Annotated in this window: 50 protein-coding genes and 1 pseudogene (1 of these 51 running past the window's edge); 35 read left to right on the top strand and 16 right to left on the bottom strand. The window is 73.0% G+C overall.

Annotation, left to right across the window (positions count from 1 at the left end):
* Positions 1-179: the 3' portion of a quinolinate synthase NadA gene (nadA, locus tag ACZ4V1_RS03995; protein WP_468328844.1), read on the top strand. Its footprint begins 1,006 nt before the window's first position; 179 of the gene's 1,185 nt are visible here — the last part of the coding sequence; its start codon lies beyond the left edge, outside the window; the stop codon is at positions 177-179.
* A gap of 455 nt (positions 180-634) precedes the next feature.
* Here the strand turns inward: nadA and ACZ4V1_RS03990 are convergent, their stop codons facing one another.
* From ACZ4V1_RS03990 to ACZ4V1_RS03970, 5 genes are all read right to left on the bottom strand, one after another.
* Positions 635-3,754: an efflux RND transporter permease subunit gene (locus tag ACZ4V1_RS03990; RefSeq protein ID WP_468328841.1), complete on the bottom strand. Its 3,120-nt coding sequence runs from the start codon at positions 3,752-3,754 to the stop codon at positions 635-637.
* A gap of 178 nt (positions 3,755-3,932) precedes the next feature.
* Entirely contained in the window at positions 3,933-4,613 is a 681-nt protein-coding gene (locus tag ACZ4V1_RS03985; protein ID WP_468328838.1) for a response regulator, read from the bottom strand.
* Positions 4,610-5,860, bottom strand: coding sequence for a sensor histidine kinase (locus ACZ4V1_RS03980; protein ID WP_468328835.1), 1,251 nt, complete (start codon positions 5,858-5,860; stop codon positions 4,610-4,612). Before ACZ4V1_RS03980 ends, ACZ4V1_RS03985 begins: the two co-directional genes overlap by 4 nt.
* A gap of 175 nt (positions 5,861-6,035) precedes the next feature.
* Positions 6,036-6,320, bottom strand: coding sequence for a PspA-associated protein PspAA (gene pspAA / locus ACZ4V1_RS03975; protein ID WP_468328832.1), 285 nt, complete (start codon positions 6,318-6,320; stop codon positions 6,036-6,038).
* Between the two features lie 21 nt (positions 6,321-6,341).
* Positions 6,342-7,133, bottom strand: coding sequence for a PspA/IM30 family protein (locus ACZ4V1_RS03970; RefSeq protein WP_386322905.1), 792 nt, complete (start codon positions 7,131-7,133; stop codon positions 6,342-6,344).
* A 271-nt stretch (positions 7,134-7,404) separates the two neighbouring features.
* Here ACZ4V1_RS03970 and ACZ4V1_RS03965 point away from each other — a divergent pair, with 271 nt between their 5' ends.
* The 3 genes from ACZ4V1_RS03965 to ACZ4V1_RS03955 all read left to right on the top strand — a co-directional run bounded on the left by ACZ4V1_RS03965 (position 7,405) and on the right by ACZ4V1_RS03955 (position 9,992).
* Positions 7,405-8,043 (top strand): DUF3043 domain-containing protein, encoded by a 639-nt coding sequence (locus ACZ4V1_RS03965; protein ID WP_468328982.1) that lies wholly within the window; start codon positions 7,405-7,407, stop codon positions 8,041-8,043.
* 83 nt (positions 8,044-8,126) lie between these two features.
* A complete protein-coding gene (locus ACZ4V1_RS03960; protein ID WP_468328979.1) occupies positions 8,127-8,828 on the top strand; it encodes a class I SAM-dependent methyltransferase in 702 nt (233 codons plus the stop codon).
* 81 nt (positions 8,829-8,909) lie between these two features.
* Positions 8,910-9,992 carry a S1C family serine protease gene (locus ACZ4V1_RS03955; protein WP_468328828.1) on the top strand — a complete coding sequence of 361 codons (1,083 nt, stop codon included), beginning with the start codon at positions 8,910-8,912 and terminating at the stop codon, positions 9,990-9,992.
* Between the two features lie 43 nt (positions 9,993-10,035).
* On the opposite strand, the gene ACZ4V1_RS03950 is transcribed toward ACZ4V1_RS03955, so the two are convergent.
* Entirely contained in the window at positions 10,036-10,272 is a 237-nt protein-coding gene (locus ACZ4V1_RS03950) for a hypothetical protein (RefSeq protein WP_468328825.1), read from the bottom strand.
* Between the two features lie 204 nt (positions 10,273-10,476).
* Here ACZ4V1_RS03950 and ACZ4V1_RS03945 point away from each other — a divergent pair, with 204 nt between their 5' ends.
* Positions 10,477-11,676 carry a bifunctional adenosylcobinamide kinase/adenosylcobinamide-phosphate guanylyltransferase gene (locus ACZ4V1_RS03945; protein WP_468328822.1) on the top strand — a complete coding sequence of 400 codons (1,200 nt, stop codon included), beginning with the start codon at positions 10,477-10,479 and terminating at the stop codon, positions 11,674-11,676.
* Here the strand turns inward: ACZ4V1_RS03945 and ACZ4V1_RS03940 are convergent.
* Positions 11,665-12,423 carry a class I SAM-dependent methyltransferase gene (locus ACZ4V1_RS03940; RefSeq protein ID WP_468328819.1) on the bottom strand — a complete coding sequence of 253 codons (759 nt, stop codon included), beginning with the start codon at positions 12,421-12,423 and terminating at the stop codon, positions 11,665-11,667. The two genes, ACZ4V1_RS03945 and ACZ4V1_RS03940, sit on opposite strands and share 12 nt — an antisense overlap.
* 160 nt (positions 12,424-12,583) lie before the next feature.
* Between ACZ4V1_RS03940 and cobT the strand changes: the two genes are divergently transcribed.
* A complete protein-coding gene (gene cobT / locus ACZ4V1_RS03935; protein WP_468328816.1) occupies positions 12,584-13,705 on the top strand; it encodes a nicotinate-nucleotide--dimethylbenzimidazole phosphoribosyltransferase in 1,122 nt (373 codons plus the stop codon).
* Between the two features lie 424 nt (positions 13,706-14,129).
* Here cobT and ACZ4V1_RS03930 read toward each other — a convergent pair whose 3' ends face one another.
* The gene (locus ACZ4V1_RS03930; RefSeq protein WP_468328813.1) at positions 14,130-14,882 is read right to left on the bottom strand and encodes a hypothetical protein; all 753 of its coding nucleotides are present in this window, start codon (positions 14,880-14,882) and stop codon (positions 14,130-14,132) included.
* A 60-nt stretch (positions 14,883-14,942) separates the two neighbouring features.
* On the opposite strand from ACZ4V1_RS03930, the gene ACZ4V1_RS03925 reads away from it, so the two are divergent.
* Positions 14,943-15,737: an adenosylcobinamide-GDP ribazoletransferase gene (locus tag ACZ4V1_RS03925; protein WP_468328810.1), complete on the top strand. Its 795-nt coding sequence runs from the start codon at positions 14,943-14,945 to the stop codon at positions 15,735-15,737.
* A 9-nt stretch (positions 15,738-15,746) separates the two neighbouring features.
* Here ACZ4V1_RS03925 and ACZ4V1_RS03920 read toward each other — a convergent pair whose 3' ends face one another.
* Positions 15,747-16,532: an endo alpha-1,4 polygalactosaminidase gene (locus tag ACZ4V1_RS03920; protein WP_468328807.1), complete on the bottom strand. Its 786-nt coding sequence runs from the start codon at positions 16,530-16,532 to the stop codon at positions 15,747-15,749.
* Positions 16,533-16,791: 259 nt separating this feature from the next.
* Here ACZ4V1_RS03920 and ACZ4V1_RS03915 point away from each other — a divergent pair, with 259 nt between their 5' ends.
* From ACZ4V1_RS03915 to ACZ4V1_RS03885, 7 genes and pseudogenes are all read left to right on the top strand, one after another.
* Positions 16,792-18,330 carry a leucyl aminopeptidase gene (locus tag ACZ4V1_RS03915; protein ID WP_468328804.1) on the top strand — a complete coding sequence of 513 codons (1,539 nt, stop codon included), beginning with the start codon at positions 16,792-16,794 and terminating at the stop codon, positions 18,328-18,330.
* Positions 18,331-18,615: 285 nt separating this feature from the next.
* Complete coding sequence (gene lpdA / locus ACZ4V1_RS03910) at positions 18,616-20,004, top strand: dihydrolipoyl dehydrogenase (RefSeq protein ID WP_468328801.1); 1,389 nt, start codon at positions 18,616-18,618, stop codon at positions 20,002-20,004.
* Between the two features lie 63 nt (positions 20,005-20,067).
* Positions 20,068-21,891 carry a 2-oxoglutarate dehydrogenase, E2 component, dihydrolipoamide succinyltransferase gene (gene sucB, locus ACZ4V1_RS03905; protein ID WP_468328798.1) on the top strand — a complete coding sequence of 608 codons (1,824 nt, stop codon included), beginning with the start codon at positions 20,068-20,070 and terminating at the stop codon, positions 21,889-21,891.
* 210 nt (positions 21,892-22,101) lie between these two features.
* Positions 22,102-22,725, top strand: coding sequence for a GntR family transcriptional regulator (locus ACZ4V1_RS03900; protein WP_468328795.1), 624 nt, complete (start codon positions 22,102-22,104; stop codon positions 22,723-22,725).
* Positions 22,726-23,128: 403 nt separating this feature from the next.
* Positions 23,129-25,831, top strand: coding sequence for a pyruvate dehydrogenase (acetyl-transferring), homodimeric type (gene aceE, locus ACZ4V1_RS03895; RefSeq protein WP_468328792.1), 2,703 nt, complete (start codon positions 23,129-23,131; stop codon positions 25,829-25,831).
* An 80-nt stretch (positions 25,832-25,911) separates the two neighbouring features.
* Positions 25,912-26,889, top strand: a pseudogene (locus tag ACZ4V1_RS03890) (helix-turn-helix transcriptional regulator); the annotation flags it as partial.
* A gap of 245 nt (positions 26,890-27,134) precedes the next feature.
* Positions 27,135-27,656, top strand: coding sequence for a DUF4240 domain-containing protein (locus ACZ4V1_RS03885; protein ID WP_468328975.1), 522 nt, complete (start codon positions 27,135-27,137; stop codon positions 27,654-27,656).
* A 71-nt stretch (positions 27,657-27,727) separates the two neighbouring features.
* Here ACZ4V1_RS03885 and ACZ4V1_RS03880 read toward each other — a convergent pair whose 3' ends face one another.
* Positions 27,728-28,558 (bottom strand): peptidoglycan recognition protein family protein, encoded by an 831-nt coding sequence (locus tag ACZ4V1_RS03880; RefSeq protein WP_468328789.1) that lies wholly within the window; start codon positions 28,556-28,558, stop codon positions 27,728-27,730.
* Between the two features lie 295 nt (positions 28,559-28,853).
* On the opposite strand from ACZ4V1_RS03880, the gene ACZ4V1_RS03875 reads away from it, so the two are divergent.
* Complete coding sequence (locus ACZ4V1_RS03875) at positions 28,854-30,038, top strand: MarP family serine protease (RefSeq protein WP_468328786.1); 1,185 nt, start codon at positions 28,854-28,856, stop codon at positions 30,036-30,038.
* Between the two features lie 14 nt (positions 30,039-30,052).
* Here ACZ4V1_RS03875 and ACZ4V1_RS03870 read toward each other — a convergent pair whose 3' ends face one another.
* Positions 30,053-30,547, bottom strand: a complete 495-nt coding sequence (locus tag ACZ4V1_RS03870) for a GNAT family N-acetyltransferase (RefSeq protein WP_468328783.1) — start codon at positions 30,545-30,547, stop codon at positions 30,053-30,055.
* 87 nt (positions 30,548-30,634) lie between these two features.
* On the opposite strand from ACZ4V1_RS03870, the gene ACZ4V1_RS03865 reads away from it, so the two are divergent.
* Positions 30,635-31,537 (top strand): TIGR01777 family oxidoreductase, encoded by a 903-nt coding sequence (locus ACZ4V1_RS03865; protein WP_468328780.1) that lies wholly within the window; start codon positions 30,635-30,637, stop codon positions 31,535-31,537.
* A 473-nt stretch (positions 31,538-32,010) separates the two neighbouring features.
* Positions 32,011-33,414 carry an NAD(P)/FAD-dependent oxidoreductase gene (locus ACZ4V1_RS03860; RefSeq protein WP_468328777.1) on the top strand — a complete coding sequence of 468 codons (1,404 nt, stop codon included), beginning with the start codon at positions 32,011-32,013 and terminating at the stop codon, positions 33,412-33,414.
* A 279-nt stretch (positions 33,415-33,693) separates the two neighbouring features.
* Here the strand turns inward: ACZ4V1_RS03860 and ACZ4V1_RS03855 are convergent, their stop codons facing one another.
* The gene (locus ACZ4V1_RS03855; protein WP_468328774.1) at positions 33,694-35,157 is read right to left on the bottom strand and encodes a regulator; all 1,464 of its coding nucleotides are present in this window, start codon (positions 35,155-35,157) and stop codon (positions 33,694-33,696) included.
* 236 nt (positions 35,158-35,393) lie between these two features.
* Here ACZ4V1_RS03855 and lipB point away from each other — a divergent pair, with 236 nt between their 5' ends.
* The 4 genes from lipB (at position 35,394) to ACZ4V1_RS03835 (ending at position 38,574) form a co-directional block, all read left to right on the top strand.
* A complete protein-coding gene (gene lipB / locus ACZ4V1_RS03850; RefSeq protein WP_468328771.1) occupies positions 35,394-36,194 on the top strand; it encodes a lipoyl(octanoyl) transferase LipB in 801 nt (266 codons plus the stop codon).
* Between the two features lie 191 nt (positions 36,195-36,385).
* Complete coding sequence (lipA, locus tag ACZ4V1_RS03845; protein WP_055416576.1) at positions 36,386-37,339, top strand: lipoyl synthase; 954 nt, start codon at positions 36,386-36,388, stop codon at positions 37,337-37,339.
* Between the two features lie 232 nt (positions 37,340-37,571).
* A complete protein-coding gene (locus ACZ4V1_RS03840) occupies positions 37,572-37,787 on the top strand; it encodes an SCO2195 family GlnR-regulated protein (protein WP_468328768.1) in 216 nt (71 codons plus the stop codon).
* Positions 37,788-37,869: 82 nt separating this feature from the next.
* Entirely contained in the window at positions 37,870-38,574 is a 705-nt protein-coding gene (locus ACZ4V1_RS03835; protein ID WP_468328765.1) for a DUF4191 domain-containing protein, read from the top strand.
* A 132-nt stretch (positions 38,575-38,706) separates the two neighbouring features.
* Here ACZ4V1_RS03835 and ACZ4V1_RS03830 read toward each other — a convergent pair whose 3' ends face one another.
* Positions 38,707-39,174 (bottom strand): RDD family protein, encoded by a 468-nt coding sequence (locus tag ACZ4V1_RS03830; protein WP_468328762.1) that lies wholly within the window; start codon positions 39,172-39,174, stop codon positions 38,707-38,709.
* A 254-nt stretch (positions 39,175-39,428) separates the two neighbouring features.
* Between ACZ4V1_RS03830 and glnA the strand changes: the two genes are divergently transcribed.
* From glnA to ACZ4V1_RS03815, 3 genes are all read left to right on the top strand, one after another.
* Positions 39,429-40,838, top strand: coding sequence for a type I glutamate--ammonia ligase (gene glnA / locus ACZ4V1_RS03825; protein ID WP_468328760.1), 1,410 nt, complete (start codon positions 39,429-39,431; stop codon positions 40,836-40,838).
* 220 nt (positions 40,839-41,058) lie between these two features.
* Positions 41,059-41,319 carry an SCO2583/SCO2584 N-terminal domain-containing protein gene (locus ACZ4V1_RS03820; RefSeq protein WP_468328758.1) on the top strand — a complete coding sequence of 87 codons (261 nt, stop codon included), beginning with the start codon at positions 41,059-41,061 and terminating at the stop codon, positions 41,317-41,319.
* A 97-nt stretch (positions 41,320-41,416) separates the two neighbouring features.
* Complete coding sequence (locus tag ACZ4V1_RS03815) at positions 41,417-42,601, top strand: winged helix DNA-binding domain-containing protein (protein WP_468328756.1); 1,185 nt, start codon at positions 41,417-41,419, stop codon at positions 42,599-42,601.
* Between the two features lie 83 nt (positions 42,602-42,684).
* On the opposite strand, the gene ACZ4V1_RS03810 is transcribed toward ACZ4V1_RS03815, so the two are convergent.
* Positions 42,685-43,011, bottom strand: coding sequence for a hypothetical protein (locus tag ACZ4V1_RS03810; RefSeq protein WP_468328754.1), 327 nt, complete (start codon positions 43,009-43,011; stop codon positions 42,685-42,687).
* Positions 43,012-43,184: 173 nt separating this feature from the next.
* On the opposite strand from ACZ4V1_RS03810, the gene ACZ4V1_RS03805 reads away from it, so the two are divergent.
* From ACZ4V1_RS03805 to ACZ4V1_RS03795, 3 genes are all read left to right on the top strand, one after another.
* A complete protein-coding gene (locus ACZ4V1_RS03805; protein WP_468328752.1) occupies positions 43,185-43,544 on the top strand; it encodes an arsenate reductase family protein in 360 nt (119 codons plus the stop codon).
* A 58-nt stretch (positions 43,545-43,602) separates the two neighbouring features.
* On the top strand, positions 43,603-44,553 hold the full coding sequence (locus ACZ4V1_RS03800; RefSeq protein ID WP_468328750.1) for a hypothetical protein: 951 nt from the start codon (positions 43,603-43,605) through the stop codon (positions 44,551-44,553).
* A gap of 98 nt (positions 44,554-44,651) precedes the next feature.
* Positions 44,652-45,383, top strand: coding sequence for a hypothetical protein (locus ACZ4V1_RS03795; protein ID WP_468328748.1), 732 nt, complete (start codon positions 44,652-44,654; stop codon positions 45,381-45,383).
* 3 nt (positions 45,384-45,386) lie between these two features.
* Here ACZ4V1_RS03795 and ACZ4V1_RS03790 read toward each other — a convergent pair whose 3' ends face one another.
* Positions 45,387-46,259: an alpha/beta fold hydrolase gene (locus ACZ4V1_RS03790; protein WP_468328746.1), complete on the bottom strand. Its 873-nt coding sequence runs from the start codon at positions 46,257-46,259 to the stop codon at positions 45,387-45,389.
* Between the two features lie 98 nt (positions 46,260-46,357).
* On the opposite strand from ACZ4V1_RS03790, the gene ACZ4V1_RS03785 reads away from it, so the two are divergent.
* The 6 genes from ACZ4V1_RS03785 (at position 46,358) to ACZ4V1_RS03760 (ending at position 53,369) form a co-directional block, all read left to right on the top strand.
* Positions 46,358-46,816, top strand: a complete 459-nt coding sequence (locus tag ACZ4V1_RS03785) for a MarR family transcriptional regulator (protein WP_468328744.1) — start codon at positions 46,358-46,360, stop codon at positions 46,814-46,816.
* A gap of 159 nt (positions 46,817-46,975) precedes the next feature.
* Positions 46,976-48,007, top strand: a complete 1,032-nt coding sequence (glnII, locus tag ACZ4V1_RS03780; protein WP_468328742.1) for a glutamine synthetase — start codon at positions 46,976-46,978, stop codon at positions 48,005-48,007.
* A gap of 378 nt (positions 48,008-48,385) precedes the next feature.
* Complete coding sequence (locus ACZ4V1_RS03775) at positions 48,386-49,387, top strand: SDR family oxidoreductase (protein ID WP_468328740.1); 1,002 nt, start codon at positions 48,386-48,388, stop codon at positions 49,385-49,387.
* A gap of 398 nt (positions 49,388-49,785) precedes the next feature.
* On the top strand, positions 49,786-51,063 hold the full coding sequence (locus tag ACZ4V1_RS03770; protein WP_468328738.1) for a sensor histidine kinase: 1,278 nt from the start codon (positions 49,786-49,788) through the stop codon (positions 51,061-51,063).
* Entirely contained in the window at positions 51,048-51,701 is a 654-nt protein-coding gene (locus tag ACZ4V1_RS03765; protein ID WP_468328736.1) for a response regulator transcription factor, read from the top strand. The genes ACZ4V1_RS03770 and ACZ4V1_RS03765 overlap by 16 nt, the downstream gene beginning before the upstream one ends.
* Before the next feature lie 132 nt (positions 51,702-51,833).
* Positions 51,834-53,369: a DUF1996 domain-containing protein gene (locus ACZ4V1_RS03760; RefSeq protein ID WP_468328734.1), complete on the top strand. Its 1,536-nt coding sequence runs from the start codon at positions 51,834-51,836 to the stop codon at positions 53,367-53,369.
* A 71-nt stretch (positions 53,370-53,440) separates the two neighbouring features.
* Here the strand turns inward: ACZ4V1_RS03760 and ACZ4V1_RS03755 are convergent, their stop codons facing one another.
* Positions 53,441-53,869 carry a hypothetical protein gene (locus ACZ4V1_RS03755; protein WP_468328732.1) on the bottom strand — a complete coding sequence of 143 codons (429 nt, stop codon included), beginning with the start codon at positions 53,867-53,869 and terminating at the stop codon, positions 53,441-53,443.
* Between the two features lie 135 nt (positions 53,870-54,004).
* On the opposite strand from ACZ4V1_RS03755, the gene ACZ4V1_RS03750 reads away from it, so the two are divergent.
* Positions 54,005-54,514, top strand: a complete 510-nt coding sequence (locus ACZ4V1_RS03750; protein WP_468328730.1) for a tetratricopeptide repeat protein — start codon at positions 54,005-54,007, stop codon at positions 54,512-54,514.
* Positions 54,515-54,558: 44 nt separating this feature from the next.
* The gene (locus tag ACZ4V1_RS03745; protein WP_468328728.1) at positions 54,559-56,490 is read left to right on the top strand and encodes a hypothetical protein; all 1,932 of its coding nucleotides are present in this window, start codon (positions 54,559-54,561) and stop codon (positions 56,488-56,490) included.
* Positions 56,491-56,527 lie beyond the last annotated feature (37 nt).

The following is a 56,527-nucleotide window of genomic DNA, read 5'->3' as shown; positions in this document are numbered from 1 at the left end:
TCGTCTTCCTCGACAAGACGGTCTGCTTCTGCTCGACCATGAACCGCATCGACCTCCCGCACCTGGTCTGGGCACTGGAGTCGCTCGCCGAGGGCACCCTCGTCAACCGCATCGAGGTGGACAAGGAGACCGAGGCGTTCGCGAAGCTGGCGCTGGAGCGGATGCTGGCGCTGCCGTAACGGTTCACCGTACGACGCGGGCCCGCCGGGGCTCGGCCGCGTGCCGAGCCCCAGCCGCAGCCGGCGAGCCGGCGAGCCGGCACAGTGTGGAACCCGCCCTGCCCCCTCCCGTACCAGGGCCGTGCCGCGGCACACGCCGTGGCCGACGGGAGAACCCCCGGTGGACACCGACGGCTTCTCCCGCCTGGCCACCGAGGTGGTCCGGAGGCCGCTGAGGCCGCCGGACCGGCCGCGCGACGACAGCAGGGACGCCCAGCGTGAGCCGCGGGCCTTCGAGCACGACACCGTCGCCTCGGCGGACCGGCAGCGCTCGGACCCCGGTGACGCGCCGGGTACCTCGGACACGGCGAGGGGGTGTCCCACGGACCGGATCCGCGGGACACCCCCTCGCCGTTTCCACGGCTCTGGTCCTTCGCCGTGCTACGGCTCCCAGACCTTCGCCGTGCCTGCGGCCCTCAGACCTTCGCCGGCTCCGGCTCGTCCGAGGCCTGCGACCGGGCCGGTACGTCGCCGCCCCGCTTCGCCGCCTTCTTCTTCGCGCGCCGCTCCTTGCGCAGCTCCAGCATCGCGTACAGCGTCGGGACCAGCAGCAGGGTCAGCAGGGTCGAGGTGATCAGGCCGCCGATCACCACCACCGCCAGCGGCTGGGCGATGAAGCCGCCTTCTCCGGTGACGCCCAGGGCCATCGGGAGCAGGGCGAAGATCGTCGCCAGGGCCGTCATCAGGATCGGCCGCAGACGGTGCCGGCCGCCTTCGACGACCGCTTCGACGACGCCGTGGCCCTGCTTGCGGTACTGGTTGATCAGGTCGATCAGCACGATCGCGTTGGTGACCACGATGCCGATCAGCATCAGCATGCCGATCATCGCCGGGACGCCCATCGGTGTGCCGGTGGCGATCAGCAGGCCGATCGCGCCGGTCGCCGCGAACGGGATGGACACCAGCAGGATCAGCGGCTGGGCCAGTGACCGGAAGGTGCCGACCAGCAGCATGAACACGATCGCGATCGCCGCGAGCATGGCCAGGCCCAGGTTGACGAACGCCTCGTCCTGGTCGGCCGTGACGCCGCCGATCTCGGCCGTGGCACCGGCCGGCAGGTCCAGCCCGTTGATCTTCGACTGGAGTTCCGTGCCGACCGCGCCGGTGTTGTCACCCGTCGGCTTGGCCGTGATGGTCGCCGCGCGCTGCCCGTCGATGCGGGTCATCGACACCGGGCCGTCCACCAGCCCGACCGTCGCGATGTCGCCGAGCTTCGCCGGGCCCAGGTCCAGGGCCTTCAGCTGGGCCAGCGTCTCGGCCGGCCGGGCCGACCTGATCACGACGTCGCGCTCGGTGTCGTCCAGGATCGCCTTGGCGGCCGGGGTGCCGCGCACCGCCTGGGCGACGGCCGCGCCGAGCGCCTGGTCGGTGAACCCGGCCTCGGCCGCCTTCGCGTTGGCCTTCACCGAGATGCGCGGCACGCTCTGCGCCAGGTCGCTGGTGACGTCGGTGACGTCGTCGAGCCCGGCGACCGCCTCGCGGACCTCCTCGGAGGCCTCGCGGAGCACCTGCGCGTCGGCCGCCTTGACGACGACGCTGAGGTCCTGGCTGCCGAAGCCGTCACCGGCGGCGACCGTGGTGGTGCCGATGCCGTCGAGCTTCGCGAGCCCGTCCTCGATGTGGTCCTGGACGTCCTCGGCGGACGCCGAGTCCTCCAGCATGAGCTGGTACGAGGCCTGGTTGGTGTCCGTACCGCCGCCGAAGGCGGCCATGAAGCCGGACGAGCCGATGGTGACCTGGTAGTCCTTGACGCCCTCGGTGTCGCCGAGCAGCTTCTCGACCTTCTTGGCCTGGGCGTCGGTCGCGGCGAGGCTGGTACCGGGCTTCAGCTCCTGTTTGATGCTGAGGACCTTCTGCTCGCCCTGGTCGAAGAAGTTGGTCTTCAGCAGCGGCGCCATGCCGAACGTGCCGATGAGTACGACGACCGCGATGGCCACGCTGGTCAGGCGGCGGCGGGTGGCGAAGCGCAGGACGGGGACGTAGAAGCGCTGGAGGCGGCTCCTGGCCTCCTTCTCCTCGGCCAGCCGGCGGGCCTCGGCCGCGTCGTCGGGGGTGCCCTTCGGCGGACGCAGGAACCAGTACGACAGCACCGGGACGACCGTCAGCGACACCAGCAGGGAGGCCAGCAGCGCGGCGGTCACGGTCAGGCTGAAGGAGCCGAAGAGCTCGCCCACCATGCCGCCGACCAGGCCGATCGGCAGGAACACGGCCACCGTGGTGAGCGTCGAGGAGGTGACCGCGCCGGCGACCTCGCGGACCGCCTTGAGGATGGCCTCCTGGCGTTCCTCGCCGTAGCCGAGGTGCCGCTTGATGTTCTCCAGGACCACGATCGAGTCGTCGACGACCCGGCCGATGGCGATGGTCAGCGCGCCCAGCGTCAGCATGTTCAGCGACAGGTCGCGCGTCCACAGGACGATCAGGGCGAGGACCACCGACAGCGGGATGGAGACCGCGGTGACCAGGGTGGAGCGGATCGACGCCAGGAAGACCAGGATGACCAGGACGGCGAAGAGCAGACCGAGACCGCCCTCGGTGGTCAGGCCCTTGATGGCCTTGGACACCGCCGGGCCCTGGTCGCTGACGACGGTGAGCGTCGCACCGGAACCGAGCTGCTCGCGCAGGCCGGGGAGCTTGTCCTCGACGGCGTCGGAGATCGCGACCGCGCTGCCGTCGTGGTCCATCGTGACGGCGACGGCGAGCGACGGCTTGCCGTCGGTGCGGGTGAGGGAGACGGCCTTGGCCTCCTCCTCCTCGACGGTGGCGACGTCACCGAGGCGGACGGGCTCGTCGACGCCCTCGCCGATGATCATGAGGTCCTGGATCTGCTCCAGCGAGGTGAAGCCGCCCCCCACCTGGACGGTGCGGTTGGCGCCGTCCTCGTCGAAGGAGCCCGCGGGCACCGTCGCGCCGCCGGCCTGGAGGGACTGGGCGAGAACCTGCGGGCTCACGCCGGCCCTCGCGAGTTTCGCCGGGTCGGGGGTGACGGTGACCTGGACGTCCCGGACGCCGTCGACCACGACCTGGGCCACGCCGTCGACGTCCTTCAGCTCGGAGACGACCGTCTTGTCGAGCTGGTCGGCCAGCGCCTGCTGGTCCTTGTCGGAGGTGACGGCGAGGACGACGGTCGGGATGTCGTCCGTCGACCCGGAGATGACCTGCGGGTCCACGTCGTCCGGGAGCTGGGCGCGGGCCCGGTTGACGGCCTGCTGGACGTCGGCGACGAGCTGCTGGGTGCCGTTGCCGTAGTCGAAGGACGCCATGATGACGGCGTTGCCCTCACTGGCCGTCGACGTGATGCCCGAGATTCCGTCGACCGCTTCGAGGCTGTCCTCGATCGGTTCGACGACCTGCTTCTCGACCACATCGGGGGAGGCGCCCTGATACGGCGCCAGCACGGACACCATGGGCAGTTCGATGGTGGGCAGCAGCTGCTGCTTGAGCTGGGGAATGGCGATCGCGCCGAAGACGAGCGCGACGATCGACATCAGGCCTATCAGGGCCCGTTGCGCGAGGCTGAATCTCGACAGCCAGGACATGGATCAGGGTCTCTCTTCTGTGGCCGAGCGGGGACGGGGCACATGCGGCGCCACACGCGGACGCCACAAGTGAGCGCCCACCCCAACACCCTGGGCCATGGGCGACCCCGGTTCCGTAGGCCCCAGGTCCATTTCCTTATGCGGCGCATACTCCGGCCGCAGTAGTCCCGGGCCGGGATCACTCCACCCTCGGACGTACCAGCCCGGATTCGTACGCGATGACGACCAGCTGCGCCCGGTCGCGGGCGCCCAGCTTGGCCATGGCCCGGTTGACGTGCGTCTTCACGGTGAGCGGGCTGACCTCCAGCCGCTCGGCGATCTCGTCGTTGGAGTGCCCGCCGGCGACCTGGACCAGCACCTCGCGCTCGCGCACGGTCAGCGTCTCCAGCCGCTCGGCACGGGCGGGGTCGCGGTCCTCCTCGGTGCCCTCCTGGGCGAGGAAGCGGGCGATCAGCCCCTTGGTGGCGGTCGGGGAAAGCAGTGCCTCGCCGCCGGCCGCGACACGGATCGCGCTGAGCAGCTCATCGGGTTCCGATCCCTTGCCGAGGAAGCCTGAGGCGCCCGCGCGCAGCGACTGCACCACGTAGTCGTCGACCTCGAAGGTGGTCAGGATGACCACGCGGACATGGGCGAGGGACGGGTCGGCGCTGATCATGCGGGTGGCGGCGAGGCCGTCGGTGCCGGGCATCCGGATGTCCATCAGCACCACGTCGGCCCGCTGCTCGGCGGCCAGCCGGGCCGCCTCCGCGCCGTCGGACGCCTCCCCCACCACCTCCATGTCGGGCTCGGAGTCGACCAGCACCCGGAAGGCGCTGCGCAGCAACGCCTGGTCGTCGGCGAGCAGGACACGGATCGTCATACGGGGCCCTCCGCGGCATCGGTGCGCTTCCTGACCGGAAGGATCGCATGGACCCGGAAACCGCCTCCGTAGCGGGGACCGGTGGTGAGGGTGCCGCGCACGGCGGTGACACGCTCGCGCATGCCGAGCAGCCCGTGGCCGCCGCCGTCGGCGCCGGCTACGGCGGTGTCAGGGGCCCCGGCGGGGACGTCGCCCTCGTCGGCGCCGTCGTCGAGCACGGTGACCTCGATGTTCGGTCCCACCCGGACGACGCTGACCTCGGCCTTCGCCCGCGCGCCCGCGTGCTTCCGCACGTTGGTCAGCGCCTCCTGGATGATGCGGTACGCGGCCAGGTCGACGGCGGCGGGCAGGTCGGTGCCCTGGTCGGTGCGGGCCACCTCGACGTGCAGTCCGGCGTGGTGGAAGGTCTCGACGAGTTCGTCGAGGCGGTCCAGGCCGGGGGCGGGTTCGGTCGGGGCCTTGGGGTCGTCGGACTGGCGGAGCAGACCGACGGTGGCGCGCAGCTCGCCCAGCGCGGAGCGGCTGGCCTCGCGTACGTGGGCGAGGGCCTCCTTGGCCTGGTCGGGCCGCTTGTCCATGACGTGGGCGGCGACCCCGGCCTGGACGTTGACCAGGGCGATGTGGTGGGCGACCACGTCGTGCAGGTCGCGGGCGATGCGCAGCCGCTCCTCGGCGACCCGGCGGCGGGCCTCCTCCTCGCGGGTGCGCTCGGCCTTCTCGGCCCGGTCGCGGATGGCCTGCACGAAGGCGCGCCGGCTGCGGACCGCGTCCCCGGCGCTGGCGCCGATACCGGTCCAGGCGAAGACGGCGAGGTTCTCCTGGGCGTACCAGGGCAGGGGTCCGGCCAGCATGGCGGCGCCGGTCAGCACCGTCATGGTGAGCAGGCCGACCCGCCAGGTGGTGGGGCGGTCGGTGGAGGCGGCGACGGTGAAGAGGGCGACGACGGCGGACATGACGACGGGCGCGCGGGGGTCGCCGGTGACGCTCTCGACGACGGAGACACCGCCGGTGACCGCGAGCACCACCAGCGGAGCACGGCGGCGGAAGACGAGCGCGGCGGCGCCGACGGCCATGAGGGCCAGGCTGAGCACGTCGGGGTTGCGCAGGCCCCAGCTGACGCCCTCGGGCGCGTGCGGGTCCACGAAGGAGCCCGCGACCATGCAGACCAGGACGGCTGCCGCGATGGCCGCGTCCAGGGCGGAGGGGTGGGCGCCGATGGTGCAGCGGGCGCGGGCGAGGGTGCTCACGGCTGTTTACGGTAGCTGGAGTGGGCGTGCCTTCTTGGTGGGCCCGCGTGCAGTGGGCGTCGGCTGGGGGCTGCGCCCCCAGGCCCCCGCTTCGGCCTGGACGGCCTCGTCCTCGTCCTCGAACGCCGGACGGGCTGGAGGTACCGGACGGGCTGGAAGTACCGACCGGTGTCCGTCAGGAACCCCCAGGGATCAGGCCGTCGTCGCTCAGCAGCTCCTGGACGTCCTCCAGCGTGGCGTCCGGGGACGGGAGGATCAGGTCGGACGGCTCCAGGAAGTCGTCCGGGACGGGCTCGCCCAGTTCGCGGACCTTGGCCAGGAGGGCCTGGAGGGTCGCGCGGAAACCGGGGCCGTCGCCGTTCTCCATTTCGGCCTGGAGCTCGTCGTCCAGCTTGTTCAGCTCGGCGAGACGGCCGTCGGCCAGCGTCAGCTGTCCCTCCCCCATGATCCGTACGATCATGTCGCCCTCCTCGGCGTGGGCTTACTGCTTGTCGAAGCGCGGGGTGTCCTGCGGCTGCTGCTGGGACTGCGCCTGGCCCTGGTCCTGGCCGCCCTCGATGGCCTGCCGGTCGGAGGTGCCGCCCCCGGACAGTTCGGCCTTCATGCGCTGCAGTTCCAGCTCTACATCCGTACCACCGGAGAGCCGGTCCAGCTCGGCCTGGATGTCGTCCTTGTGCATGCCGGACTGGTCGTCCAGCGCGCCGGAGGCGAGCAGTTCGTCGATGGCGCCGGCCCGGGCCTGGAGCTGGGCGGTCTTGTCCTCGGCCCGCTGGATCGCGAGGCCGACGTCGCCCATCTCCTCGGAGATGCCGGAGAACGCCTCGCCGATGCGGGTCTGCGCCTGGGCCGCCGTGTAGGTGGCCTTGATGGTCTCCTTCTTCGTGCGGAAGGCGTCCACCTTGGCCTGGAGGCGTTGGGCCGCCAGGGTGAGCTTCTCCTCCTCGCCCTGGAGCGTGGCGTGCTGCGTCTCCAGGTCGGTGACCTGCTGCTGGAGCGCGGCGCGCCGGGAGAGCGCCTCGCGGGCCAGATCCTCGCGGCCCAGCGCCAGCGCCTTGCGGCCCTGGTCCTCCAGCTTCGACGACTGGGACTGGAGCTGGTTGAGCTGAAGCTCCAGGCGCTTGCGGCTGGTCGCCACATCGGCGACACCGCGGCGCACCTTCTGCAGCAGCTCCAGCTGTTTCTGGTACGAGTAATCGAGGGTCTCGCGCGGGTCCTCGGCCCGGTCAAGGGCCTTGTTGGCCTTCGCGCGGAAGATCATCCCCATACGCTTCATGACACCGCTCATGGGCTTCGCGCGCCCCCTTCTGACCGACTCCAGCTCCAGCACCTGCGACAGAACCCACAGTACGGGCCCTGCATCCATTACCGCACTGTTCGGGGACGGATGCGCTCATCCCCAAGGACGACTGCGTACGCTCCCGGTCCGGCGTAGGGAGTAGGTGCTCCCCGGGGTTGTCCGGAATGACCGGGTGCCCCGGGGCGTACGCGACGTACCCTCTGTCCACTTACAGACGACCGGCGTTGCCGGATCGTTCCCCACCGGACTGGGGTCCACACCCCGGCAGCACGTACCCTTGGGCTTTGTGTTCCGTAGCCGTGCCAAAGAAGAGAAGGCACCGAGCCTCGTCAAGACGCCGGTGACCGACTCCAATCAGCCCCGTGACCCGCAGGCCCCCAAGGGGAGGCCGACGCCCAAGCGCAGTGCGGCCCAGTCCCAGCGCCGCAGCGTCGCCAACACGCCGTTGACGCGCAAGGCCGCCGCCAAGCGTCAGCGCGAGGAGCGCCGCACCGCGATGGCGCGGCAGCGCGAGGCCCTGGCGAAGGGCGACGAGCGGTACCTGCCGGCCCGTGACAAGGGCCCGGTCCGCAAGTTCGCGCGCGACTTCGTCGACTCGCGGTTCAACATCGCGGAGTACTTCCTGCCGATGGCCGTGATCATCCTCGTACTGAGCATGATCCGCGTGGCCTCGCTGCAGAACGTGGCGCTGCTGCTGTGGCTGGTCGTGATCGTGATGATCGTGCTGGACTCGATCGTCAGCGGCTTCCGGCTCAAGAAGCGCCTCGCCGAGCGCTTCCCGGACGAGCGTCGGCGCGGCGCGGTCGCCTACGCGCTGATGCGCTCCCTCCAGATGCGTCGGCTCCGCCTGCCCAAGCCCCAGGTCAAGCGCGGGGAGCGGCCCTGAGCACGACGCCGTTCGCCGACGGCGCGGCCGACGCCCGGCTGGACGAGCCGGGTGATCTGCGGGACGTCGTGCGGCAGGAGCTGGTGGCCCGGCAGCTGGACGAGCAGATAGCCGGGCGTTTCCCGGTCGGCAAGCGGCTGCGCGTGCTCGACGTCGGCATGGGCCGGGGCACCCAGTCGCTCCGGCTGGCGCGGGCCGGGCACCAGGTGACCGGTGTGGAGCGGGACGTCACGATGATCGCCGCGGCGCGCGACGCCCTGGCCGGCCAGCCCGAGGGCATCCGGGAGCGGATGCGGATCATCGAGGGTGACGGCCGGGACACCGGCGTGCACTTCCTGCCGGGCAGTTTCGACGTGGTGCTCTGCCACGGGGTGCTCATGTACGTCGAGGAGCCCGACCCGCTGCTCGCGGGGCTGGCCCGGATGCTCGCCCCGGGCGGGCTGCTGTCGCTGCTGGTGCGCAACGGCGACGCGCTCGCGATGCGCCCCGGCCTGCGCGGCGAGTGGGCCGAAGCCCTGGCCGCCTTCGACACCACCGTCTGCCGCGACAGCCTCGGCCTCGAGGTCCGCGCGGACCGGCCGGCGACGCTGACGGCCAAGCTCGCGAGCATCGGCGCCCCGCTGCACACCTGGTACGGGGTCCGGGTGTTCACCGACACGGGACCCGACCGCGCCCGGGTTCCGGAGGCCGTCGAGACCCTGCTGGCCGCCGAGGAACGGGCCGGCCGGACCGACCCGTACCGCGGGATTGCGGCGCTGCTGCATCTGTGCGGGGTGCGGGGGTAGGGCTGCCGGTCCCGCACGGCAGGGCGCCCGTTCGGGGGTTCTCCGGAAGCCGCGCTTCCGGTGCACGGTGAGACTCTGGGCATGGATGCTTCCCGTTCCCGTGTGCCGCGGCTGCCCGGCGCGGTCACCGCGTGGGCCTGCGCTCTGCTGCTCGTCACCGGCTGCTCCGGCGCCGGGTCCGGTCCGGGCTCCGGGAGCGGGCGGGAGGGCGACACGGCTCAGGCCGCGGCGCCGTCCGCGGCCAACGACCTGCAGGCCGACTACCAGCGGGTGATCAACGACGTACTCCCGTCGGTCGTGCAGATCCAGGCGGGCGACTCCCTGGGGTCCGGGGTCGTGTACGACGACCAGGGGCACGTCGTCACCAACGCCCACGTCGTCGGGAACGACGGATCCTTCCGGGTGACGACCGCCCGCAACGAGGAGACCCTGGCCGCGGAACTCGTCTCCTCCTATCCCGAGCAGGACCTCGCCGTCCTCAAGCTGGACAAGGTGCCCGACGGCATGAAGGCGGCCCGCTTCGGGGACTCCTCGAAGGTCGGGGTCGGGCAGATCGTGCTGGCGATGGGCTCGCCGCTGGGGCTGTCCTCCAGCGTGACGCAGGGCATCGTCTCGGCGACCGAACGGACCGTCACCGAGAGCAGCGGCGGGGGCGGTACGGGCGCGACCATCGGCAACATGGTGCAGACGTCCGCGGCCATCAACCCCGGCAACAGCGGGGGCGCCCTGGTGAATCTCGACAGCCAGGTGATCGGCATCCCGACGCTGGCCGCGACCGACCCGGGCCTCGGCGACAGCGCGGCGCCCGGCATCGGGTTCGCGATCCCGGCGTCGATGGTGCGGACGGTCGCCGACCAGATCGTCGAGGACGGGCGGGTGACCGACTCCGGCCGGGCGGCGCTCGGCATCACCGCCCGTACGGTCGTCGACGACGGCTACCGGCCCGCGGGCGTCGCCGTCGTCGAGACCGGCGACGGCGGGGCCGCCGACCAGGCGGGACTGCGGCCCGGGGACGTCATCGTCCGGCTGGGCGGCACGGACATCACCACGATCACCTCCCTGGCCGAGGCGCTGGCGTCGATGAAGCCGGGCGACCGGACGGAGGTGACGTACACCCGCGACGGCGACGAGCGCACCGTCGAGGTGACGCTGGGCGAACAATGACGGAGGCGGGGCCGGTCCGGTCGGGACCGCCCCCGCCCGCGGGTCAGGCCTCCGGCTCCGCGTCCGCTTCGGCCTCTTGCGCGTGCAGGCTCATCGGCCCGTAGATCTCGGTGGCGTCCTCGAACAGCCGCACCTGGTCGGTGCCGCCCTCCTTGAGGTCCTTCCAGTACTCACCGATCCAGGACTCGGCGTCCCCTTGCGTGGTGAACTCCTCGGGCTGCACCGCGGGCCGGACCTCCGTCCCGCCGGCCGTCTCGAACCGCCACGTCCATGCCGCCATGTACGCCTCCAAGATGTGAGCACATGCAGAGCGGAAGCCGGATCTTGGTCCGGCCTCCGACCGCAGCCTATGCGCTGAGCGGGGCGGGCCGTAGAAGGCCGGGGGACGGGAGCCGGGACCGCCGGCACCCCACAGGGCCTCTCCGACAGGCCCGAGGAGGGCCTCGGGCGCGCGCGTCGCCGGGTGACCGGGGAAAATCGGGGCGTGGACGTGACTCTGCTCGGCACCGGTGCCCCCGCGGGACTCCCCCGCCCCGACTGTCCCTGCGCGGCCTGTGCCGCCGCGCAGGGCGCGAACGCGCGCGCGGCGGCCTCGCTGCTGGTGGACGGGGCGCTGCTCCTCGACCTGACGCCCGGCGCCGCGTTCGCCGCCGCACGCGCCGGGCACTCCCTGACCGGCGTACGGCAGGTGCTGCTGTCGCACCCGCACGACGGGCCCGCGGTGGAGGTGCCGGCCGGGCTGCCGCAGCCGGGGCGGGTACCCGACGGGCGGGAGCTGGCGCTGCTGACCGGGCACCGGGTGCGGGCGGTGGCGATGGACGCGCCGGGCACCGGGTACGCCGTGACCGGTCCGGACGGGCAGCGGCTGCTGTATCTGCCGCCGGGCGGCGCGCCGGCCGGTCTGGAGGAGCCCGCCGAGTCGTACGACCTGGTCGTCGCGGACGTCGTGGGGCGGCCGGACGCGGTGGCGAGGCTGCGGTCGGTGGGTGCGGCGGGCCCGACGACGGACGTCGTCGCCGTCCACCTCGGCCACGACGTGCCGCCGGGCCCGGAACTGACGCGGCGGCTCGCGGCGGCCGGAGCGCGGGCGGTGCCGGACGGGACGACGCTGGTGGTGGGCTCCTACGAGGACGTACCCGACGTCCCGCGGCGCACCCTCGTACTGGGCGGGGCCCGGTCGGGCAAGTCGGTGGAGGCCGAGCGGCGGCTGGAGGCCTTCCCGGACGTGCTCTACGTCGCGACCGGAGGCTCCCGCAACGGGGACACCGAGTGGGCGGCGCGGGTCTGCGCGCACCGGGAGCGGCGGCCGGGTTCGTGGCGCACCGCCGAGACCTGCGATCTGGTGCCGCTCCTGAAGGACGACGGGCCCGCGCTGCTCGTCGACTGTCTGTCGCTGTGGCTGACGGACGCGATGGACGCCGTCGGGGCGTGGGACGACGCGGAGTGGGCGGACGGTGGCGAACGGGCCCTCAGGGACCGGGTGCGGGAGCTGACCGAGGCGGTGCGCGCCACCCGGCGCACGGTCGTCGCGGTGTCGAACGAGGTGGGCTCGGGCATCGTGCCCGCCACCGCCTCGGGCCGCCGTTACCGGGACGAACTCGGGCGGCTGAACGCGGCGTTCGCGGCCGAGTGCGAGCAGGTGGTGCTGGTGGTGGCCGGTCAGGCGCTGGTGCTACGGGGCTGAGGCGTCCTTGCGCGCGATGACGCGGTGGGTCCGCGGGCCGGTGAGCACCGTGCAGCCCCGGGCGGCCAGTTCGACGCGCAGGCCCGCCGGGTGCGAGGCGCCGGGCGGGAGGACGAGCAGACGGCGCGGGTCCGCCACGTCCACCAGCAGATGACCGCCGGGGCGGAGCACGTGCAGGGCGGCCCGCAGTTCGGCACGCGGGTCGGGGACGCGTTCCAAATGGTGGAAGAGGCTCACGACGTCGTAGCGGGCGCGCAGGCGGGCCGCGATGTGCGGGTCCGTCAGACGGCCGACGAACGCCTCCTCGACGCGCTCGACCGCACGGGCCCGCAGGACCCGGTGGGTGGGGTCCAGACCGTCGAAGGAGGTGTACGGGAAGAACGTGCGCGCGGTGCGGGGGAAGTCGGCGTCGCCGGTGCCCACGTCCAGCCAGCTCTCGGGGTCGGGGCGGTGGCGCAGCATCGCGCGTGCGGCGAGGCGGTGTCTGAGGCGGACACCGGCCCGGACCAGCGGGTGTTCGGGTCCGGGGGCGAGCGGGGGGTTGCGGAAGGCGTGCCGGCAGTCCCGGCAGCGTTCGAGGACGGACCGGCCGGGCCCGGGACGCCGCGGGTCCGGGTCCTCGCGGCGGCGGTTGCCCAGCCGCCGCGAGCCGCACCAGGGGCAGTCCTCACGGTGCGGCCCGTACCCGGGCACGGGGGGCACCCGGGGGACGGGAGGCGGTGCCGAGGGGGCGGGGGGTGCGGTCATGGCGGCTCCCGACACGAGAACGAGGACACAGGGCGGCACATACGACAATCCAGGCAAAACGTTACGTAGGTGATCGCGATCCGGGGTGCAGCGACGCAGCTCGGGCGCGGTGCGGACGGGACCGCCGTGGTGTTCGACCGGGGCCGGTACTGTTCGGCGAATGAGCTCGCTGAATCTCGACGACTTCACCGATCTGATCGAGCGCCCGGACGGCGGGGTGCGCCGCGACGCCGAGGCGCGCCGGGAGCGTCAGGTCGTCCCGCCCGGATCGCTGGGCCGCCTGGACGACCTGGGCGAGTGGCTGGCCGCGGCCCAGTCCGCCGTACCGGTGCGGCCGGTCGAACGACCTCGGGTGCTGCTCTTCGCCGGTGACCACAAGGTGGCCGAGCTGGGCGTCTCGGCGCGGCCCGCGGGCGGTGCCGGCGAGTTGGTGCGCGAGGTCCTGGAGGGCGGCCGGCCCGTGTCCGTGCTCGCCCGGAGCCTCGGCGTGCCGGTGCGGGTCGTCGACATGGCCCTGGACTGCGACCCGGAGACCCTGCCGGCCGACGTCGTGCGGCACCGGGTGCGGCGCGGCGGCGGCCGCATCGACGTCGAGGACGCGCTGACCCTGGAGGAGGCGGAGGCCGCCTTCCGCGCCGGAATGGCGGTGGCCGACGAGGAGGCCGACTCCGGCACGGATCTGGTGGTGCTCGGCGATGTGAGCGTGGGCGGGACCACGGCGGCGGGCGTGCTGGTGGCCGCGCTGTGCGGGACCGACGCGTCGGTCGTCACCGGGCGGGGCGGGCTGGCGATCGACGACCTGGCCTGGATGCGCAAGTGCGCGGCGATCCGGGACGCGCTGCGCCGCGCCCGGCCGGTGCTCGGGGACCAGCTGCGGCTGCTCGCGACCGTGGGCGGTGCCGACCTCGCCGCGATGACGGGCTTTCTGCTGCAGAGCGCGGTGCGGAAGCTGCCGGTGATCCTGGACGGCGTCGTGACGGTCGCGTGCGCGCTGGTCGGGCAGCGGGTCGCCTTCCGGGCGCCGGACTGGTGGCTGGCGGCCCACGACAGCGGGGAGCCGGGCCAGACCAAGGCACTGGACCGGATGGCCCTGGAGCCGCTGCTGTCCCAGGGCGTGAAGGTGGGTGAAGGGGTGGGGGGCCTGCTGGCGCTGCCGCTGGTGCGGGCCGCGGCGGCGCTGGCGGCGGAGCTGCCGGAGGTCACCGACGGCGAGGCTCCGGAGGTCTCCGACGGCGAGGCTCCGGACGTCACCGACGGCGAGGCTCCGGTCCGGGCCGAGTGAGCCGGCGCCGGCCGCTCGCCCGGTGTGGGAGCGGGTGAGGGGCGGCGCGGTCTGCGGACCGGCGTCGCCGCAGCACCCGGCGGAGGTGTGGACCGGGTGGGTGTGGACCGGGGGTGGGTGGCGCGGCCCGGTGCCACGGGGCGCCTCCCCCGGAGGGGTGCTCCCCCAGCGGCTACCCGTGTCACTCCTGTCACTCCTGTCACTCCTGGGAGAACCGCCAAGGCCGTTCAGGCACTGGGGAGGCACGACTGCCCGCGGCTCGCGGGACGGGCCGCCCGCGAGCGGACGGCGTACGGCTCCCGGAGGCTACGCGGAGGCGGAGGCGAAGGCGGACCGGCAGCCGCGTACGGCGGGAAGGGGACGTGCCACGACGAGACGGCCCGCGCTGCGCGCACCCACCGAACCCGCACCGGCGCCGCAGGCGTCACCGGTGGTCCGGAGTCGGATCCGGGCGGCCGCCGATCCAGTCCTGGAAGGCGCGGCGGGGGCCGGACCAGCGGCGGTCGTGACGGTAGGCGCGCAGGCGCGACTTGGCGCGGGCGCGCGGGCGGCGGGCGTAGAAGCGCCGGGCCCAGGGCGAGCCGGGGCGGGCCAGGCGGATCGCGCCGATCAGGGCGACGAGCGGGACGATCACCCCGAAGACCGCGAGGCGGGTCTTGCCCTTGGCCAGGGCGAGCAGGGCGAAGAAGAAGTTCCCCGCGACGGTCGCGATGACGTTGGCCCGGCCCTGCAACTCGTCCTCCGACATGCCGTCGACGCCGAACGGCGTGAATCCGGCGAGGACCAGGACGACCAGGGCGGCGGTGACCACCACGACCTCCACGCTCTGCCTGCCCGCCTCGGTCCAGTAGACGTCGTCGAGGTGCAGGATCAGCGCGAACTCGTCCAGGACGAGGCCCGCCCCGACGCCGAAGACCACCGCCGCGAGGGCGGAGCCGAAACCGTGCCGGCCGGCCGCGACCGCGCCGAAACCGCCGATGACGGTGAGGACGATCCCCGGGACGACGTGGTGGATGTGCACCCCGCCCGCCTTGACGTTGCCGAAGGGGCCCTTGCCGGCCCGGATCAGGCGGGTGACGACCCGGGTGATCACGAAGGTCAGGACGAAGGCCGCCAGGGCGAGAAGCAGCGGCAGCTTGCCCGGTTCCATGATGTTGCGCTGCCACCAATCTCCCATATGCGCACTTTATCCCCGACGCCCTCCGGCGCCCCGGTGACCGCCGGGTAGTCTGCGCCGGTGCTCAGGAACCCCTCCCCCGACGGCCTCCGGTTCGCCTTCGGCACCCTCACCGTGTTCCCGGTCAGGGTGACCCGCTGGGACCGGGAGGCGGCGCGCGGCGGCATGCTGTGCGCGCCGCTGGCCGGGCTGGCCGTCGGCACCGCCGCCGCGGCGGCCGGGCTCCTGCTGCTGTTCCTGGGCGCGGGAAGCCTGCTCGCCGCGGTGGCCACGGCGGCCGTACCCGCCGTGCTCACCCGCGGGCTGCATCTGGACGGGCTGGCCGACACCGCGGACGGCCTCGGCAGCGGGAAGCCCGCCGAGGACGCGCTGCGCATCATGAAGCAGTCGGACATCGGGCCGTTCGGCGTACTCGCCCTCGTGTTCGTGCTGCTGGCCCAGGTGGCCGCGCTGGCCCAGGCCTACGACGGCTCCTGGGCGCGGGGCGCGCTCGCCGCCGTCGTCTCGGCGGCCGCGGCCCGGCTGGCACTCACCCTCACCGCCCGGGCCGGGGTGCCCGCCGCGCGCCCGGAGGGGCTGGGCGCGGCGGTCGCCGGTGTGGTGCCGGCGGGTGGCGCGCTGGCGGTCACCGCGGCCGTCGCGGTGGCCGCGGCCGCCGCGGGCGCGTTCACCGGCCCCGACGCCGGGCCGTACGGCGCGGTCCGCACGGCGCTCGCCGTCCTGTGCGCCGCCGCCGTCGCCGAACTGCTGCTGCGGCACTGCGTCCGCCGCTTCGGCGGGGTCACCGGCGACGTCTTCGGCGGGGTCGCGGAGACGGCCGGCACCACCGCCCTCGTGGTACTGGTCCTCGGCTGAGCGCCTGGCTCAGCAGGCCTCCCGCCACACCCCCAGCTCGTACTTCTTCAGCATCGAACTCAGCCCCAGTTCACGGGACTCGGCGCAGAAGCGCTCGGTCGGCAGCTCGTACTCGACGTGGAAGACCGCCTTGTCCGCGTCGATGAACGGCTGGTTGTCGGCGCACTCGCCGTACTGGGCGCACTGCTCGTTGACCGCGAAGTCGAAGTCGTCCACCAGCTGGGGGATCTGGTCCAGGTCGTTCTTGAGGCCGACGGCCATGCCGCGGTCGTGGGCGAGCCCGGCGATCAGCCGGTTGTAGCGGAGCTGGTCGCCGGCGGTGAGCGGGAAGCCGGTCTCGTTCTTGTAGCCGTCCATGTTGTCCGGCTCCACCGCGTCGAAGCCCTTGTCCCGGCACATGTCGATGCGCTCGGCCATCAGCGGCTCCAGGACGTCCGTCGCACGGATGTCCAGCCAGCGCTCCCCCTCCCAGCCGTTGCCCTTGCCCAGCACCGACTCCGGGAACTCCTCCGCGTCGGGCCGGAAGTCCTCCCAGGCGCCGGTGGACAGGTAGCAGATGACCTTGCGGCCGTCGTCGTGCAGCCCGGCCACGGCGGACCCGGTGTGGTCGAAGCCGTCGATGTCGTAGACCGGTACGTCGACCGACGTGTCGAGCCTGCCGCTGAGCTGCCACTGCCACGCGGTGCCGGGCCGGGGCTGCCAGTGGTCGCCGGCTTCCGGCTTGCCGCCGGGGGACGACGTGCAGCCCGCGAGCAGCAGGAGAAGGGCTATCGACAGGACCGGACGGCGTCTCACGAGGCGTGCTCCAGGTGTGCGGTGGCGCGGTGGCGTGGTGGCGTGGTCCAGGAATGATCTCCCATTCCGGGCGCCGCGCGGCAAACCACGGCCCCGCGGGAGGGAGCGGTGGCGGGCGCGAGCGTAGGCTCGTGCCGGGTGTTTGCCTGCCCAGGTAAAGACCGCATCGCAGGAGGGATCTAGGGTCGGTTGTCGGGCCCGGTCGACCCACCCGCATTCGGCCATACAAGACTTCATACGGAAGCGAGAAATCACCACCGTGACTGCTCTCACTCTCAGCACCGCCGCGGCGCCCGGCCTGCGGGCCGACGCGATCGTGATCGGTGTCGCCAAGGCCGCGGCGTCCAGGTCCGGGGACCTGGTCGTCGCACCGGGCGCGGAGGCCGTGGACAAGGCGTACGACGGCCGGCTCGCCGGCGTCCTGGAGACCCTCGGTGCGTCCGGCGCCGAGGGCGAGGTGACGAAGCTGCCCGCTCCGTCCGGCTTCAAGGCGCCCGTCGTGGTGGCGGTGGGCCTCGGCGCCGAGCCCGAGAAGGACGCCGCGTTCGACGCCGAGGCGCTGCGCAGGGCCGCCGGCGTGGCCGCCCGCGCTCTCGCCGGTGCCAAGAAGGCCGCGTTCGCGCTCCCGCTCACCGAGGCCGCCGACGCCGGTGCCGTCGGCGAGGGCGTACTGCTCGGCGCCTACTCCTTCGACGCCTACAAGGAGTCCGGCAAGGAGGCCAAGGCCAAGAACGGCAAGGCCCCGCTGGCCGAGGCCGCGCTGCTGGGCGGCAAGCCCCGCGACAAGGCGTACAAGGCGGCGATCGAGCGTGCCGCGGCCGTCGCCGAGGAGCTGAACCGCGCCCGCGACCTGGTCAACACCCCGCCGAACGACCTCGACCCCGAGGCGTTCGCGGCGGTGGCGCAGGCCGCCGCCAAGGAGCACGGGATCAAGGTGCAGGTGCTCGACGAGAAGGCGCTCACCAAGGGCGGCTACGGCGGCATCCTGGGCGTCGGCGCCGGTTCGGCGTCGGGTCCGCGGCTGGTGAAGCTGTCGTACACGTCGTCCAAGGCGACGAAGTCGCTCGCCTTCGTCGGCAAGGGCATCACCTACGACTCGGGCGGCATCTCGCTGAAGCCGGCCGGGCACAACGAGACGATGAAGTGCGACATGGCCGGTGCCGCCGCCGTGTTCGCCGCGGTCGTAGCCGCCGCGCGCCTGGGCCTCGAGGTCAACGTGACGGGCTGGCTGGCGCTGGCCGAGAACATGCCGTCGGGCTCCGCGACCCGCCCGGGCGACGTGCTGCGCATGTACAGCGGCAAGACCGTCGAGGTGCTCAACACCGACGCCGAGGGCCGGCTCGTGCTCGCCGACGCGCTGTGGGCGGCCTCGCAGGAGAAGCCGGACGCGATCGTCGACGTGGCGACCCTGACCGGCGCGATGATGCTGGCGCTGGGCAACCGGACCTTCGGAGTCATGGCGAACGACGACGCGTTCCGCGCCGCGGTGTACGAGGCCGCGGAGGAGGTCGGCGAGCCGGCCTGGCCGATGCCGCTGCCGGAGCACCTGCGCAAGGGCATGGACTCGGCGACCGCCGACATCGCCAACATGGGCGAGCGGATGGGCGGCGGTCTGGTGGCCGGCCTGTTCCTGCGCGAGTTCGTCGGCGAGGGGATCACCTGGGCGCACCTGGACGTCGCGGGCCCGGCGTTCAACGAGGGCGGGCCGTTCGGGTACACGCCGAAGGGCGGGACGGGAACGGCCGTGCGGACGCTCGTGCGGGTCGCCGAGCTCACGGCCGCGGGGGATCTGGGCTAGGGCGCCCGAGAGCTCGGGGGTGCGGGTGATCGTGCGGCTGCGGACCGGTCGTGGCCGGTCGCGCAGTTCCCCGCGCCCCTTTCGGCGTCTCTCCCCCGTCGGCCACCCGCGAACGTGGGACGTCTCACACCCCGGCCCGGCGTCTCGGATGGACCCGACAAGTGCGAAGATGGGGCTCGGCAGGACAGGGCCCCCACCTAAGGGCCGAGAACAAAGAGCGGCCGGACACCAGCCGCCGACCGGTCACTGGAGACCGGCGTGGCGCACATGCATGGAGGACGTGACGTGGCGAACGACGCCAGCACTGTTTTCGACCTAGTGATCCTCGGCGGCGGCAGCGGTGGTTACGCCGCGGCGCTGCGCGGGGCGCAGCTGGGCCTGGACGTCGCCCTGATCGAGAAGGGCAAGGTCGGCGGTACCTGCCTGCACAACGGCTGCATCCCCACCAAGGCCCTGCTGCACGCGGGCGAGATCGCCGACCAGGCCCGCGAGAGCGAGCAGTTCGGTGTGAAGGCCACCTTCGAGGGCATCGACATGGCGGCCGTCCACAAGTACAAGGACGATGTGGTCTCGGGCCTGTACAAGGGCCTGCAGGGTCTGATCGCCTCGCGCAAGGTGACCTACATCGAGGGTGAGGGACGGCTGTCCTCGCCGACCTCCGTCGATGTGAACGGCCAGCGCGTCCAGGGCCGCCACGTCCTGCTGGCGACCGGCTCCGTGCCGAAGTCGCTGCCGGGCCTGGAGATCGACGGCGACCGGATCATCTCCTCCGACCACGCCCTCGTCCTGGACCGCGTGCCGAAGTCCGCGATCGTCCTGGGCGGCGGCGTCATCGGCGTCGAGTTCGCCTCCGCGTGGAAGTCCTTCGGCACCGACGTCACGATCGTCGAGGGCCTCAAGCACCTCGTGCCGGTCGAGGACGAGAACAGCTCCAAGCTGCTGGAGCGCGCCTTCCGCAAGCGGGGCATCAAGTTCAACCTGGGCACCTTCTTCGAGAAGGCCGAGTACACCCAGGACGGCGTCAAGGTCACCCTCGCCGACGGCAAGGAGTTCGAGGCCGAGGTCCTGCTCGTCGCCATCGGCCGCGGCCCGGTCTCGCAGGGCCTGGGCTACGAGGAGGCCGGGGTCGCCATGGACCGCGGCTACGTCCTCGTCGACGAGTACATGCGGACCAACGTCCCGACGGTCTCCGCCGTCGGTGACCTCGTCCCGACCCTCCAGCTCGCGCACGTCGGCTTCGCCGAGGGCATGCTGGTGGCGGAGCGGCTGGCCGGCCTGAAGACCGTCCCGGTCGACTACGACGGTGTGCCGCGGGTGACGTACTGCCACCCGGAGGTCGCCTCCGTCGGCATCACCGAGGCCAAGGCCAAGGAGATCTACGGTGCGGACAAGGTCGTCGCCCTGAAGTACAACCTGGCGGGCAACGGCAAGAGCAAGATCCTGAAGACCACGGGCGAGATCAAGCTCGTCCAGGTCAAGGACGGTGCCGTGGTCGGCGTCCACATGGTCGGCGACCGCATGGGCGAGCAGGTCGGCGAGGCTCAGCTGATCTACAACTGGGAGGCCCTGCCGGCCGAGGTGGCCCAGCTCGTCCACGCCCACCCGACGCAGAACGAGGCGCTCGGCGAGGCCCACCTGGCCCTGGCCGGCAAGCCCCTGCACTCCCACGACTGACCTCCCTCGGTCACTGGGCGCGACGACACAGACTTCCGCAATTCGTAAGGAGCAACCGAAACCATGGCGGTTTCCGTAACCCTTCCGGCGCTCGGCGAGAGCGTCACCGAGGGCACCGTCACCCGTTGGCTGAAGGCCGAGGGTGAACGCGTCGAGGCCGACGAGCCGCTGCTCGAGGTCTCGACCGACAAGGTCGACACCGAGATCCCGGCCCCCGCCTCCGGCGTGCTGTCCTCCATCAAGGTGGCCGAGGACGAGACCGTCGAGGTCGGCGCCGAGCTGGCGCTGATCGACGACGGCACCGGCGCCCCGGCCGCCGAGCAGGCCCCGGCCGCCGAGCAGGCCCCGCAGGCCGAGCAGGTCGCCGAGCCGGCCCCCGAGCCGGCCCCGGCCGCCCCCTCCACCGAGCAGGCCGCCCCGGCGCCCGCTCCCACCGCCGAGGCCTCCGCGGGCGGCGGCGCCGCCGAGGGCACGGACGTGGTCCTGCCCGCGCTCGGCGAGTCCGTCACCGAGGGCACCGTCACCCGCTGGCTGAAGTCGGTCGGTGACAGCGTCGAGGCCGACGAGCCGCTGCTCGAGGTGTCCACCGACAAGGTCGACACCGAGATCCCGGCTCCCGCCTCCGGCACCCTGCTGGAGATCGTGGTCGGCGAGGACGAGACCGCCGAGGTCGGCGCCAAGCTGGCCGTCATCGGCGAGGCGGGTGCCGCTCCGGCCCCCGCCCCGGCCCAGGAGGCTCCGGCCGCCCCCGCGCAGCCCGAGCCCGCCCAGGCCCCGGCCCCGCAGCAGGCCGCCCCGGCCCAGCAGGCCCCCGCCGCTCCGGCTCCGCAGGCCCCCTCGGCCCCGGCTCCGCAGCAGCAGGCCACTCCGGCGCCCGACCCGGCTCCGGCCGCCCCGGCGCCCGCGCCGGCCCCGGCCGCCGCTCCGGCCGCCCCGGCCGCCGCCCAGCCGGTGGACGACGGCGCCTACGTCACCCCGCTGGTGCGCAAGCTCGCCGCCGAGAACGGCGTCGACCTGTCCACCGTCAAGGGCACCGGCGTCGGCGGCCGCATCCGCAAGCAGGACGTCGTCGCCGCCGCCGAGGCCGCGAAGGCAGCCGCTCCGGCGCCGGCCGCCGCTGCCGCCGCGCCCGCCGCGAAGAAGGCCCCCACCCTGGAGGCCTCCCCGCTGCGCGGCCAGACCGTGAAGATGCCGCGCATCCGCAAGGTCATCGGCGACAACATGGTCAAGGCGCTGCACGAGCAGGCCCAGCTGTCGTCGGTCGTCGAGGTCGACGTCACCCGCCTGATGAAGCTGCGCGCCCGCGCCAAGGACGCGTTCGCGGCGCGTGAGGGCGTCAAGCTCTCGCCGATGCCGTTCTTCGTCAAGGCCGCGGCCCAGGCGCTGAAGGCGCACGCGCCGGTCAACGCCAAGATCAACGAGGCCGAGGGGACCATCACCTACTTCGACACCGAGAACGTCGGTATCGCGGTGGACTCCGAGAAGGGCCTGATGACCCCGGTCATCAAGAACGCCGGTGACCTCAACCTGGCCGGTATCGCCAAGGCGACCGCCGACCTGGCGGGCAAGGTCCGGGCCAGCAAGATCAGCCCGGACGAGCTGGCGGGTGCGACCTTCACCATCAGCAACACCGGTTCGCGCGGCGCGCTGTTCGACACGATCATCGTGCCGCCGGGCCAGGTCGCCATCCTCGGCATCGGCGCCACGGTCAAGCGCCCGGCCGTCATCGAGACGGAGGACGGTCCGGTCATCGGCGTCCGCGACATGACGTACCTGACCCTGTCCTACGACCACCGCCTGGTGGACGGCGCCGACGCCGCCCGCTACCTGACGGCGGTCAAGGCGATCCTGGAGGCGGGCGAGTTCGAGGTCGAGCTCGGCCTGTAACCCTCCCGCCAGTGGGCCTGTACGGTGCCCCCGCCCGGAGCTTCCCGGGCGGGGGCACCGTCATGTGCGGGCCGTATCCGTCGTGTAAGTCTCGTCTCACCTGCGTGAAAGCGCCCCCGTGCGCCCTCCCCGCCCGCGGTGACGGCCGTATTGTTTCTCCACGTCAGTCGCCCCAGGGGGCCGGAAGGGCCCTCTCCCGAAGGAGCTCTCATGACCGCGCCCGTCGTCCACTCGCTGCGCGAACAGATCCGCGAGCACATCCTGGAAGGGATCATCAGCGGACGCTGGCAGCCGGGCGAGCGGATCGTGGAGCGCCGGATCGCCACCGAGCTGGAGGTCAGCCAGACGCCGGTGCGGGAAGCGCTGCGGGAGCTGGAGTCGCTGCGGCTGATCGAGTCGGCGCCGAACAAGGGCGTACGCGTACGCAATCTGACCGCCGCCGACCTGGAGGAGAGCTACCCGGTCCGGGCCGGTCTGGAGGCGATCGCGGCGGAGCTGGCGGCGGACCGGCTCGCCGAGGACTGCTCGGCCCTGGAACCGCACGTCGCCGCGCTGTACGAGGCCGACCGGGTGTCCGACGGGACGGCCCAGGTGCGGCACACGGTGGGCTTCCACCGGGAGCTGGTACGGGCGGCCGGCAACTCGGTGCTGCTGCACACCTGGGAGGGGCTGGGCATCGAGGTGTTCACGGCGCTGTCGATACGGTGGCTGGGGACGGTGCAGCAGTCGTACGCGGAGGAGCACGACGAGCTGGTGGCCGCCTTCCGCCGCCGCGACCCGCGTATTCCGGAGATCGTGAAGGCCCATGTCCTCGGCTGCGCCCCCAGGGCCTAGTCTTTCGCCCCCGCCGCCTCGACCCGCCCCTGGGAGCTCCGCCGCCGGACCCCCGAATCGGGCGGTTTCCCGTGCCCTTCACGGCGCGGAAAACCGCGCGAGCAGCCACGGCAGACCCGCGGCCGCCCTACCACCGATCCCCCCGAGCTCATCCGCGCCCACCCCATCTCACCTGCGCAAACCCGAACGACAAGGTCACCGCGTGCCACCGCCGGAGGCACCGCGTGCCGACTTTCTCGAAATCGAGAGGTTTTGCCTCTCAACCCTTTGATCGATCATCGATCAGGGAGTTACAGTCTCCGACGGGCTTCCACCAGAGCCCAGCCCTGTCCTGCCAAAGACCTAGGGCACCCCCGAACCCTTGACGATGAGGGAACCCCCTTCGACTGAGGAAGGCGGCGACATGACCGACCCCAAAGCCATCCAGCCGAGCGAGCTCGACCAGCTCCCGGACCGCGACCCCGAGGAGACCGCCGAGTGGCGGGCCTCCCTGGACGCCGTCACCAAGGCGGCCGGGCCGCACCGTGCCGCGTACCTGATGCGCCGCACACTGGAGCGCGCCGAGGGCGCCGGCATCGCACTGCCGAAGCTCCTCGAGACGGACTACGTCAACTCCATCCCGACCGCCGACGAGCCCGCCGTGGACGGCGACGAGGCGATGGAGCAGCGGATCACCGCCTGGAACCGCTGGAACGCGGCGGCCATGGTGACCCGCGGCAGCAAGCACGGCGTCGGCGGCCACATCGCCACCTTCGCCTCCGCGGCCTGGCTGTACGAGACCGGCTTCAACCACTTCTTCAAGGGCAAGGAGGGTGACGGCTCCGGCGACCAGCTCTACATCCAGGGCCACGCCTCTCCCGGCATCTACGCCCGCGCCTTCCTCGACGGCCGGCTCAGCGAGGACCACCTCGACAACTTCCGCCGCGAGTCCGGCGGCAACGGCCTGCCGTCCTACCCGCACCCGCGCCGCCTGCCCTGGCTGTGGGAGTTCCCCACCGTCTCCATGGGCCTCGGCCCGATCTCCGCGATCTACCAGGCGCGCTTCAACCGCTACCTGACCAGCCGCGGCATCAAGGACCTGACCGGCTCCCACGTGTGGGCGTTCCTCGGCGACGGCGAGATGGACGAGCCCGAGTCCACCACCGCGCTCACCCTCGCCTCCCGCGAGGGCCTGGACAACCTGACCTTCGTCATCAACTGCAACCTGCAGCGCCTCGACGGTCCGGTCCGCGCCAACTTCAAGATCGTGCAGGAGCTGGAGGCGCAGTTCCGCGGCGCCGGCTGGAACGTCGTGAAGTCGCTGTGGGGCACGGCGTGGGACGAGCTGTTCCAGCTCGACACCACGGGTGCGCTCGTACGCCGCCTGCGCGAGGTACCGGACGCGCAGGTGCAGACGTACCAGACGCGCGACGCCGCCTACATCCGCGAGGAATTCTTCGGCAAGGACCCGGCCCTCGCCGAGATGGCGAAGCTGCTGAGCGACGACAAGATCCTCGAGTGCTTCCACTACTCGCGCGGCGGCCACGAGTCCCGCAAGGTCTACGCCGCCTACCGGGCCGCGCTCGCCCACAAGGGCGCGCCGACCGTGATCCTGGCCCAGACGGTCAAGGGCCACACCCTCGGCAAGGGCTTCGCGTCCAAGAACGCCAACCACCAGATGAAGAAGCTCTCGGTGGACGAGTTCAAGGACATGCGCGACCTGCTCGGCCTGCCGATCAAGGACAGCGACTTCACCGACGGCGTGGTCCCCTACGGGCACCCGGGCGCCGACTCCCCCGAGGTCCGCTACCTCCAGGAGCGCCGTGCCGCCCTCGGCGGTCCCGCCCCGGCCCGCCGCGTGCACCCGGTCGCGCCGCTGCCCGCGCCCGCCGAGAAGGCGTTCGCGTCCTTCGACAAGGGCTCCGGCTCGCAGAGCGTGGCCACCACGATGGCCTTCGTCCGCCTGGTCAAGGACCTGGTCCGCGACAAGGAGACCGGCAAGCGCTGGGTGCCGATCGTCCCCGACGAGGCGCGCACCTTCGGCATGGAGAGCCTCTTCCCGTCCCTGGGCATCTACTCGCCCAAGGGCCAGACGTACGAGCCGGTCGACCGCGACCAGCTCATGTACTACAAGGAGGCCGAGAACGGCCAGATCCTCAACGAGGGGATCACCGAGGCCGGTTCGATGGCCGACTTCATCGCCGCCTCGACGTCGTACGCGACGCACGGCGAGACGATGATCCCGTTCTACATCTTCTACTCGATGTTCGGCTGGCAGCGCACGGCCGACCAGATGTGGCAGCTCGGCGACCAGCTCGGCCGCGGCTTCCTGGTCGGCGCCACGGCCGGCCGGACCACGCTGACCGGTGAGGGCCTCCAGCACGCGGACGGCCACTCCCCCGCGATCGCGGCGACCAACCCGGCGGCACTGACGTACGACCCGGCGTTCGCCTACGAGGTGGCGGCCGTCGTCAAGGACGGTCTGCGCCGGATGTTCGGCGAGGCGGCCCCGGACGAGGACCCGAACGTCTTCTACTACCTGACCGTCTACAACGAGCCGATGCCGCAGCCGGCCAAACCGTCCGGCGCCGGTGTGGACGAGGGCATCGTCAAGGGCCTGTACCGCTTCAACACGGCGGAGTCCGCCGGCCTGACCGCGGCCGCGAACGCCCCGCGCATCCAGCTGCTGGGCTCCGGCACGGCGATCCACTGGGCGCTCAAGGCGCAGCGACTGCTCGCCGAGGAGTGGGGCGTGTCCGCCGACGTGTGGTCCGCGACCTCCTGGACGGAGCTGCGCCGGGACGCGATGGAGGCCGACGCGGCGCTGCTGCGGGGCGAGGAGCGGGTGCCGTACGTCCGTCAGGCGCTCCAGGGCGCCGAGGGCCCGGTCCTCGCGGTCTCCGACTACATGCGCCAGGTCCCGGACCAGATCGCGCAGTGGGTCGAGCAGGACTGGTCCTCGCTGGGCGCCGACGGCTTCGGCCTGTCGGACACCCGTGAGGCCGCCCGCCGTCACTTCGGCGTCGACGCCGAGTCGATCGTGGTCGCGGCCCTGGCCCAGCTGGCCAAGCGCGGCGAGGTCAAGGCGACGGCCGTGAAGGAGGCGCGCGAGCGCTACGGCCTGTAAGCGGGCCGGGACGACCGGTACGAAGTGAGGAGGCCCCCGCCGCGGCGGGGGCCTCCCGCGTTCTCCTGCATCATGTGGGCATGCGTGCTGCCCGCCTCATCAAGATGGTGCTGCTCCTCCAGTCCCGCCCCTCGATGACCGCGACCGAGCTGGCCCGGGAGCTGGAGGTGTCGGAGCGGACCGTGACGCGGGACGCGCAGGCGCTGTCGGAGGCGGGCGTGCCGGTGTACGCGGAGCGGGGCCGGGCCGGTGGTTACCGGCTGATCGGCGGGTACCGCACCCGGCTGACCGGACTGGCCCGGGGCGAGGCCGAGGCGCTGTTCCTGTCCGGGGTGCCGGGGGCGCTGCGCGAGATGGGTCTTCAGGACGCGGCGTCGGCGGCCCGCCTGAAGGTGTCGGCGGCACTGCTGCCCTCCCTGCGGGACGCCTCCCGTACGGCCGCGCAACGGTTCCACCTGGACGCGCCCAACTGGTTCCGGGAACCGGAGACGCCCGGGCTGCTGCCGGCGGTCGCGGACGCGGTCTGGGACGACCGGACCGTCACCGCGGGCTACCGGCGCGGGGAGAAGGAGGTCGTCCGGGAGCTGGAGCCGTACGGGCTCGTCCTGAAGGCGGGGGTCTGGTACCTGTGCGCGAGGGTCGCGCGGGAGGCGGGCGGTGGGGCCTTCCGGGTGTACCGCATCGACCGGTTCACGGCGGTGGCGGCGGGTGAGGAGCGCTTCGCGCGGGACGACTCCTTCGACCTGCCCGCGTTCTGGGCGGAGCGGGCCGAGCAGTTCGCCAGGTCGATCCTGCGGGCGGAGATCGTGGTGCGGCTGTCGGCACGGGGGGTGCGGGGGCTGCCGTACGCCGTCGCCGCGCTGTCCGCCCGGGAAGCGCTCGAGGCCGCCGGTGCGCCGGACGCGGACGGGTGGGTGACGGTGACGCTGCCCGTGGAGTCCGAGGAGGTCGCGCACACGCAGCTCACGGGGCTCGGGCCGGAGGCGGAGGTGCTGGCGCCACGGACACTGCGGGAGCGGTTCGCGCGGGACGCACGGCGGCTGGCCGGGTTGTACGGCGGCGGGGCGGGCGAGGAGGGGCTGAGCCGAACCGGGAGGGACGGCGACGGAAGGGACGGGGGCGGAAGCGACGGGGGCGGAAGCGACGGCGACGGGACGGACGGGGCGGGGATGGGCGGAGACGGGACGGACGGGGCGGGGATGGGCGGAGACGGGACGGACGGCACCGCGGACCGGGACGGCACATAACGATCCGCCGCACTCCACGTGCGTAGCGCCCCTCCAGGACCGATGCTGGACCCGTGATGGACGAGACGGAGTTCTGGGAGCTGATCGACGCCACCCGGCAGGGTGCCGACGGCGACCCCGAGGACCAGGCCGACCTGCTCGTGGAGCGGCTCCTCGGCATGGACCCGGACCTGGTGCTCGACTTCGCCCGCCACTTCGAGGCCCGCTACAACCGCGCCTGCACCTGGGACCTGTGGGGCGCCGCGTGGGTGCTGCTCGGCGGGGCGAGCGACGACGCCTTCGACTACTTCCGGTGCTGGCTGATCGGCCAGGGCCGCGAGGTGTACGAGGGCGCGGTGCACGATCCCGACTCGCTCGCCGAGCTGCTGGACGACTTCGACGAGGAGCTGGACGGCGACGGCGAGGAGCTCGGCTACGCGGCCGACGAGGCCTACGAGCAGCTCACCGGCACCGTCGCCCCCGATCTCGGCATCGCGCCGGCCCCCGCGGAGCCGCTGGGCGCCCCGATCGACCTGGAGGACGACCGGGCCGTCGCCGCGCGGTTCCCGCGCCTGTGGGAGCGGTTCGGCCGGGACTGACGGCCCGCGTACGGCCTGGTTCCGGCCCTCGCCCGCTCGGCTCCGCCCTGTGGGGCGGTGGGGGTGTGGTGTCAGCCGGGCCGGCCCTGGAGCCGGGCCGCCTCCTGCCTGATGTCCGGGAGGCGGGCGGTGAGGGCCGCGCCCGGGCAGCTGGTCTGGTACCCCTCGTCGTGACCCGCGACGGCGGGCAGGGTGGCGGTGGCGCCGACGGCGTACCGGCTGAGGCCGTTGCTGGAGACCAGGCTGGCCTTTCCGCGCGGGTCGGTGTCGGTGGGGCCGAGCTTCCAGGCGGCCAGCGCCGCGATCGCGTCGGTCAGCGCGTCGGGCACGGGCACGCCCGCGGTGAAGGTGCCGAGGGCGGCGATCCCGGTGGTGCGGTGATTGAAGCCCTGGGTGTGGGCGCCGGTGACGGGCCGGTCGATACCGCCCGCGCGCCCCTCGTAGACGGTGCCGCAGCGGTCGACGACGAAGTTGTATCCGATGTCGTCCCAGTCCCGGGCGCCGGTCTGGCCGGTGTAGACGCCGCGGAGGATGGCCGGCACGTCGGCGCAGTCGTAGCCGTTGGGCGTGTCCGTGTGGTGGACGAAGACGGCGAGGATCTTGTCGTCGTAGCGCGGGGACGGCTGCGCGCGGGCGGCGTCGCCCAGCCAGACGGAGCGGGGCACGACGGGCGGCCGGGGTGCGGTGTGCCGGTCGGCGGCGGCCGGCCGGGCGTGGGTCGCCGCCCGTTCCACCCCGCTCGCGCACAGCGCCAGCGCGGCCACGGCGGCCAGGCCGGGCAGGCAGCCGAGCAGCACCCGTACCGCGCCCGGCGTGCGGGCGACGCCCCGTATGCGGGTCGCGCCCGGTATGGGAACCGCGCGCCGCTCCCGGGCCTCGCGCGGTCCTCGGAAGACACGCATGGTCCCACTGTCCGGCCGATCCGGTCCGTCCGCGATGTGTGCTGTGCCACCCGGTGGAACCATCGTCCCGGTCCACGACGTTTTCCGGTTGATCGCACTCGCACTCGCACTCACGCGCACTCACCCCCCTCCCCCCGACTCCCCCCGACTCCCCCTCCCCCCACTCGCGCACTCGCCGACGCGCACGGGTGGCCGTCTTCGGACAGCCGCGCGTCGCACGCTGATCACCGGGACCGTCCGGCACGTATTCAGGGTCCCGGCGTTCGCGGGGGGTCCGGACAGAAAGGCGGCTCGTGTGGACCTGCTCGACATCCTGCTGGTCCTGGTGGTGCTGGTCTACGCGGCGTCCGGCTACCGGCGCGGCCTGGTGGCCGGCTGTGTCTCGCTGGCCGGTTTCGTGGGCGGTGCGGCGCTCGGCGTGTGGATCCTGCCATGGGTGATGGATCTGGTGGCGCCGGGGACGACGGCGGCGACGGTGACCGCCGTGGTGACGGTACTGCTGCCGGCGGTGGCCGGCCACGAGCTGGCGGGACGCCCGGCACTGCGGCTGCGCCGGGAACTGGAGGCCGGGCCGCTCAGGGTGGCCGACGGGGCCGGCGGGGCGGTGGCCAACGCCGCGGCCGCGCTGGTCGTGGCGTGGGTGGCGGCGAGCGTCCTGGCGGCGTCCTCGTCCTCGCTGCTGACCTCGGCGATCCGGGACTCGACGGTGCTGGGCGCGGTGCAGCGGGCGATGCCGGACACCACTCCGGGGTGGTTCTCGGGGGCGACGTCCGCGTTGGCCGAGGCGGGGTTCCCACAGGTCTTCAACCCCTTCGAGAACGAGTCGACCGCCGAGGTCGCCGACCCCTCCGGCGACAGCGTCACGGCGGCCGCCACCAACGCGGCCAAACTCAGCACCGTCAAGGTCGAGGGTGTCACCGGCAGCCAGGGCCGGGAGGGCAGCGGCTTCGTCTACGCGCCGGAGCACGTGATGACCAACGCCCACGTGGTGGCCGGCATCGACGATCCGACCGTGCGGGTCGGCGGGGTGGGGCCGTCGTACGAGGCGCGGGTGGTGCTGTTCGACCCGGGCGAGGACGTGGCCGTGCTGTACGTCCCGGACCTGGCCGCACCCGTCCTGCGGTTCGACGACGACGCCGAGCGCGGCGACCCCGCGGTGGTCGCGGGCTACCCGCAGGACGGTGACCTGGATCTGCGCGCGGCGACGGTGGCGAACCGGATACGGGCGACCGGGCAGAACATCTACAGCGACGCGAACGTCACCCGGGAGATCTACTCGATCCGCTCCACGGTCCGCCCCGGCAACTCGGGCGGACCGCTGCTGACCACCGACGGCCGGGTGTACGGCGTGGTCTTCGCCCGCTCCACTTCCGACGACCGGACCGGTTACGTGCTGACGGCGGACGAGGTGGCCGACGAGGCGCGGCGCGCGGCGGACGCGACGGAGGCGGTGGACACGGGCGAGCCGGTCACGTCGTGAGCGTCAGGGACGGTTCAGGGACGGGTCAGCGACCGCCCCATCAGCACGTCGTCGACGTAACCGCCGTCGAGGTGGAACTCCTCCGGCTGCACTCCCTCGACGACGAAGCCCTCGGACTCGTAGAGCCCCCGGGCCGCGGTGTTGTGGCCGAGGACGCGCAGGGTGAGGCGCCGGGCCCCCAGGCTCCGGGCCTCCTCGACGGCGGCCCGGACGAGGGCACGGCCGACGCCGTTGCCACGGGCCGCGTCGGCGACGGCGAGGCCGCGGATCTGGCGTACGTGGGCGTTGGAGGCCAGGGGCGTGGGGAAGCCGAGGCGGACGTAGCCGACGACGGCGCCGTCGAGTTCGGCGACCAGGTGGTCGGCGGGGCCCGACGTCTCGCGGAAGAAGGGGTCGTCCGGTCCCGGCGGGGGTGAGACGGCGTGCAGGTAGGACCAGGTCTCCCGGTCGAGCCGGCGCAGCGGCTGCTCGTCCTCGGACCTGGCGTGGCGTATGTGCGGGGCTGGCATGACGATCACTGTACGGCGGGGAACCGGGAGCCGGTCCGGCATTTTCCCTGGGTCACGCGGCAGGATGGGCGCATGGACGATGGACGCATGGACAGGGGACGTTCCCGTGTCGCGGTGGCCGGCGCGTCCGGTCTCATCGGCGGCGCGCTGGTGCGGTCCCTGACCGCGGACGGACACGACGTGGTACGCCTGGTACGGCACGCCCCCCGGGACGCGGACGAGGTCCGGTGGGATCCCGAGGCAGGACGCGTGGACGCGGCCGGGCTCGACGGATGCGACGCCGTGGTCAATCTGGCCGGGGCCGGGGTGGGCGACCGCCGCTGGACCGACGCGTACAAGACACGCATCCGCAGCAGCCGGGTGCACGGCACGACGGCGCTCGCGGAGGCCGTCGCCTCGCTGGAGCGGCGTCCGCGGGTCTTCGTGAACGGCAGCGCGATCGGCTTCTACGGGGAGACCGGTGACCGGGCCGTCGACGAGAGCGCGCCCGCGGGCGAGGGTTTCCTGCCGTCCCTGTGTCTGGAGTGGGAGGCCGCCGCGGCCCCCGCGCGGGAGGCGGGCGTACGGACGGTGTTCGTGCGGACCGGGCTGGTCGTCGCCCGGCGGGGCGGGGCGTGGGGACGGCTCTTCCCGCTCTTCAGGGCGGGGCTCGGCGGACGGCTGGGCGACGGCTCCCAGTACTGGTCCTTCGTGGCACTGCACGACGAAGTGGCGGCCATCCGGCACCTTCTGGAGCGCGAGGACCTCTCCGGCCCCTTCAACCTGACCGCCCCGCACCCGCTGACGAACCGTGAGGTCACCGCGGCCATGGGGCGCGTGCTGCACCGCCCGGCCCCCTTCGCGGTGCCCGCCCCGGTCCTGCGGGCCGTGCTCGGCGAGCTGGCCGGTGACGTCCTGGGCAGCGCCCGGATCCTCCCGGCCCGCCTGCTGGATTCGGGCTTCCGCTTCGCGTTCCCGGAGATCGACGGGGCGATCCGGGCGGCGTTGTGAGGTGAGGGCGGGGCGGTGGGCGGGGCGGTGGGCGGCATGCCGGTGGTGGGAGACGCCGGGGCTTCTTCCGCCGCCGTCTGTGGGACGGACCCCCCGCGCATCCGACTCCTCCTGACCGCGTGCCGGCCTCGTGCCGACCTGGTGCCAGGCTCGTGCCGACCTCGTGCCGACCGCACGCCGACCTCGCGCGGACCGCACGCCGACCTCGCGCCGACCGCACGCCGACCTGGCGCCAGGCTCGTGCCGACCGCATGCCAAACCCGGCGCCGGCCTCGTGCCGGCCTCGTGCCGCCTCGTGGCGACCGCATGGTGGCCGTACCGCACCCGTATGCGACCGCCGTGCGACCGTGCCCTGGCTCCGTGCGACTCCCCCTGACCGTTTCCGGCCCTAACCTCGACTCGAACTCGGGTATCCCTCAAGCCGGTTGGGGGCATGACGTCTCCAGCGGCCGCGCAACCTCGAGGAGGGGCACGTGCTTGAGCCCGCGTACCAGGCGGACGTCGTCGTCGTGGGGGCCGGGATCGCCGGACTCGCCGCGGCGCATCGGCTGACCAGCGCAGGAGTGACGACCACGGTCCTGGAGGCCGCCCATGGCGTGGGCGGCCGGATGGCGACCGAGAAGGTCGACGGCTTCCGGCTCGACAGAATCGGACAGCCGCTGTCCACTGCGTATTCCGAACTGCGCCACGCCGCCGGGCTCGACGGCCTCGCGCTGCTCCCCTTCGACCCCGGCGTCCTGCTGCACAGCGAGGGCCGTCACCACCGCGCGGGCGCCCCGGCGGGCGCACGGGGCGCAAGGGGCGCACTCCATGCGGTGCGCGCCCTCGCGAGCGCCCCTCGGTCGGTGCCCGCGCCTCGGCGCCCGGCCGGCGCGCCCCGGACGTCCGGCAGGCCCGCCGCCGCCCCCCGCACCCGGGCGGGGGCCCCGCTGGGCACGGCCGTCGACCAGGCCAGGCTCGGCGCCGCGCTGACCCGCCTGGCGAGCACCCCGGTCGAACGGCTGCTGGCCCGACCGGAACTGCCCGCGGCGCAGGCGCTGGCGGTCCGGGGGCTGCCGGCCCGCACGATCGACGGCTTCCTGCGCCCGCTGCTCGCCACCCTGCTGTGCGACCCGGACCTCACGACCTCCAGCCGGTGCGCCGACCTCGCGCTGCGCGCCTTCGCCGGCGGACGGCTCGTGCTGCCCGAGGGCGGCGCCGAGGCGCTGCCGGAGCTGCTGGCACGGGCGCTGCCGGCCGGCACCGTGCGCACCGGCGTCCGGGTCACCTCGGTCGCCACCAACGCCGTGACCACCGCGGAGCACGGCGTCATCCGCTGCCGGGCCGTCCTGGTGGCGACCGACGCCCGCGCCGCGGCCGAGTTGCTGCCGGGCCTCAGGGTGCCGGACTTCCACCCGGTGACGGTCGTGCACCACACGACGGACGAACCCCCGACGACCGGCGCCTCCCTGCTGCTGGACGCGGACCGCGGCGGCCCGGTCGCCCACACCGCGGTGGTCAGCCACGTGGACCCGTCCCGCGCGCCGGCCGGACGCGCCCTCGTCTCGTCGACGGTCCTCGGCCCTCCCCCGCCCGACGTCGACACCGCCGTGCGCATCCATCTGTCCCGCCTCTACGGCACCCCGACCACCCGCTGGGAGACCCTCGCCGTGCACCACGTGCCCGAGGCGGTGCCCGCGATGCGCGCACCGCACGACCTGCGCAGGCCGGTGCGGCTGCTGGCCGGCCTGTACGTGTGCGGCGACCACCGCGACACCAGCACCGTCCAGGGCGCGCTGCACTCGGGCCACCGGGCGTCGGCGGCGATCCTGACGGACCTGGGAGCGGGCCGTCCGATGCACTCCGCGGAACCCATGCCCACGGCCCGCGCCGCCTAGGGCCTGGCTGACGACTCCCGTCGTCGCCCGGAGGGCGGCCTCGCGGCGTCAGACGAGTGTTCTCGGCGTGCCGGGCGTAGCGCCTCGTACCGGATGTGCCCGGTCCTGCGCCCGGTGCGGTCGAGAGTGCGTGCGGGATGGCGCGAGGCAGGCGGGAATCGTCAGAAGGGCCTGGGCCGGGGCCTGTCCGGCGGACGGGCCCCGGCAGCCCGTCGAGGGCGCGCACCGCCCGAGGCGGGGCCCTGGAAGCCCGCCAGGGGCGGCGTGCGCCCCGCTCGGCTATCCCAGGGCCGCCACCTTGTCCCGGTACCCCCGCACCGGCGCCGCGTCCCGGTACGGCTCCAGGCGCCGTTCGAAGTCGCGTACGTACTCCGTCGCGCGCACCGACCGCATCTCGGCCGCCTGCCCGGCCGCCTCGGCGGCCAGCTGGCAGGCCTGGTCGAGTTCGCCGAGGCCGAGGCGGGCGGTGGCGAGGACCACCCGGCAGAAGAGCCGGCTGCGGGCGTAGACGGGGGCGCGCAGCAGCAGTGAGCGTTCCGCGTACTGGGCGGCGGCGCGGAACTGCTGGAGGTCGCGGTGGCAGTGCCCGAACTCGTCGGCGAGCTGCGCCTCGTCGAAGAAGCGCGCCCAGTGCGGCACCTCGTCACCGGGCCGGGCGGTCTCCAGGGCGCGCTCGGCCCTGACCAGCGAGGCGGTGCACGCCCGCACCTCACCGAGGATGCCGTGCGCCCGTGCCTCGGCGGCGTGCAGCAGCGTCTGCACGACGGGCGGCGCGGAGGTTCCCACGCCCTGCTGCGCCACCCGCGCGAGCTGCACCGCCTCCCGTCCGTGGCCCAGGTAGACGGCCTGCCGGCTCATGGTGACCAGCACGTACGAGCCGTACGCCCGGTCGCCGGCCGCCTGCGACAGCCGCAGCGCCTGGACGAAGTAGCGCTGGGCGAGGCCGTGCGCGGCGATGTCGTACGACGTCCAGCCCGCGAGCCGGGTCAGGTCGGCGGCGGCGGCGAACAGCCGGCGGCCGGTCTGCTCGCCGTAGGTGCCGCGCAGCATCGGCTCCAGCTCGTGCTCCAGGTACCGCACGAGGGCCTGGCGGGCGTGTCCGCCTCCGTACCGGTCGTCCAGGCTGCGGAACAGCTCGCCGACCGAGCGCAGCGCGGCGAGGTCGCCGCCGGTGACCTTCTGGCCGGGCCCGCGCTCGGCCGGGACCCGCCGGCGGGACGGCGTGAGCGGGACCGGGGTTCCGGGGGTCGCCGGGCGGCCCTGCGCGGGGATGCGGACGGGGACCTCGACGCGGGCCACCTTCTCGTCGGCGCGGCCGATCAGCCAGTCCCGGCTGGGCACCACGAGGCCCGCCGGGGTGAAGGCGATCTTGCGCAGTTCGGCGTGACTGCCGGAGTCCTTGCGCCACAGCCCGCCGACGATGTCGACGGCCTCGTCCGGGGAGGCCGCGAACTCCAGCCCCGCGTAGACGGGCGCGCAGGCGTCCAGGCCGAGGTCCTGGGCGGTGAGACGGCGGCCGAGGCGCCGGGTGAAGACCTCGGCGATCAGGGCCGGGGTGGTGCCGCGGGGCTGCTGGCCGCGCAGCCACCGGGTGACGGACGTCTTGTCGTATCTCAGGTCCAGGCCGTGTTCGAGTCCGAGCTGGTCGACGCGACGCGCGAGACCCGCGTTGGAGAACCCCGCTTCGGCGATGAGCGCGGCGAGCTGGCGGTTGGGGGTGCGCTGCGCGGGTCGTTCCGTCATGGTGCGGTGCGGTCTCCTGCCTTCCGGGCCGTTCGATGTGCCCGGAGCGCCTGTGAGCAGCCCTTATGGCCTCGTGAACGGCGCGAATGTAGCGGAGAGTAAGCGCCCGATCGCACACTTCGGCCCGCATTCATCCGATCGTGTGAGGATTGCCCGCCCGGCTGACGACGGGCGGACGGTCGTACAGTGGCGTGGGCACGGTTCGTGCCTTACGACCTTCCAGGGAGGCACTTGCCGTGAGTGAGCTGCGGTTCGTCCGAATGGGGTTCGGTGCCGACAGCGTCGAGTACCAGGAGGCGTGGGACGAGCAGCGCCGGGTGCACGCCGCGCGGTTCGTCGACGAGGTCCCCGACACGGTGCTGCTCCTCGAACACCCACCGGTCTACACCGCCGGCCGGCGCACCGAGGACAGCGAGCGTCCGCTGGACGGCACACCGGTCGTCGACGTGGACCGCGGCGGCAAGATCACCTGGCACGGCCCGGGCCAGCTGGTGGGCTACCCGATCCAGAAGCTCCCGCGTCCGGTGGACGTGGTGGCGCACGTCCGGCGGCTGGAGGAGGCCCTGATCCGCACCTGCGCCGACTTCGGACTGGAGACCACTCGGATCGAGGGGCGCAGCGGGGTCTGGGTCCTCGGCGATCCGGTCGAGCGGCGTCCGGCCCTGGGCGGCCTCTCCCTGGACTTCGACCCCAGGCTGGCCGACGACGAGTTCGACCCCCGTCTGAACGGCCCCGACTACGCCCCGTCCAACGCCGGCCAGCGCCGCGAGGACCGCAAGATCGCTGCCATCGGCATCCGGGTGGCCAAGGGTGTCACCATGCACGGCTTCGCCCTGAACGTGAACCCCGACAACAAATGGTTCGACAAGATCATCCCGTGCGGTATCCGCGACGCGGGCGTCGCCTCCCTGGCGAACGAGCTCGGCCGCGACGTGACCATCGAGGAGGTCCTGCCGGTGGCGGAACGCCACCTGCGCGACGTCCTGGAGAACGCGGACCTGAAGCCGCGGGTGATCGAGAAGACGCCCGCGGCTTGAGGCCGGCCCGTCCGGTCCTTTCCGGCGGAGGGCATAAATCCAGCCCGTCCGGCGTTTGCGGACCAGGCCGTTCAGGCCGAAGCGGGGGCCTGGGGGCGGCAGCCCCCGGCAGGGCCAGCACCGACACCGACCAACAAATCAACGGGCGTACCCTGGGGCACGCCGAAGAATCAAACGCTAGGGAGCCGGTCGTGTCCGCAGTCGCACCCGACGGACGCAAGATGCTGCGCCTGGAGGTCCGCAACAGCCAGACCCCCATCGAGCGCAAGCCCGAGTGGATCAAGACCCGGGCGAAAATGGGCCCCGAATACACCAAGATGCAGAACCTCGTGAAGAGCGAGGGCCTGCACACGGTCTGCCAGGAAGCCGGCTGCCCCAACATCTACGAGTGCTGGGAGGACCGCGAGGCGACCTTCCTCATCGGCGGCGACCAGTGCACGCGGCGCTGCGACTTCTGCCAGATCGACACCGGCAAGCCCGAGGCCCTCGACCGCGACGAGCCGCGCCGGGTCGGCGAGTCCGTGGTCACCATGGACCTGAACTACGCCACCATCACCGGCGTCGCCCGTGACGACCTGCCGGACGGCGGCGCCTGGCTGTACGCCGAGACGGTGCGCCAGATCCACCAGCAGACGGCGGAGCGCGCGGACGGCCGCACCAAGGTCGAGCTGCTGGCCCCCGACTTCAACGCGGTGCCGGAGCTCCTCCAGGAGGTCTTCGCCTCCCGCCCCGAGGTCTTCGCGCACAACGTCGAGACGGTGCCCCGGATCTTCAAGCGGATCCGTCCCGGTTTCCGCTACGAGCGCTCCCTGAAGGTGATCACCGAGGCCCGCGACTACGGTCTGGTCACGAAGTCGAACCTGATCCTCGGCATGGGCGAGACCCGTGAGGAGATCAGCGAGGCGCTGAAGCAGCTGCACGAGGCCGGCTGCGAGCTGATCACCATCACGCAGTACCTGCGCCCGTCCGTGCGCCACCACCCCGTGGAGCGCTGGGTCAAGCCGCAGGAGTTCGTGGAACTTCAGCAGGAGGCCGAGCAGATCGGTTTCTCCGGCGTGATGTCGGGCCCGCTGGTGCGGTCCTCGTACCGGGCCGGACGGCTTTACCGGATGGCGATGGAGCAGCGTCACTCCGCCACCGTGTGAATTCACGCACAAGTCACTACTCGCCAGTAATGGCCGATACGCCGCGGTCCCGACCGTCCTCGCAGATGAGGACACCGGTCGGGGCCGCGACGCCGTTCCGGCCTGCGGCATCGGGGCTTCACGTCCGTTTGACCGGCGGGTCACGCCCTGGTAACACCAATCAGTGACCCTGGTATCACGCCACGTACACCCGTCTCCGTACCCGGAGCCGTACCGAGGGGGGACCTCCACGATGCAGCCCGCGCCCGTTCGTCCCACCGCCGTCCGCGCCACCGCCATCCCGTCGTTCACCACCGCGCTGCGGGCCGTCGAGTCGCTGCTGATGAGCGGCGGCCAGCGCACCGCCCGGCGCAACGCCTGGACCTCCGTGCTGGAGGACCGCCGCCGCGCCAAGGACCGGATCGAGACGGAGCGCGTACTGCGGCAGTCCGTCACCGGCCGACCCTGATCACCCTCCGGCCTCCGTCCCGTCTCCCCCGCGCCGGGCACTGCCGTCGTCGGCGCTTTCGGGGGCACGTAGACTTCCTGCCATGGCGAGGAAGGAACCTGCAGCGGACGCTGCGAATCCCGGGCGACTGAAGCAGATCGCTCTGACCTACAAGATGACCCGCAAGGCCGACAAGAAGATCGGTCTTGTACTCGCGGGTGTCGGCATCGTCGTCTTCGGTGTCCTCCTCGCGATCGGTTTCCTGATCGGTCACCCCATCTACGCAGGCATTCTGGGCGTGCTGCTCGCCTTCCTCGCGACGGCGATCGTCTTCGGACGCCGGGCCGAGCGGGCGGCCTTCGGCCAGATGGAGGGACAGCCGGGCGCGGCGGCGGCCGTGCTGGACAACATCGGCCGCGGCTGGACGACGACACCCGCGGTGGCGATGAACCGCAATCAGGACGTGGTGCACCGCGCGGTCGGCAAGGCGGGCATCGTGCTGATCGCGGAGGGCAACCCGAACCGGGTGAAGTCGCTGCTCGCGGCCGAGAAGAAGAAGATGAACCGCATCGTCGCCGACGTGCCCGTGCACGACCTGCTCGTGGGCACCGGCGAAGGCCAGGTCGAGCTGAAGAAGCTCCGCACGACCATGCTCAAGCTCCCCCGCGTCCTGAGCGGCCCGCAGGTCACCGCGACCAACGACCGGCTGCGCGCCCTGGGCGACCTGATGAGCAACATGCCGCTGCCCAAGGGCCCGATGCCGAAGGGCATGCGCATGCCCAAGGGCGGCAACCCCAGGCAGCGCTGACCGTAGGACACCGAGACGCCTTTACGGCGATGGGGGCGCCCGGAGTGATCCGGGCGCCCCCATCGCCGTAAAGCGCGCCGACACGGCGCCGTGGAACTCGAGACCGTCGTCGGGTCCGCGGCTTCCGCGGCCTCAGATCCGCACTTCCGCGGTGCGCGCCAGCCGGTCGTGCAGGCCCCGGCCGTCGCGGTCCCAGATCAGCGCCGGGAGGGCGACGCACAGCAGGACCGAGCGCAGCAGGGCACGCGGAGGGCTCGGGCGGCCCGTGCCCAGGTCCAGCACCCGCAGGCCGAAGAGCCGCTTGCCGGGGGTGAAGCCGACCGTGCCGACGGTCAGCACGCTCAGTACGAAGAAGATCAGCAGGGCCCAGTTGCCGGTCGCCTGCTCATAGCCGTCCGTGATCAGGCCGTATGCGATCAGCAGGCACAGGGCCCAGTCGACGGCCAGGGCGCCGATCCGCCTGCCCGGGCGGGCGATCGAGCCCGGCCCCTCCTCGGGCAGACCGAGCTGCTCTCCCCGGTATCCGAGATCGGCGCCGGCCTCTTCGATGGCCGCGCGCGGCCCGGAAAGCCACGATCCGATTGCTTGCCTGTTGTCCACCCGTCCACGGTACTGCGCCCGTATATGACCGGCGGACGGAGGGTGGGGCGCAGGGGCCGCGGGGCGGCGTACGGCGGGGTGTGGCGGGCCCGGATGAGGCCTACGCTGGAATGAAGCCGGTTAACTTCTGCGAAACAAATGGGTCACGCCCGAGAAATCACCCGTCCCTAGGGTCGAGGAAGCGTGTGCCACCCGCACTGGCCGCACGAACGATCTACCACCCCGGCGGGACGGTCGGGAGTAGGAGGAGCTGGATGTTCCAGAACGCCGACGAGGCCAAGAAGTACATCGCCGACGAGGACGTCAAGTTCGTCGACGTCCGGTTCTGCGACCTGCCGGGCGTCATGCAGCACTTCACGTTGCCCGCCGCTGCGTTCGACCCCGACGACGAGCAGGCCTTCGACGGGTCCTCGATCCGCGGCTTCCAGGCCATCCACGAGTCGGACATGTCCCTGCGCCCCGACCTGTCCACCGCGCGCGTCGACCCGTTCCGCCGGGACAAGACCCTCAACATCAACTTCTTCATCCACGACCCGATCACGGGCGAGCAGTACTCCCGCGACCCGCGGAACGTGGCGAAGAAGGCCGAGGCGTACCTGGCCTCCACGGGCATCGCCGACACGGCGTTCTTCGGCCCCGAGGCCGAGTTCTACGTCTTCGACTCCGTCCGCTTCGCCACCCGCGAGAACGAGTCCTTCTACCACATCGACTCCGAGGCCGGCGCCTGGAACACCGGTGCCCTGGAGGACAACCGCGGCTACAAGGTCCGCTACAAGGGCGGCTACTTCCCGGTCCCGCCGGTCGACCACTTCGCCGACCTGCGCGCCGAGATCTCCCTCCAGCTGGAGCGGTCCGGTCTCCAGGTCGAGCGCCAGCACCACGAGGTGGGCACCGCCGGCCAGGCCGAGATCAACTACAGGTTCAACACGCTGCTCGCCGCGGCCGACGACCTCCAGCTCTTCAAGTACATCGTGAAGAACGTGGCGTGGAAGAACGGCAAGACGGCGACCTTCATGCCGAAGCCGATCTTCGGTGACAACGGCTCGGGCATGCACGTCCACCAGTCGCTGTGGTCGGGCGGCGAGCCGCTCTTCTACGACGAGCAGGGCTACGCCGGCCTGTCCGACACCGCCCGCTACTACATCGGCGGCATCCTCAAGCACGCCCCGTCGCTGCTGGCCTTCACCAACCCGACGGTGAACTCCTACCACCGCCTGGTGCCGGGCTTCGAGGCGCCGGTGAACCTGGTGTACTCGCAGCGCAACCGGTCGGCCGCGATGCGCATCCCGATCACGGGCTCGAACCCGAAGGCCAAGCGCGTCGAGTTCCGCGCGCCGGACGCCTCCGGCAACCCGTACCTGGCCTTCTCGGCGCTGCTGCTGGCGGGCCTGGACGGCATCAAGAACAAGATCGAGCCGGCCGAGCCGATCGACAAGGACCTCTACGAGCTGGCTCCCGAGGAGCACGCCGGCGTGGCGCAGGTCCCGACCTCCCTCGGCGCCGTCCTCGACCGCCTCGAGGCCGACCACGAGTTCCTCCTCCAGGGCGACGTCTTCACGCCGGACCTGATCGAGACGTGGATCGACTTCAAGCGCGCCAACGAGATCGCGCCGCTGCAGCTGCGTCCGCACCCGCACGAGTTCGAGATGTACTTCGACGTGTGACCGACGCCCGGGCCGGCCCGGGTCGTCCGGCGCCCCCGTCTCCTGCTTGTCAGGGGGCGGGGGCGCCGTCGTTGGCTCGTGGGTTCGCTGTGGCTCGCTGGTTCTTTGGCTCGCTGGCTCGCTGGCTCGCTGGCCGAAAAGCTTCACAGGGGGATCCCGCCCCAGGATCATGTTCACTGACACGGCTGTTCGAGCCAGGGGACGGGGAGAGGGACCGGGCATGTCCGATCGATACGACGAGGAACGCGAGTTCGACATCAAGTGGGCGGACGGTGCCGAGCACAAGGAGCCCTCCGCACGCGCCCGGATGCTCGCCGCGCGCTGGAAGGAGAACCCGCCCGGACCGGTCCCCTTCCGCGCCGACCCCGAGCACGTCGGGTCCGGGCGCCGGTCGTCGTGGGTGTCCACCGCCCTGGTTCTGGGCTGCGTGGCCGCGGTGATCGTCCTGCTCGGGTACGCCGACTTCCGGGCGTCCTACTAGCCAGAGCGCTCGCCGGGCCGTCCGGCCCGGCGCCGTCAGTGCTCTCGGGCAGGATGACCGTACCGAGGACGCGACGGGCGGGCGGGCGGAGGCCGGTATGGGTGACGGACGGCGGCACATCGGGACGGCGGAGCGGCGGGACCGGCTCGGGCTGCGGCAGCGGCTGGCGGGCCCGTCCCGGGCGGGGAGCCCCGAGGAGGTCGCCGGTTCGCTGGTCGCGCTGCACGGCACGGACCCCGCGACGGTGTACCTGGCCGTGGGCGCGCGGCTCGCGGACGCGGCGAAGACCGTGGGCGGTACCGAGCGGGCGCTGTACGAGGACGGGACGCTGGTCCGGATGCACGGCATGCGGCACACCGTGTTCGTGTTCCCGGCGGAGCTGACGGCGGTCGTGCACGCCTCGACCGGTCTCACCGTCGCCGCCAGGGAGCGGGCCACACTGCTCAGGAACATGGCGGAGGCCGGGGCGCCGGACGCTGCCTGGCTGACGGAGGTCGAAGGGTCGGCGCTGGCCGCGCTGGCCCGGCGCGGCCAGGCCACGGCGGCCGAGCTGGCCCGGGACGAGCCGCGCTTGAAGGAGCAGTTCGTTGCCGCGGCCGGGAAGAGCTACGAGGGCGTGCACACCGTCTCCACCCGGCTGCTCAGGGTGCTGGGCGTGGAGGGCAAGGTCGTCCGGGGCCGGCCGCTGGGCTCGTGGACGTCCAGCCGGTTCCGCTGGGCGCCGGCGCCCGCGCATCCCGAGCTGGACCCGGCCGAGGCGCAGGCGGAGCTGCTGCGGCGGTGGCTGGCGGCGTGCGGGCCGGCGACCGAGGACGACCTGAAGTGGTGGACGGGGTGGCGGGTGACGGAGGTACGCCGGGCGCTGGCCGCGATCGGCGCGGAGGCGGTGTCACTGGACGAGGGCACGGGGTACGTGGCCGCCGGCGACGCCGGGCCGGTCACCGGGCCCGCCGGACCGTGGGCGGCGCTGCTGCCCGCCCTGGACCCGACGGCGATGGGCTGGCGGCACCGGGACTGGTACCTCGCCCCCGAACTGCGGCCGATGCTCTTCGACCGCAGCGGCAACGTGGGGCCGACCGTGTGGTGGAACGGCCGGGTGATCGGCGGCTGGGCCCAGCGCGCCGACGGCGAGATCGTCTGGCGGGTGCCGGCCGGCGAGAGGCTCGGCCGCGAGGCGGAGACCGCGATCGTGACCGAGGCGGAGCGGCTCGCGTCCTGGGTGGGGACGACACGGGTGACGCCGCGGTTCCGGACGCCCTTGGAGCGGGAGCTGTCGGCGTAGGGCGCCTGCGGAACGGCAGCTCCCGGCGACGGCGACAGCGGCGCCGGGCGCCCTGGACCACGAACGGGCACCCGGCGCCGTGCTCACCGCGAGTACCGCATCAGCGCCCGCACCATGTGGCACGTCGTGTCCGACGGCGGGTGCACGCCGATCGTCTCCGCGGCGCTGCGTATCCTCTCGTTCCGCGCCTGGTTCGGCAGGTAGACGCCGGAGTCGAGCAGGGCGATGGCGAGCCGCATCGCCTTGAGCCGGCGGTTGTGCGTGACGTACCACTCGCGGGGACGGCCCGCCGGCAGCGGACGCTTCTCCACGGGTTCGTACGGCAGGTCGAGCAGAACGGGCCGCTTGGCGGTGGACTGGGTGGGCAACGGCTTCGGCTTCGGCTTCGGCTTCAGTGCGGCAGCGGGCACGGGCATCCTCCTGTCGCGGTCAGGGCGCCGTCCGGACCTCCCGGCGACACCCTCGAACACTGCTTCTATTTTACCGCCCACCACTGACAAAAGCCCCTGGCCACAAGGGCTTTCGGGGCCTCTGTGGCGCGCGGGGCGAACGAGTTTTCGCATCGCCGGGCTACCGTGTCGGCATGGAGATCTGGATCAACCCGGCCTGTTCGAAGTGCCGTAGCGCGATCAGCCTGCTCGACGCCGAGGGCGCCGAGTACACCGTCCGCCGCTACCTGGAGGACGTGCCGAGCGAGGACGAGCTCCGCGAGGTGCTCGACCGGCTCGGACTGGAGCCGTGGGACATCACCCGCACCCAGGAGGCGGCCGCGAAGGAACTGGGCCTGAAGGACTGGCCCCGTGACGACACGTCACGCGACCGCTGGGTCACGGCGCTGGCCGAGCACCCGAAGCTGATCCAGCGCCCGATCATCACGGCGGACGACGGAACGGCCGTCGTGGGCCGCACCGACGAGGCGGTACGGGACGTTCTGTCCCGTTAGGCAATGACTTGCCGGGCGCCGGGACTCAAGGCCGTCCGCGCTGTTACCCTGCGCCGCCATGACCCACGGTGATCAAGGAACGCAGTACGGGCCGTACGGACCGCATGGACAGCACGGACCGTACGGGCAGCCCGGGCAGCCCGGGCAGCCGCCGCCGCACGCGCCGCGGTATGGACGGCACACGCAGTACGGGCAGCAGGCTCCGTACGGGCCGTACGACCCCGCGGCGGCTTCGGCCGCCCAGGTCGCCGATCGGCAGCGCATACGCAGACGCCGTCGTACCCGGCCGGCGGTGGGCGCGGCGACGGGTGGCGTCCTCGTCGCGGCCATCGCCGCCGGCACCCTGATGTCCACGGGCGGCGATGACGGTGACGACCGGATCGCGTCGTCGTCCGCCACGGCGTCCGCAACGGCCGCCGCCGTCCCCTCCGTCTCCGCCGCCCTGCCCTCCGACGCGCCCTCCGCCCTGCCCTCGCCGCTCGCGCGTCCGGTGGTGCGTCCGGTGGTGCGTCCGGAGCAGGCCTTCCCGGAGACGAACGTGCGCCTGTCCGACGGCTCCCGGTACAAGCGCGTCGACCTGGCCACCACCACCGAGTGCGCGCAGGGCATGTCGCCGGAGCTCGCCGCCCTGGCCGACCAGGGCGAGGGCTGCCTGCGGATCACCGCGGCCCTGTTCACGGACGCCGAACGGCGCTCTCGGGTGACCGTGACCGTGGTGAGCTTCGCGCGCGCCGAGGACGCCGGGACGGTGTTCGCGATGGCCTCCACGGACCCGGTGACGTACCAGACGGTCTCGCTCGACCCGCCGCCCGAGGCGGGGCTGCCGACGGTCCCGCCCGGGTCGGCCGGTGTCCTCCGGCGGCTGATGGCCGTGCGGTCGGTGGTGTTCTCGAACGGCCAGTGGGGCGACGGGACGGAGACCGGGGAGGCGGCGCTCACCCGGCAGACGGAGGGCCTGCTCCAGTACGCCAACGACAACGTGGTGGCGTACGAGGAGGGCGGGGTGTGACGCGCGTTACTCGCGCTTGTCGGCGAGACCGCTGAGCAACTCCGTTCGGTATCTCGTACATAGCCGCGTACGCTCCCCTACCTCTTCAGGAGGCGCGCATGCCGCGCAGGAGAACTCTCGGTACGAAGAAGAAGATCGCGTTGCTCGTCAGCGCGGCGACGGTGGCCGGCGGTGGGGCGTTCGTGATGGCGAACGCCTCGAACGCCGCGCAGACCACCCAGAACGCGCAGACGAAGTCCGCCCAAGGCTCCTCCGTCTGCCAGGGCCTGGCCACCGCGCTCGGCAACAACCAGCGGTTCATCGACGGCCAGCGGGCCGAGCCCGACGCGCAGTCGGAGGCCCGGATCGCCAACCGCGAGGCCGTCATCGCGGAGATCGAGCGCAAGCAGGAGGCGTCCGGGTGTGCGGCTGGGGAGTCGGCTCAGGACTCCCAGGCCGCGCAGCCGCCGCAGGACGGCCGGGAAGCCGGGCAGGAGGCAGGCCGGGAAGCCGGGCAGGAGGCGGGCCAGGAAGCGGCTCAGGAGGCCGGGGACCAGGCCGGGGACCAGGCCGGGGACCAGGCCGGAGGCGCCGCCCAGGCCGGTGAGCAGGTCTGCGACGGCTCCACCGTCACCCTCTCCGGCGAGGGCGGCGCGCCCGCCGCCTCCAGCGACCGGTTCCCGGTGGGCACCAAGCTGAAGGTGACCAACCTCGACAACGCCAAGTCCACGACCGTGGAGGTCGACTCCGTCTCCGGCAGCTGCGTACTCCTCAACAACGCGGCGTTCGAACAGGTCCGGGAGCAGGGCAAGTTCCTGATCCGGCGGGCGCTGATCGAGAAGGTGGGGTGAGGCTCAGCCGCCCGACGGCGCGAGGAAGGCACTGATCCAGCGGCCCGGTCCGGGCGGGGCGGACTGCGGCAGCGCGTGATGGGACACGTCCGGCAGGACTGTCGTCGTGACGTGCGGCAGCAGCCCCTGCGCCCGGGCCGCCACCTCGGCGGGGTCATGGGTCCTGCTGTTCCCCGCGAGGAGCAGCAGGACCGGCACGTCCAGCCCCCGCAGCGACTCCGGCGCCGGACGCGGTCCGGTCACCGGCCTGCGGGAGGGGAAGCCGACGGCCGCCTCCTGGAGGGCGAGCCAGTCGGGGTCGAGGGGGACGGCCCCGGTCTCCCAGTCCAGGAAGGCGCGGACCCGGCGGGGCGTGGGCCGCAGCAGCATCGGCATCGCGCGCAGCAGGTAGGCCGCCTTGAACCCGGCGAAGCACTGCGTCGGGTCCAGGAGGAACAGGCGGCGTACCCGGCGGGGTGCGCGCACGGCGTGGTGCAGGGCGATCCAGGCGCCGTAGGAGTGCCCGCCGAGGTCCGTCTCCTCGATGCCGAGGCCGTCGAGGAGCGCGTCCAGCCAGCCGGCGAGGTCGGCGACCGTACGGGGGTGGCGGTCGCCGGCCGGCGTGCTCCGGCCGGGGGCGCCGATCAGGTCGACCGCGTGGAGGCGGTGGGTCCGGGACAGCTCGGCGGCCTGGGCGTACCAGGAGGCGGAGGTCGCCGCGCCGCCGCCGGGCAGGAGGACGAGCGGCGGGCCGCCGGCCGGGCCGGTCACGTTGACGTGCGTCTCGCCGAAGGGCGTGGACACGGTCATCGCCTCCCGCCGCGCCGGCCACTTGGCGAGGACTCTGTCGTAGGCGGCGTGGAAACGGCCGGCGTCGTACGCACCGCGAGCGCTCATGGGCGGGCCCCCTGTTACTCGGTCTTCTTCTCGCGTCGCGTATTCTCTCGCTCAGCGAGATACTCGTCGGACGAGATGATAGCCGGAGGCGGAGCCCCATGTCCGAGCAGGGACCGGAGATGGAGATCGTCCATCTGCTGCGCGCGGTCGCCGTCGAACTGGGGGCGCACAGCACGCGGTTCGCACACCGCAACGGCATGCATCCCACCGACGTGCGCGCGCTGATCGCGCTCATGGACGCGTCGCGGGCGGGCGAGGAGATGACCGCCGGACGGCTGGGCGCCGCCCTCGGACTGAACTCGGCGGGGACCACGGCCCTGGTCGACCGGCTGGAACGGGCCGGTCATGTGCGGCGGGTGCGCGACGAGCGGGACCGGCGCAGGGTCACCGTCGAGGTGGACGAACGGGCGGTCGCCCTCGGCTGGTCGCACTTCGGACCACTGATCGAACGGGCGGTCGGCCTGCTGCGGGGTTACGACGAACGGGAGTTGCGGGCGATCGCCTCCTTCCTGTCCGGCGTGCGGGAGGCCGCGGCCGAGGACGGGCGCGAGCCCTGAGAGACGCGCCACAGCGACCCCGGGTAACACGGGGTTCACAAACGGGCAACGGACGGGAAATCGCCTGTTGGCACGCTGCACGGCAGTAGACGCGGCGCCCAGTGCCGCAGCGCCGCAGCACCCGCAGTGCGCCCGGACCCACCCGAAGGATGTGTCACCGTGACCTTCAAGGCCGAGTACATCTGGATCGACGGCACCGAGCCGACGGCCAAGCTCCGTTCCAAGACGAAGATCATCACGGACGCCCCCGCCGGCCTCGACGCACTGCCGATCTGGGGCTTCGACGGGTCCTCCACCAACCAGGCCGAGGGAAGCTCCTCGGACTGCGTGCTCAAGCCGGTCTTCTCCTGCCCCGACCCGATCCGCGGCGGCGACGACATCCTGGTGCTGTGCGAGGTCCTCGACACGGACATGACCCCGCACCCGAGCAACACCCGCGCCGCGCTGACCGAGCTCTCCGAGCGCTTCGCCGCTCAGGAGCCGATCTTCGGCATCGAGCAGGAGTACACGTTCTTCAAGGGCGCCCGCCCGCTCGGCTTCCCCGAGGGCGGCTTCCCGGCCGCGCAGGGCGGCTACTACTGCGGTGTCGGCTCGGACGAGATCTTCGGCCGTGACGTCGTCGAGGCGCACCTGGAGAACTGCCTGAAGGCCGGCCTCGGCATCTCCGGCATCAACGCCGAGGTCATGCCGGGCCAGTGGGAGTTCCAGGTGGGCCCGCTGTCGCCGCTGGAGGTCTCCGACCAGCTGTGGGTGGCCCGTTGGCTGCTCTACCGCACGGCCGAGGACTTCGAGGTCTCCGCCACCCTCGACCCCAAGCCGGTCAAGGGTGACTGGAACGGCGCGGGCGCGCACACCAACTTCTCCACCAAGGCGATGCGCGAGGGCTACGAGGCGATCATCACCGCGGCCGAGTCGCTCGGCGAGGGCTCCAAGCCGCTCGACCACGTCAAGAACTACGGCGCCGGCATCGACGACCGCCTCACCGGCCTGCACGAGACCGCACCGTGGAACGAGTACTCCTACGGTGTCTCCGACCGCGGTGCCTCGGTCCGCATCCCGTGGCAGGTCGAGAAGGACGGCAAGGGCTACATCGAGGACCGCCGTCCGAACGCCAACGTCGACCCGTACGTGGTGACCCGCCTGCTGGTGGACACCTGCTGCACGGCGCTGGAGAAGGCCGGTCAGGTCTGATCCGGCCGGTCGGTCTGATCCGGCCGGTCGGTCTGACCCGGCCGGTCGGTCTGACCCGGCCGGTCCGATCCGGCCGACCCGATCCGGTCGGTCCGATCCGGCCGGCCCGGCCCCGGTTCACGCGAGGGGGCGTCCACCACGACGGTGGACGCCCCCTCGCGCTGCCGCCGCGACACCGCGCGACGCCTGGCATCCGCACCGGGTGCACACCCGCGACACGTCGCCCCGCCGCGCCGGAAGCTCGGCACCGAGCACCGGCGGGCGATCCAGACGGTGCGGCGCGTCGGTTACGAGTACGCGCCGCCCACCGGACGCCGAGCCTCTGCTGTCGGCAGACGGGCGTTCCCTCCGGCCGCCGTGCGGGGCACAGTGATCGGCATGAGGCTACTGGTGCTGGGCGGTACGGAGTTCGTGGGGCGGGCCGTGGTGGAGGAGGCGCTCGGGCGCGGCTGGGAGGTGACCGTCTTCCACCGCGGGCGGCACGCCCCGCCGCCCGGCGTGCGGTCGCTGCACGGCGACCGCACCGAATCCGCCGGGCTCACCGCCCTGGCCGACGGCACGTGGGACGCCGTCGTCGACACCTGGTCGGCGGCGCCCCGCGCGGTGCGGGACGCGGCGCGGCTGCTGCGGGACCGCGCCGGCCGGTACGTGTACGTGTCGAGCTGCTCGGTGTACGCCTGGCCCCCGCCCGCCAGGTACACCGAGGACGCCCCGCTCGTCGAGGGCGCCTCGGCGGACGCCGGGCAGACCGACTACGCCCGGGACAAGCGGGGCGCCGAGCTGGCCGTCCAGGACGCCTTCGGCGCCGACCGTTCGGTGTTGGTCAGGGCCGGGCTGATCCTCGGCCCGTACGAGAACATCGGGCGGCTGCCTTGGTGGCTGAACCGCGTCGCCCGCGGCGGCCCGGTGCTGGCGCCGGGCCCGCGGGACCTCCCCCTCCAGTACGTCGACGTCCGCGACCTCGCCGACTGGGTCCTCGGCGCGGTGGAGCGGGAGCTGAGCGGGCCGTACAACCTGGCCTCCCCGGCGGGGCACAGCACCATGGGCGCCCTGCTCGACGCCTGCGCGACGGCCACCGGCGGTGCGGCGGAGCTGCGCTGGACCGCCCCCGAAAGCGTCCTCGCCGCCGGCATCGAACCGTGGGGGCAACTGCCGGTGTGGACACCGCCCGGCAGCGACCTTCACGACGCCCTGCAGAGCGCCGACGTGTCCCGGGCGCTGGCGACGGGCCTGAGCTGCCGTCCGGTCGGCGACACCGTCACCGACACCTGGACCTGGCTGCGGAGCATCGGCGGCACGGCGCCCCTGCGCCCGGACCGGCCGCCGGTCGGTCTGGACCCGGAGACGGAGGCGAAGGTGCTCGCGGCCGACGGGGCGTGACCCGGCGGGGACGGGGCCGGGTCTGGCCGTACCGGTGGTGACCCGGGGTGTTCCTCGCACGAGGCCGCCGCCATGGAACCCTCCCTGGCCCGGACTTGCCCGGCCGGGAGTCCTGGCCCGGCCGGGAGACCCGGCCCCGCCGGGAGTCCATACTCGGCCGGGTGTCCCGGCCCGCCGCACCCGGCCGGGGGGGGTGCGCCCAGCCCGCGGGCTGCACCCGGCCAGGGCGTACGTACCGGGGCGCACCTGCTCGGAGTGTGCCCGCTCGGGGCGTACTGCCGAGGGTGTACCTGCCTGGACGCCCCCGGCCCTGCCCGCCCGAGGGTGTACTTGGCACCACCCTCCGACCGGGGGCCGGGCCCAGTGCCCCGCGCCGTCGCCTCCGCGAGACTGACGGCATGAACACCGAGACGAAGAGCGAAGGCCGGCTCACCGACCGGAAGACACGGACGCGGGGCGTGGCCCTGTCGGCCGTGCGGGGGCTGGCGCTGGCGCTGATCTCCCTGCCCGGCGCGGTGCTGTGCTTCTGCCTGACCCTCGTGTCCATCGCCCTCGTCCCGATCGGGATCGGCATCGTCACCACGCCCTGGGTACTGACCGGTGTGCGGGCGTTCGCGGACTGGCGGCGGCTGCTCGCCGCCGAGTGGGGCGGGGTGCGGATCCGGCGGGCGTACCGGCCGCTGCCCGAGGACGCCAATCCGTGGGCGCGCACCTTCGGGATGCTCCGCGACCCGGCGACCTGGCGGGACTTCCTGTGGCTGCCGGCCGACATGACGGCGGGCTTCGTCACCGCGCTGCTGGCCTTCGCGCTGCCGCTGTACCCGCTGGAGGGCTTCGCGATCGCGGCCGGGCTGTGGCGGGTGCTGCCCGACGGGTACTGGTACGGCTTCGTCCGGGTCACCGACCAGACCTCCGCCTTCTACGCCGCGGGGCTCGGCGCCGTGCTCCTGGTCGTCGCCCTCTGGCTCGCCCCGCGCGTGCTGCACGCCCATTTCCGCCTCACCGCCGCCCTTCTCGGCTCCGGACGGGGCGAACTGGCCCAGCGGGTGCGCGTGCTGACCGAAACGCGCCGCGACGCCGTCGACACCTCCGCCGCCGAACTGCGCCGCATCGAGCGGGACCTGCACGACGGGGCGCAGGCCCGGCTGGTCGCCATGGGCATGGATCTCGGGACGATCGAGGCACTGCTGGAGAAGGACCCGGCGAAGGCCCGGGAACTGCTCGCCCAGGCCCGCCGGTCCTCCGCCGACGCCCTGACCGAACTGCGCGAGCTGGTGCGCGGCATCCACCCGCCGGTGCTCGCCGAACGCGGCCTCGGGGACGCCGTACGCGCCCTGGTGCTGCGGCTGCCCGTCGCCGCCGAGGTCGACGTGGAGCTGCCCGGCCGCGCCGAGGCACCGGTGGAGTCCGCCGCCTACTTCGCGGTCAGCGAGATCCTCACCAACACCGTGAAGCACTCCGGTGCCGACCGGGTCTGGATCGACGTGCACCACGCCGGGGGACAGCTGCGCATCGCCGTCACCGACAACGGCAAGGGCGGCGCGGTGATCGGGGCGGGGTCGGGCCTGGCCGGGGTGGAGCGCCGGCTCGGTACATTCGACGGCGTCCTGGCCGTCAGCTCGCCCGCCGGCGGTCCCACCATGGTCACCATGGAGCTGCCTTGCGCGTTGTCCTAGCCGAAGACCTCTTCCTGCTGCGCGACGGACTGGTCCGGCTCCTTCAGGCCCACGACTTCGAGATCGCCGCGGCCGTCGAGACCGGCCCCGAGCTGTCCCGCGCGCTGGCCGAACTGGAGCCGGACGTCGCCGTCGTCGACGTACGCCTGCCGCCCACGCTGACCGACGAGGGCCTGCAGTGCGCGCTCGAGGCCCGCCGCGAGCGGCCGGGGCTGCCGGTGCTGGTGCTCTCCCAGCACGTGGAGCAGCTGTACGCCCGGGAGCTGCTGGCCGACGGCGACGGCGGGGTGGGGTACCTGCTCAAGGACCGGGTGTTCGACGCGGAGCAGTTCGTGGACGCGGTACGGCGGGTGGCGGCGGGCGGTACGGCGATGGACCCGCAGGTCATCCAGCAGCTCCTGAGCCGGCGTGCGGCGGAGGACCGGCCGCTGGAGCGGCTGACTCCCCGGGAGCTGGAGGTACTGGAACTGATGGCGCAGGGCCGGACCAACGCGGCGATCGCCGGCAAACTGGTCGTGACGGAGCGGGCGATCGCCAAGCACACAGCGAACATCTTCGCCAAGCTAAGCCTCGAGGTTTCGGACGACGACAACCGGCGTGTACTGGCGGTTCTGGCGTATCTGGACCGCGGCCGCTGACCTCTCCAGTCCCACAGGACCCGGCAATTTCCGAGACGACTGAACACCCCTGGGACGGGCTCCGTATGGATGGGAGCCGCTTCACTCCTGTCGGGCGCCCTCGATGCCCCGCAAGGAAGTCAGAGGAGTTCCATGGGACGCAATACAAGAAAACGCCGTACGCCGCTGGCCACCAAGGTCGTTGCCGGGGCGGCGGCCCTGGCGGTCGGCGGGGGCGGGCTGGTCTGGGCCAACTTCTACGCCTCGGCGCACGAGGAGAATCCGGCGCACAACCGGACCAGGTCCGCCGCCGCGCAGGTGGCGACGATCGACTGTCCGGACGTCGGCCAGCAGCTCTCCGACGTGCCGGACCGGGCGCGCGGGGAGGTCGACGGCGAACTGGCCACGATGGACAGCCAGATCACGGACGCCTACAAGCGCCTCGCCACCACGCGACGCGCGCAGGCAGGTGACTCGCAGTTCGTCCAGAACGCGATTCTCGGCCCGCTCAAGGACCGTCGGAAGGCGATCATCGACCGGATCCAGCTGGAGATCAACCGGGCCGGCGGCCAGGCCGACGACAACCTGGACGAGCTGGCCCAGTGCCAGGGTCAGCCCGCGCAGCAGCCGCAGAACGGCGACGGCCAGGACGGTAATGGCCAGAACGGCGACGGCCAAGGCGGTGACGGCCAGGACGACGGCCAGAACGGCGACGGACAGGGCCAGGACGGCGGTCAGAACCAGGGCGACAACGGGAACGGGGCAGCGGGCCCCTTCGCCGAGGACTTCGTCGACATCAACGACGTCCAGCCGGGCTCCCGGGACCTGGAGAACGGCCTGGCCGCCAACGGAGAGGGCGGGTCCACGGGCTCTTTCACCGCGAACTGCGGTGTCAACGAGAACAACCTGTTCAACAGTGACAACCTGATCGTGGCCCCGGGCGTCGACAACGGCGCGCACCACACGCACGACTACGTCGGCAACCAGGACAACGACGCCTTCTCCAGCGACGAGGACCTGGCCGCCGCCGACACGTCGTGCCAGAACCAGGGCGACAAGTCCACCTACTACTGGCCGGTGCTGCGGCTCCAGGACGGCACCCAGGAGTTCGACGCGGGCGACCTGGGCGGTGGCGCCGAAGGCAACGTCGGCAAGATCCTCAAGGCCAGCCAGGCCGAGATCAAGTTCGTGGGCAACCAGCGGAGCGACGTCGTCGCCATGCCGAAGTTCCTGCGCATCATCACCGGTGACGCCAAGGCGTTCACCAACGGTGTCGCGAACGCCAACAGCTCGTTCAGCTGTACCGGCTTCGAGGACAGGCAGGTGACGGACAAGTACGTGCTCTGTCCGGAGGGCAGCCAGGTGGTGCGCACGTCCAACTTCCAGAGCTGCTGGGACGGCCAGAACATCGACAGCGCCAACCACCGTGACCACGTGGCCTTCGTCCAGCAGGACGGAAGCTGCCCGAACGGCTTCCAGGCGATTCCGCAGCTCCAGGTCCGCCTGGTGTACGACGTGCCCGCACCGACCATCGAGAACGGACAGGTGCAGAACCCGTACGCGGTGGACGGCTTCCCGGAGCAGCTGCACAAGCCGATCACCGATCACAACGACTTCATCAACGTCATGGACGAGGACCTGATGAACGAGGTGGTCGACTGCATCAACCGCGGCGAGGACTGCCAGTAGTCCTCGCGAGGGCCGAACGAGGGGGCCGGTGGCGGCATTCGCCACCGGCCCCCTTCGCGTCCCCGTACGGGTCAGCCGCCGTGCCCGCCGTGACCCGCCGAGTGGCCGCCGCCGTGCTGCGTGCCCTGCTCCAGGGTCCCGCCGAGCCGGCCGCGGAGGTCCGCCACGACGTCCTCGTGGCCGACGGCGACCCACTTGCGGCCGACGAGGTAGTAACCGCCGTAGTCCTTGGCCGTGTTGATCCACTCGCGCTGGCCGCGATCGGTGGCGAAGGTGGCGAGGAAGTACTTCTCGTCGCCCTTCTCGCAGAGGGCCTGGCGGATGGTGTCGGCGTCGGTCTGCATGTTGGGCGCGCACTTCACCTCGGCGGCCAGGTGCTCCAGGCTGCCGGTGGCCGTCTCGGGCACGGCCGCCTCGCCGTCCCCGTCGGCTCCGCAGCCGGTCAGCGCCAGTACCGCCGCCGCTCCGGCCAGCGCGAGCATCGGTCGGGTCAGCCTCATGTGTTCCTCCGGTCCGTTTCGGCGACATGCCGCACGGAGCCCCGGCGAGGGCTCTCGTCATCGGTACGGGCGCGGAGCGCGAACCATTCAGAAATCCCGGTGCCCTTCCGAGCACGCCCGTGCGAAAGTGGCGCCGTGGACCAGGACTGGGAAGACCGTGTGACCGCCGCGTGGGCGGCGTTCGACGACGGCGCCGAGGAGGACGCCGCCGCCTTCCGGGCGGTGATCGGCGCCCTCGCCGACGAGTTGCCCGCGGACAGTCCCCTCGGCCTGTTCGAGCGGGCCTGCGCCTGGGACTCCACGGGCCACTCGGACCGGGCCGTGCCGCTGTACCGCGAGGCGCTGGCGCGCGGCCTGGGCGAGGTCAGCCGCTACAAGGGCCGCCGGGCGCGGATCCAGCTCTCCAGCTCCCTTCGGAACACCGGGCGTCCGGAGGAGGGCGTCGAGTTGCTCACCCCCGAACTGACGGCGCACTCGGACGAGCTGGACGACGCCGTACGTGCCACGCTCGCCCTGTGCCTGTCGAGCACGGGCCGCGACCGCGAGGGCCTGTCCCTGGTCCTCGGCGCGCTCGCGCCCCATCTGCCGCGCTACCGGCGCTCCATGGCCGCCTACGCACGGCTGCTGGTGGAACCCGGGGACTGACCTGGGCACGGTGACCAACCACCGATTCGCTCGTTCTGCTGAACGTGCAGTCACAGGATGTCGCCCCGCGCCCCGCACCGTCCTCCGCCTCCCCGGCCGACCCGGTCGTCGGCGTCGAGCAGGCCGAGGCCGCGCTCGTCGAGCACTACCCGCGCCTGGTCCGGCTCGCCTATCTGGTGCTGCCGCCGCGCCTCGGCCGGGGCCGCCGCGTCCTGACCGCGCACGCCCTCACCCAGCGCGCACTGCCCCGCAACCGCACGACGACACCCGTGATCCCGGCCCAGCCGACCGGCCGCGAGGTCGACCCCGGCTACGCCCTGATCCGGCTCCGGGTCATCCGTACGGCACTGGAGGCGGGCCTCCCGCTGCGGCGGCGCGCGTGGCCCAAGCGCTCCCAGTTGCCGCCGCTGCTCCCGCAGGTGCGGGGGCTCAAACTCTTCCCGCGCTCCGGCGGCGCCGACGAACTCGCCCTCGACCAGCGGCTCGCCACCCTCTCCGCACCCGGCCGGGCGGCGTACGTGCTGCGGGGCCTGGAGAAGCTTTCCGACGACGGCGTACGGCAGTTGCTCGGGGCCGCCGGGGTCGCCGACGCCGACGCCGCGCTGCGGGAGGCCGACGAGGTTCCCGGTCAGTACGCGCTGCTCGGGTCACCGGAGTTCGACCCCTGTTCGCTGCAGGCCCGGCCGACCGACCTGTTGCGCCGCCGGCAGCACACGAAGGCCGCGCTCGTCGCCGGGGCGGCCCTGGTGGTGTGCGGGGCGCTGCTGGGGCTGCCCGGCGACGGCTGGGGGCCGGACGGCGCCGCGGCCCCGCCGTACGCGCGGAACCCGGCGGCGCAGGCCGCCCTCGACCCGGTCAAGCTGACGAAGGCGGCCCCGGCGGCGTGGCAGACCTCCGCGCGCACCGACTTCTCGGTCTGGCCGGCCCGCGGTGACCTCACCGGCGACAAGGAGCTGCTGCGCCGCGCCCTCGCCGTCTGGGCCCGGCCCGGGGAGGGCGTGGGCGTCTCGGCGACACCGGGCACCCCGACCGGCGGCCCGTCCGGACCGCCCCAGCTGCTGTACGCCGGGACCGTCGACAACGCGCGCGTGGTGATCCTTTACGACGGTCTGCGCATCGCCAGGTACGCCGAACCGAAGGACGGCACGGCCGGTGCCGCCCTGGACTTCGCGCGCACCGACGGTGCCGTCCGGGCCGAGGCGAACGCGGTGGTCCTCGGCCGGACCGACGGCAACGTCCGCTACCTGACGGCGCCCTGGGTGACGAAGGCGGCCGGGCGGGACCTCACCGACCCGGACGCCGACGCCCGGGATCTGGCGCTGACCGACGGCGTGACCTCGCCGGTGGCGAGCCCGGTGCGGCAGCAGTCGGGCGCGTGCGCGTCCTGGAACGCGCTGGAGCTGACCGACGGCTCGGACACCCGCCTGGTGACCGACCTCGGTGAGCTGGTGCCGGCCCGTCTCACCACCGGGCACCCCGGCTCCGCCAAGGACGCCTCGGGCGCGAAGGCGGTGGACGCCTGGGCGCCGTACGCCTGCTCGCTGGGCGCGGTGCGCGGACAGGGCGTGCGGTCGGTGAACGCCTGGGAGTTCGCGAGGCAGCCGCTGCCCGACTCGAGCGGATCGAGCGCGTGGGTGTGCGTCCGGGCCGAGACCTGGCGCGGCGACGGGGCCCGGGTGATGGCCCAGTTCCGGACGCCGGGCGGGGCGCAGGGCGCGGTGGCCGCGAAGGCACAGGACGTACCGGCGTGCGGCGAGCGCGACCCGCACGTGCTGGCCGGGGTGCTGTGGAAGTCGGAGGGCGGGCACTGGTACCTGCTCGCCGCCGGCGGACCCGGCACGAAGTCGGTCGAGGCCACGGGCGGCATCAACGACTCCGCCGGCGGGAACCTGCTGACGGCGAAGGCCGAGCAGGGCGCGCAGGCCGAGCTCAAGGGCACCCTGGAGAGCGGCCGGACGATCGGCGGACTGCGCTAGCTGACACTGGCGTCAACAACTGCTCGCACAAGGGTTC

The organism is Streptomyces sp. NPDC028991 (assembly GCF_055564775.1).
The sequence above is the reverse complement of the archived record's forward strand: the minus strand, read 5'-3'. Positions and strand labels throughout refer to the sequence as shown.

Coding starts and splice junctions, on each gene's coding strand:
- glnA (WP_468328760.1), top strand. CDS start 39,429: ATGTTCCAGAACGCCGACGAGGCCAAGAAGTACATCGCCGACGAGGAC.
- ACZ4V1_RS03835 (WP_468328765.1), top strand. CDS start 37,870: ATGGCGAGGAAGGAACCTGCAGCGGACGCTGCGAATCCCGGGCGACTG.
- ACZ4V1_RS03790 (WP_468328746.1), bottom strand. CDS start 46,259: ATGAGCGCTCGCGGTGCGTACGACGCCGGCCGTTTCCACGCCGCCTAC.
- cobT (WP_468328816.1), top strand. CDS start 12,584: ATGAGCTCGCTGAATCTCGACGACTTCACCGATCTGATCGAGCGCCCG.
- ACZ4V1_RS03985 (WP_468328838.1), bottom strand. CDS start 4,613: ATGACGATCCGTGTCCTGCTCGCCGACGACCAGGCGTTGCTGCGCAGC.
- ACZ4V1_RS03815 (WP_468328756.1), top strand. CDS start 41,417: ATGGGTGACGGACGGCGGCACATCGGGACGGCGGAGCGGCGGGACCGG.
- ACZ4V1_RS03775 (WP_468328740.1), top strand. CDS start 48,386: ATGAGGCTACTGGTGCTGGGCGGTACGGAGTTCGTGGGGCGGGCCGTG.
- ACZ4V1_RS03795 (WP_468328748.1), top strand. CDS start 44,652: ATGCCGCGCAGGAGAACTCTCGGTACGAAGAAGAAGATCGCGTTGCTC.
- ACZ4V1_RS03760 (WP_468328734.1), top strand. CDS start 51,834: ATGGGACGCAATACAAGAAAACGCCGTACGCCGCTGGCCACCAAGGTC.
- ACZ4V1_RS03900 (WP_468328795.1), top strand. CDS start 22,102: ATGACCGCGCCCGTCGTCCACTCGCTGCGCGAACAGATCCGCGAGCAC.
- ACZ4V1_RS03800 (WP_468328750.1), top strand. CDS start 43,603: ATGACCCACGGTGATCAAGGAACGCAGTACGGGCCGTACGGACCGCAT.
- ACZ4V1_RS03855 (WP_468328774.1), bottom strand. CDS start 35,157: ATGACGGAACGACCCGCGCAGCGCACCCCCAACCGCCAGCTCGCCGCG.
- ACZ4V1_RS03885 (WP_468328975.1), top strand. CDS start 27,135: ATGGACGAGACGGAGTTCTGGGAGCTGATCGACGCCACCCGGCAGGGT.
- ACZ4V1_RS03940 (WP_468328819.1), bottom strand. CDS start 12,423: ATGACCGCACCCCCCGCCCCCTCGGCACCGCCTCCCGTCCCCCGGGTG.
- ACZ4V1_RS03930 (WP_468328813.1), bottom strand. CDS start 14,882: ATGGGAGATTGGTGGCAGCGCAACATCATGGAACCGGGCAAGCTGCCG.
- ACZ4V1_RS03785 (WP_468328744.1), top strand. CDS start 46,358: ATGTCCGAGCAGGGACCGGAGATGGAGATCGTCCATCTGCTGCGCGCG.
- ACZ4V1_RS03805 (WP_468328752.1), top strand. CDS start 43,185: ATGGAGATCTGGATCAACCCGGCCTGTTCGAAGTGCCGTAGCGCGATC.
- pspAA (WP_468328832.1), bottom strand. CDS start 6,320: ATGATCGTACGGATCATGGGGGAGGGACAGCTGACGCTGGCCGACGGC.
- ACZ4V1_RS03970 (WP_386322905.1), bottom strand. CDS start 7,133: ATGAAGCGTATGGGGATGATCTTCCGCGCGAAGGCCAACAAGGCCCTT.
- ACZ4V1_RS03990 (WP_468328841.1), bottom strand. CDS start 3,754: ATGTCCTGGCTGTCGAGATTCAGCCTCGCGCAACGGGCCCTGATAGGC.
- ACZ4V1_RS03955 (WP_468328828.1), top strand. CDS start 8,910: ATGGATGCTTCCCGTTCCCGTGTGCCGCGGCTGCCCGGCGCGGTCACC.
- aceE (WP_468328792.1), top strand. CDS start 23,129: ATGACCGACCCCAAAGCCATCCAGCCGAGCGAGCTCGACCAGCTCCCG.
- ACZ4V1_RS03840 (WP_468328768.1), top strand. CDS start 37,572: ATGCAGCCCGCGCCCGTTCGTCCCACCGCCGTCCGCGCCACCGCCATC.
- ACZ4V1_RS03950 (WP_468328825.1), bottom strand. CDS start 10,272: ATGGCGGCATGGACGTGGCGGTTCGAGACGGCCGGCGGGACGGAGGTC.
- sucB (WP_468328798.1), top strand. CDS start 20,068: ATGGCGGTTTCCGTAACCCTTCCGGCGCTCGGCGAGAGCGTCACCGAG.
- ACZ4V1_RS03880 (WP_468328789.1), bottom strand. CDS start 28,558: ATGCGTGTCTTCCGAGGACCGCGCGAGGCCCGGGAGCGGCGCGCGGTT.
- ACZ4V1_RS03770 (WP_468328738.1), top strand. CDS start 49,786: ATGAACACCGAGACGAAGAGCGAAGGCCGGCTCACCGACCGGAAGACA.
- ACZ4V1_RS03820 (WP_468328758.1), top strand. CDS start 41,059: ATGTCCGATCGATACGACGAGGAACGCGAGTTCGACATCAAGTGGGCG.
- ACZ4V1_RS03755 (WP_468328732.1), bottom strand. CDS start 53,869: ATGAGGCTGACCCGACCGATGCTCGCGCTGGCCGGAGCGGCGGCGGTA.
- ACZ4V1_RS03870 (WP_468328783.1), bottom strand. CDS start 30,547: ATGCCAGCCCCGCACATACGCCACGCCAGGTCCGAGGACGAGCAGCCG.
- ACZ4V1_RS03865 (WP_468328780.1), top strand. CDS start 30,635: ATGGACAGGGGACGTTCCCGTGTCGCGGTGGCCGGCGCGTCCGGTCTC.